Source organism: Pseudomonas sp. 05N36 (assembly GCF_056397385.1).
Genome location: NZ_JBFTNH010000028.1, coordinates 1 through 45,501 on the forward strand (window position 1 = coordinate 1; position 45,501 = coordinate 45,501).

Below are 45,501 nucleotides of genomic sequence, written 5' to 3' on the forward strand. Positions count from 1 at the left end.
GGCCATGCAGGTGGAAGCTATGTTTGCCAATGTCGATACCGAGAAGCGTCATCGTGTTCATGAGAGATCCTCCGCCGAAAACGAGAAAAGCCCTGCAAGCGTAAACCTGCAGGGCTTCTCGGTCAGGCTGACCATCTCATTAAACCCGCACAAGGCGGGTTTTGTTTTTAGCTCAAGCAGGCTTTAGTCAGCCAGGCGCCACGTCGTGCCGCCCTTGCCGTCTTCCAGCACCACGCCCATGGCGGTGAGCTGGTCGCGGATGCGGTCCGACTCGGCCCAGTCCTTGTTGGCACGGGCGGTCAGGCGCGCCTGAATCAGCGCCTCGACTTCTGTTGCATCGACCCGGCCTTCAGCGCCGGCTTGCAGGAAGTCATCGGCTTCGAGCTGCAACACGCCGAGCACGCTGGCCAGTTCTTTCAGGCGCGCCGCCAGACCTGCCGCTGCATTCAGATCGCTCTCACGCAGACGGTTGATCTCACGCACCATCTCGAACAGCACCGCGCAGGCTTCCGGCGTGCCGAAGTCGTCGTTCATCACCTGGGTGAAACGTTCGACAAAGGCTTCGCCACCGGCGGCCGGGACCGTCGGCAGACCTTTCAACGCGTGGTAGAAACGCTCCAGAGCGCCCTTGGCGTCCTTGAGGTTGTCTTCCGAGTAGTTGATCGCGCTGCGATAGTGGCTCGATACCAGCAGGTAACGCACGACTTCCGGGTGGTACTTGTCGAGCACGTCGCGAATGGTGAAGAAGTTGTTCAAGGACTTGGACATCTTCTCGCCATTGATGCGAATCATCCCGCAATGCATCCACGCGTTGGCGTAGGTCTTGCCGGTGGCCGCTTCGCTCTGGGCGATTTCGTTTTCGTGGTGCGGGAACTCAAGGTCGCTGCCGCCGCCATGAATATCGAAAGTCTCACCGAGGCAGCAGGTCGACATCACCGAGCACTCGATGTGCCAGCCCGGACGCCCGGCGCCCCATGGCGATTCCCAGCTCGGCTCACCCGGTTTGGCGGCTTTCCACAAGACGAAGTCCAGCGGGTCCTGTTTCGACTCGTCGACTTCGATGCGGGCGCCGATGCGCAGGTCTTCGATTTTCTTGCGCGACAGCTTACCGTAGCCCATGAACTTGGCGACGCGGTAGTACACGTCGCCGTTACCCGGCGCGTAGGCGTAGCCCTTGTCGATCAGGGTCTGGATCATCGCGTGCATGCCGGCAATGTGGCCGGTGGCGCGCGGTTCCATGTCCGGCTTGAGGATGTTCAAGCGCGACTCGTCTTCGTGCATTGCCGCGATCATGCGCTCGGTCAACGCTTCGAACGACTCGCCGTTTTCACGGGCGCGGTTGATGATCTTGTCATCGATGTCGGTGATGTTGCGCACGTAGGTCAGGTCGTAACCGCTGAACCGCAACCAGCGGGTCACCAGGTCGAACGCGACCATGCTGCGGCCGTGGCCCAGGTGGCAGTAGTCGTACACGGTCATCCCGCAGACGTACATGCGCACCTTGTTGCCATCCAGCGGCTTGAAGACTTCTTTGCTCTTGGTGAGCGTGTTGTAGATCGTAAGCACGACTATTCCTTAAGACTTGATCACTGGCCCCACGAATCACGCAGGGTCACGGTACGGTTGAATACCGGAGCGCCCGGTTTCGAGTCCTTGATATCCGCGACGAAGTAACCTTCGCGCTCGAACTGGAAACGGTCTTCCGGCTGTGCGTTGCCCAACGAGGGTTCAGCACGACAACCGGTGAGGACTTGCAGTGAGTCAGGGTTGATGTTGTCCAGGAAACTGGCGCTGTCTTCGGCCTTCTCCGGGTTCGGAGAACGGAACAGACGATCGTACAGACGCACTTCGCACTCGACGCTGGCCGCGGCCGGCACCCAGTGGATCACGCCTTTGACCTTGCGGCCTTCAGGGTTCTTGCCCAGGGTGTCCGGGTCATACGAGCAACGCAGTTCGACGATGTTGCCATCGGCGTCCTTGATCGCTTCGTCGGCACGGATCACGTAGCTGCCGCGCAGGCGCACTTCACCGGCTGGCTCCAGGCGCTTGTAGCCCTTCGGCGGCTCTTCCATGAAATCTTCACGGTCGATGTAGATCTCACGGGCGAATGGCAGAACACGCACGCCCATGTCTTCTTTCGGGTGGCACGCCAGTTCGAGGTTTTCGACCTGACCTTCCGGGTAGTTGGTGATCACGACTTTCAGCGGACGCAGTACGCACATGGCGCGCGGGGCGCTGTGGTCAAGGTCGTCACGGATGCTGAATTCGAGCATGCCGAAGTCCACCACGCCGTCGGAACGGTTGGTGCCGATCATTTCGCAGAAGTTGCGGATCGATTTCGGCGTGTAGCCACGACGACGGAAACCCGACAGCGTGGACATGCGCGGATCGTCCCAGCCATTGACGTGCTTTTCATCGACCAGTTGCTTGAGCTTGCGCTTGCTGGTGATGGTGTAGTTCAGGTTCAGACGGCTGAACTCGTACTGACGCGGGTGCGCCGGGACTGGCAGGTTGTCGAGGAACCAGTCGTACAGCGGACGATGGCTTTCGAACTCAAGGGTGCAGATCGAATGAGTGATGCCTTCGATGGCGTCCGACTGACCGTGAGTGAAGTCGTAGTTCGGGTAAATGCACCACTTGTCACCGGTCTGGTGGTGATGGGCATGACGGATGCGGTACATGATCGGGTCGCGCAGGTTCATGTTCGGCGAGGCCATGTCGATCTTGGCCCGCAGCACGCGTGCGCCGTCCTTGAACTCGCCGGCCTTCATGCGGGCGAACAGGTCGAGGTTTTCCTCAACCGAGCGGTCGCGGAACGGGCTGTTCTTGCCCGGCTCGGTCAGGCTGCCGCGGTATTCCTTGGCTTGTTCAGGGGTCAGGTCGTCGACGTAGGCCTTGCCCGCCTTGATCAGCTCGACCGCCCACTGGTGCAACTGGTCAAAATATTGCGAGGCATAGCGCACTTCACCGGACCACTCAAAGCCCAGCCACTTGACGTCGCTTTCGATGGCGTCGATGTATTCCTGGTCTTCCTTGGCCGGGTTGGTGTCGTCGAAACGCAGGTGCGTCACGCCACCGAACTCCTGGGCCAGGCCGAAGTTCACACAGATCGACTTGGCGTGACCGATGTGCAGGTAGCCGTTGGGCTCAGGCGGAAAACGGGTGACGATCTGCGTGTGCTTGCCCGAGTCCAGGTCTGCCTGGATGATCGGCCGCAGGAAGTTGACCGGCACGGCAGGGCCAGTCTTGGAATTCGAGGTAGGGTCGACAGTGGGCTTGCTCATAGGATCCTTGAACGTACAAGTGCGTGGCCTTCATGGAGGCCTGACAAAACAAAGCCGCTATCATAGCCGATGCGGTCAAGCGCCTGACAGAGCAGGCCCTAAAACAGGTGCGTTTAATGCACCTGATTTGAAAAACAGCCTCGAAATTCGCGGCCATCGCGCTAAACTGCGCACCTTGGTGATTTTTCGCCAGACAGGTATGGGCTCGCACGCATCACGCAGCGCCCCGAAAGCCACGAATTCCTTGAATAGAGTAGTAATCATGACTCAAGTCAAACTGACCACCAACCACGGCGACATCGTCCTGGAACTGAACGCCGAGAAAGCCCCGATCACCGTGGCCAACTTCATCGAGTATGTTAAGGTCGGCCACTACGAAAACACCATTTTCCACCGTGTTATCGGCAACTTCATGATCCAGGGTGGCGGTTTCGAGCCAGGCATGAAGGAAAAGAAAGACAAGCGCCCAAGCATCCAGAACGAAGCTGACAACGGTCTTTCCAACGACAAGTACACCGTTGCCATGGCTCGCACCATGGAGCCGCATTCGGCTTCCGCGCAGTTCTTCATCAACGTCGCCGACAACAGCTTCCTCAACCACAGCGGCAAGAACGTTCAGGGTTGGGGTTATGCCGTGTTCGGTAAAGTGACCGCCGGTACTGACGTTGTCGACAAGATCAAAGGTGTTTCGACCACCATGAAGTCCGGCCACCAGGACGTACCAGCAGACGACGTGATCATCGAGAAAGCCGAGATCATTGAGTGATATTGCTGATTTCAGATTTACATCTGGAAGAGGAACGCCCGGACATTACCCGGGCGTTTCTGGATTTGCTCGCCACCCGCGCCCGTTCGGCGCAAGCGTTGTACATTCTCGGCGACTTTTTCGAGGTGTGGATTGGCGACGACGCCATGAGCCCCTTCCAACGCTCCATCTGCCAGGCCATGCGCGAACTTAGCGACAGCGGCACGGCGATATTCCTGATGCACGGCAATCGCGACTTCCTGCTCGGCAAGGCCTTCTGCAAAGCAGCCAGCTGCACCTTGCTCAAGGATCCGAGTGTCGTGCAACTTGCAGGTGAGCCGGTGCTGTTGATGCACGGCGACAGCCTGTGTACCCGCGACGAAAGCTACATGAAACTGCGCCGTTATCTGCGCAACCCCATCAGCTTGTTCATCCTGCGCCATCTGCCGCTGCGCACCCGCCGCAAACTGGCGCGCAAGCTGCGCAGCGAAAGCCGCGCGCAAACCCGGATGAAAGCCAACGACATCGTCGATGTGACCCCCGAGGAAATCCCGCGGATCATGCAGCAGTACGGGGTGAAAACCCTGATTCACGGCCACACCCACCGCCCCGCCATCCACAAATTGCAGATTGGCGAGCAAGCGGCCAAGCGCATTGTGCTGGGGGACTGGGATCGCCAGGGGTGGGCGTTGCAGGTGGATGAGCAGGGGTTTCAGCTGGCGGCGTTTGACTTCGCACCGCCGCCACAACTGGCAGCTCCCGGCAACTAACGGTCAAACACAAACCCAATGTGGGAGCGAGCCTGCTCGCGATGGCGGGTTCAAACTCAACATCTTTGTTGACTGATCCACCGCTTTCGCGAGCAGGCTCGCTCCCACAGGGAATGTGTTTGACTCAATGTCCGCTCGCCTCCGGCCCCGCCTTCGCCGCAAACGGCGGCTTGGCCAGCCACACCAGCAGAATCAAGCCCATAAAGCCCCAGCCCAGCAGCGTGAAGTAATCCACGGTGGAGAGCATGTACGCCTGGCTGGTCAGCAGGTGATCGAGCTGCGCATACGCCGGATTGCCCGCCCCGCCCAGCGTATTCAGCGTGTCCCGGGTTGCCGAATCGAACGTGCTGAGGCTTTCACTCAGGTAAGCGTGATGCTGATCGGCGCGACGGATCCAGATCCAGGTGGTCAGCGATGCCGCAAAACTACCGCCCAGGGTCCGCAGGAATGTCGCCAGCCCCGCGCCGTCGGCGATCTGATGCGGTGGCAGGTCCGACATCAGAATGCTCAGGGTCGGCATGAAGAACAGCGCCACACCAATCCCCATGAACAGTTGCACCAGTGCCACGTGCTGGACGTCCACTTCATTGTTGAAGCCGGCGCGCATGAAGCAGCTCAGGCCAATCGCCAGGAACGCCAGCCCGGCCAGCAGCCGCAGGTCGAACCGGTGCGCGTACTTGCCGACAAAGGGCGACATCAGCACTGGCAGAATCCCGATCGGCGCCACCGCCAAGCCGGCCCAGGTCGCGGTGTAGCCCATCTGGGTTTGCAGCCACTGCGGCAGAATCAGGTTGATGCCAAAGAACCCGGCGTAACCCAGGACCAACACGATGGTGCCGATGCGGAAGTTGCGATAGGCAAACAGCCGCAGATTCACCACCGGGTGCTTGTCGGTCATCTCCCAGATCACGAACACGGCCAGCGCAATCGCCGAAATAGCCGCACCGATAATGATGAAGTTCGACTCGAACCAGTCCAGGTCATTACCTTTGTCGAGGATGATCTGCAGCGCGCCGACGCCAATGATCAAGGTCAACAGGCCGATGTAGTCCATCGGCTGGCGACTGATCACCACCGGACGTTCCTTGAGCTGCTGCTTGACCACCATCACCGCGAACACGCCAATCGGCACGTTGATGAAGAAAATCCACGGCCAGCTATAACTGTCGGTAATCCAGCCACCGAGTATGGGGCCGGCAATCGGCGCCACCACCGTGACCATCGCCAGCAATGCCAAAGCCATCCCCCGTCTCGCTGGCGGATAAACCGCAATCAGCAGCGTCTGGGTCATCGGGTACAACGGCCCTGCCACCAACCCTTGCACCACCCGGAAGCCGACCAGCTCGGGCATCGAGGTCGAGATACCGCAGAGGAACGATGCCAACACGAACAGGATGGTCGCCCACAGAAACAGTTTCACTTCGCCAAAACGCCGGCTCAGCCAACCGGTCAGCGGCAGCGCAATGGCGTTGCTCACGGCGAACGAGGTGATGACCCAGGTGCCCTGCTCCGAACTCACGCCCAGGTTGCCGGAAATAGTCGGCAAGGCCACGTTGGCAATGGTGGTGTCGAGCACCTGCATGAAGGTCGCCAACGACAGGCCAATGGTGCTGAGCACCAGGCTGGGCGGCTTGAAAGACGCGTTAGTACTCATCGCGAATCCTTTGAAACGAGGCAGTCACTGCGACCGTTACGGCCGCAGCTGAGGGATTGGCGAATCAGCGTTGAGCGGTTTTGGCCGCCAGTGAGCTGTTGTCGTGGATCAAGCGAGTGATCATCGCGTCGGCCTCGGCCAACTGACGGTCGTAGATGTTGGTGCTGAACGAAGCCTTTTGTGGCGATTGCTGCGCCAGCACTGGACCGCTCTGGTCATGCAGGTTGACGTTGACCATCGTCGACAGGCCAACACGCAACGGATGGGCGGCCAGTTGCTCGGCGTTGATGTGAATCCGCACCGGCACCCGCTGAACGATCTTGATCCAGTTACCGGTGGCGTTTTGCGCCGGCAGCAAGGCAAACGCGCTACCGGTCCCGGCGCCCAGGCTGTCGATGGTGCCGTTGTATTTCACTTCGCTGCCATAGAGGTCGGCTTCGATGTCCACCGGCTGACCGATGCGCATGTCACGCAACTGGGTTTCCTTGAAGTTGGCGTCGATCCACAGTTGATTCAGCGGGATCACCGCCATCAGCGCAGTCCCCGGCTGAACCCGTTGGCCCAGCTGTACGGTGCGCTTGGCCACATAACCGGTGACCGGCGCGATCAGTGTGCTGCGGGCGTTGGCCAGGTAAGCCTGACGCACTTGCGCAGCAGCGGCCTGGACGTCCGGGTGGGACGAAACCACCGTGTCATCGACCAGCGCGCTGGTAGTGGCGAGTTGCTGCTGCGCGTTGGCCAGGGCGTTTTGCGCCGAGGTCAGGTCATCCCGTGCGTGGGACAGTTCTTCCTGGGAAATCGCCCCGCCCGCCGCCAGATTCTTCCGGCGATTGAAGTTGTCCTGAGCCTTCTGCACTTCAGCTTTCTGGGCGTTGACCTGGGCTTTCATGCCATCAACATTGCTGTACAGGCCGCGCACCTGGCGCACGGTGCGGGCCAGATTGGCTTGTGCACTTTGCAGGCCGACTTGCGCGTCGTTCGGGTCGAAGTTGACCAGCACCTGGCCTTCGTGGACCAGATCGCCATCGTCTGCGCCGATGCTGACAACCGTGCCGGTGACCAGCGGCGTGATTTCCACCACGTTGCCGTTGACGTAGGCATCGTCGGTGCTTTCGCTCCAGCGTCCGTAGAGTTCGTGCCAGCCCCAGACACCGAGACAGCCAACAATCACCAGGACCGTCAGCACCAGCAGCATGAATTTGCGTTTGCCTGGATTGCCCGCGTCTTGGGCGCTTTCAGGCGTTGGGTTGTTTTCGATAGTGGCCATGACAAGTACCTTGAATTATTGATTCAGCGTGGCAGGCGCTGGGGATGGGCTGGCCGCGGCCAGGGTGTCGGCTTGAAATCCGCCGCCCAGTGCCTGCATCAGTTGAATCGACAGATCGATCTGCTCGGCATTCAGGTTCGCCAGCTGGCGCTGGGCCTGGAGCAATTGCTGCTCGATGCTGAGCACGTCCAGGTAGTTACCGATGCCGGAACCGTAACGCTGGACCACCGTGTTGTATGAATCCTGGGCGATATCGGTGGCGTGTTGCTGCGCACCGATCTGCCGGCCGATGTCACGCAACTGGGAAATCGTGTCGCTGACATCGCCCAAGGCTTTCACCAGCGTCTTGTTGTACTGCGCAACGGCGAGGTCGTAGTCGGCGTCGCGTGCATCGAGGTTGGCGCGCAAGCGACCGCCATCGAAGATCGGCAACGACACGGTCGGCATAATGTTGAAGAAGCGACTCGCCGAACCGAACAGAGCGTCACCCAACAACGATTCGGTGCCGGCGGCTGCGCTCAGGTTGAGGTTCGGGTAGAACTTTGTCTTGCCCGCGTCGATGCTTTTGCTCGCCGCCTCGACCCGCCAGCGTGCGGCGATCAGGTCCGGGCGACGACCGAGCAACTCGGCCGGCAGTGTCGACGGCAACGCCACGGCGCTGGCCTGAAGGATTTTCGGCCGGGCAATCTCGTTACCGCGATCCGGACCTTTGCCGAGCAACACAGCCAGGGCGATTTTCGCGCTCTGCAGGGTCTTTTCGGCGTCGATCAACGTCGCTTCGGAGCTGGCTTCCAGGCTTTCGGTTTGCTGGTACTGGTATTGGCTGTCGATGCCGGAGCTCAGCCGGCGCTTGCTCAGATCAAGCATTTGCCGGGTGCGCTTGAGGTCGTCGTTAGCCAGGTCATAAACGATATGGGCCTGCCCAAGGTTGCTGTAGGCGCGGGCGACGTCGGCCGACAAGGTCAGTTGCGCGGCTTGCTGATCGACTTCAGCCGCGCGAGCCTGGCCCAGCGCCGCTTCCCAGTTCGCACGCTGACCGCCCCAAAGGTCGAAGGTGTAATTGAAGCTGGCACCGATACTGCGCACCGTGGCGTAGTTGCCCCCCGCTCCGGTCGGGTCCTTGTCACGCGCCAGGCGTGAGCGGCTGACGCTGGCGCTGGCATCGAGGGTCGGCATCCGCGCGGCATCGGCGGCATAAGCGGCGGCGCTGGCCTGGTGGGCACGGGCGTCGGCGATCTGCATGTCCGGGCTGTCGTGCAGGGCTTCGCGGATCAGGCCGTCGAGCTGCGGGTCGCCAAGGCTTTTCCACCAGTCGCTTTTTGGCCAGGCCGCGGGCGACAGGGTGACGCCGTTGAGGGACTGCCCGGCCTTGAGGTTTTTCGCATCGAGGCTCACGCCTTGGGTGTTCAGGCCGCTGTAGCTGGCACACCCGGCCAGGCTCATGGCCAACAGCACCAGGCTGACGCGAGTACGCAAGGTTTTACTGCTCATTTGTCACCTACCCGCAGCAAGGTGATCGAGTCACCGGCCGCCAGCAAAATTTTCTTCAGGATCTGCTCCAGGGTTTTCAACTCTTCTGGCGTGATGGCGCCTGCCAGTTCGTTCATCGCCTCGGCACCGATATGCGGCAGGCGGTCAGCCAGCTTCTGGCCTTCCTCGGTCAGCACCAGTTGCACCTGACGGCGGTCGCCTTCGCTGCGTTGGCGGGAAAGAAAACCCTTCTGTTCCAGACGATCGAGCATGCGGGTCATCGATCCGCTGTCCAGCGACAGGTGCCGGCACAGCTCGGCCGGTGTATCGACACCGAACTGGGCCATGATGATCAGCACCTTGAACTGCGCGGCGGTGATGCCATGGGGTTCCATGTGCGTATCGATGATCCGGTCCTTGAGCAGCGCGGCGCGCCCGAGCAAGAGACCGAGATGGCAATTGTGAAAATCGTCTGGTTTGAAATGCTTCATCTGACCACCCGTTAGCTGCCTAGGCAGCGAATGTATGTCGAGATATTACTGCCTAGGCAGCGAATGTCAACGTAATAGTTAGGTAGCTTTGTAATTAGCTGATAAATGGCGAGGAGAGGCGCTTCGGATCGACGACCATGGCGCGGCCATCGCGAGCAGGCTCGCTCCCACAGGTTCAGCGTGATCCCTGTGGGAGCGAGCCTGCTCGCGATTGGAGCGACTCGGTGTATTTGGAAGAACGGGGTTTAGAAATCCCGCTTGTAGAAGATATCCAGCGAACTGGCGATGCCGCTGGCGGCTTCCAGGTAGACCATTTTGCTCAGCTTGTAGCGCAAGGCGATGGTGTTGGCCGGCTCGAATACGCCGACGCCGTAACGCAAACTGAGTTTCTCGGAGAGGTTGCCGCTGGCCACCACGCTGGTGGTGGTGCCGCTGCCCTGGGTGTCGAGCTGGAAGTCCTGGATGCCCAGATCCTTGGCCAGACTGCCGGTCAGATCGGAACTGCCCATCAAGCCCAGTCCCAGCGCGGCTTGAGCGAGCATGTTGTTGTCTTCGCCGTTGCTGGTCAGCGGACGCCCGAGCACCAGATAGGACAATGCCTGTTCCTGGCTCATCGCCGGTTCCGAGAAGATCTGCGTGGTCGGCTGCTCGGCGCTGCCGCTCAGGCGAATACCGGCGATCACGTCGTCGGTCTGGCGCACCGCTTCGATGTCCAGATACGGCTGATCGATGGGCCCGGCAAACAACAGCCGCGCACGCCGTACCGTCAGGCGCTGGCCGTACGCACGATAACGGCCATCGTTGAGCCAGAGCTCGCCGCGGGTGTCCATGTTGTCACCGATGTGCACATGACCTTGCAGGTTCGCTGTCAGGCCGAACCCGGCAAAGCTGAGCTTGTCCTCACCCACCACCACATCGATGTCCATTGCCATGGCCATCGGCGGTTTGCCCGCTTCGGTCTGGTGACCGACGATCACCGTGTCATCGGAGACCTTGACCGTCGACGGCGGCAACTCACGCACGGTGATTTCGCCCTTGGGCACCTGCACCTTGCCGACAACCGCCAGTTTGTCGTTGTTGATCGAGATTTTCAGGTCCGGCGCCACTTCCAGCGCGGCGTACGGCTCGACCGTGACCGGCAGTTGCGTGCCTTTGAGGTTTAGATCCACCACCAACGCCTGGCCCCAGGCAACATGCCCGCTCAAGCTGCCCTGCCCGGCCTTGCCGCTTTTCCAGCCGCCGTTGAGCTGCACGCTCTCGCCGGCAATCTGCGCCTGAAGCTGCAACGCCTCGAAACGCGTCGGCAGCTGTGGGCCAGAGATTTCACCGTCGCTGAGGGTCAGGTTGCCATTGACCTGAGGCGCCAGCAGCCCGCCCGACAAACTGCCACTGCCATTCAAGCGCCCGGTGAGTTTCTCGACCATCGGCACAAACGGTCGCGCCACCGACAGGTCCAGACCGCTCAGACGAAACGAGCCGCTCAAGGGCTTGTTCTTGGGCAGCGGATTGATCTGCGCCTGCACCATCAGTTCGCCCAGCTTGCCACCGACAAAGTCGAGCTGCGTGTCGATGCGTTTCGGGTTCAGGGTGCTGGTCAGTTTCAGCGTCTGGTAAGGGAAATCCAGCCACTGGTCCTTTTCCTTCATCCGCAGCGTGCCGCCGCTGGCATCAACCATGATCTGGCCTTTCGGGCCGCTGGCCGGCAGGTCGAGTTGCACATCGGCATTGAGCTTGCCGTGCCAGGCGAAGTCTTTCGGCAGCCATTGCGCGAGGCTGTCGATCGGGAACTGCTTGAGGTGGTAACGCAGCTTCGGCTCGGGCATCAGGCGCTGATCTTCGCCGCACAGGCTGGCCTGCCCGGACATCCAGCAATGGGCGCCGAAGGTCAGTTTGCCGTCGGCCAGACGTTCGATTTTTGCCGGGTTTTGCAGCTTCCAGTCCTGGCCGCCGGCCTGAATGTCGCCACTGGCCAAACGGCCGCGCCAATTGCCTTTATCCAGATTGCCGTCGAGGCCCAGTGCCAGTTTCAGTTGCGGACCCAGCAGGTCCAGTTGCAGCTTCTGGTTTTTGATATCGCCCTGGCCGTTGGCGGTCAGCGTGCCCAGTTGGGTGTCGCCGGCCTGAATGCCGCTACCCTTGAGGTCGATCTTCGCCCGTTGCGCGCTGTCGAGACTGGCGTCGAGGTTCAGGCTTTGCAGGCGATTGTCGTCGAACGCCAATTGCACGCCTTGCAGGCTGACTTTGCCTTGCGGTGCCTGGAGGTTGCCGGCGACGTCGACCCGACCGTTGAGCTGACCGCGCAACTGCGGCCAGAGCTGGCCGAGACGTGGTGCCTTGATGTCGATCTGGCCGGCGAGTTTCTGTTGCAGGCTGCCGCTGCCATCGATGCGGTTGTCACCCAGACGAATGTGCAGCGCGCTGAGGTTCCAGCGCTCACCCGCGCCATCGGCCTTGGCTTGCAAGACGGCCGGCTGACCGCGCAGCTTGCCCTTGAGGTCGAGGTCAGCGTTGAGGCTCAGGTGTTGATCTTTCATTTCACCCTTGCTGCGCAACGGACCGGCCAGGGTTCCCGGCAGCTCCGCCAGCCAGTACGCCGGGTTGATCGCCGACAGGTCCAGCGCCGTGTCCCAGGCAATGCCGTCGGCGAACTGCAGGTTCAAATGCCCTTCGGCCTTACCCTGCCCGGCCGCCAGTTTGAGTTCCGGCAGGAAGATTTTCGTCAGGTCGCCGCTGAACGGACTGCTCAGGCTGAACGCCCCGGCCGGACCATCCAGCGCTGCCTTGAAGTTGCCCAGGTAGTTGCCGTCGCGGTAGGACACTTCACCATTGAAGCTGCGCAGCGCCACCTGGGGTTCGGCGATCAGCGGGTACAGCCGATGCCACGGGAAGTCCAGCCAATCGATTTTCGCCTCGGCACTGAAGCCCTCGGACCAATCGAGCTGGCCGCTCAGCTTGAGGTTTTGCGTGTCGTTGGCGCTCAGGTCAAGCCCGGCGATCTGCGCGCCTTTGGCATCGACCTTGCCTTGCAGCAGCAACGCGACCGGGCCCTGCTCGGCCGGCAATGTCGCTTTGCCGAGCAACTGGTACCCGTTTTTCAGGTCACCGTTGCCGGTCAGTTCCAGCTGATTGAGCTGCAAGGTGTCCGGCAAATCCGCACTGGCCTTGAAGCCATCGGCGGTAATCCGCACCTTGGCCGGCAGGTTTTCCATCAGTGGTTGCAACTCGCCCGTCAGTTGACCTTGCAGGTAACCGCTGCTATCGGCGCGCAGGTTCAGGGTTTTCAGCAAATCGCCGTCGACTTTCAGCGCCAGTGCCCAGGGGGCTTTACCCGGTGCCGGCAAGGTCAGTTTGCCTTCGGCGCTGAGCGGCCAGTTGCCGGTCGGTTGCAGCAGCCCGGACAAATCCAGGCTGAGGTCGTCGTGTTGCAGGTGTACGGAGTCGATCTGCAAGCCCTTGGCCGTCCAGTGCGCGGCCAGTTGCAGGTCTTTGAGCTGCTCGCTGCCGTTGAGCAACAGGCTGCCGATCTGCACCTCGCCCAACTGGATCGCCACCGGCAATTTCAACTCGGGCAGGCTGATCGGTCCGCTGCTGGCTTCGCTGCTCGGGGCAAATTGCAGAATGACTTGGTCAGCTTTCAATTGCTCGATGCACAGGGTCATGCGCAACAGGCACAGTGGCGACCAGGCAAACACCGGCTTGTTCAGCTCGACCCGACTGCCCGTCTGCTGCCAGAGCAGATGATCGGCACTCCATTGGCCGCCCAGGCGACCCTGGAAATTCTCCACGCTCAAACCCGGCACCTGGCCCAGCGTCCAACGGCTGCCCGCTTGTGTACCGAGCAAGGCGCCGATGCTCAGCAACAGCAACGCCACCAGCGAGAGCATTGCCAGCAGCGCTATTTTCAAACCACGCTTCACAGCTCAGGCCCCATGGAAAAGTGCAAACGAATACCACCGGGATCATCCAGTGCATGGGCCAGATCGAGGCGGATCGGCCCGACCGGCGAAACCCAGCGCACGCCAACGCCGACCCCGGTCTTGAGGCTCGGCAGGTCCAGCGTGTTAAACGAGTTGCCCTGATCGACAAAGGTTGCGATCCGCCATTTTTCGGCGATGGAATATTGATACTCGACGCTGCCAGCCACCATGTAGCGCCCACCCACGCGCTCGCCGGCGGAGTTTTCCGGGGACAAACTCTGATAGTCGTAACCGCGCACGCTCTGATCGCCACCGGCAAAGAAGCGCAATGACGGCGGAATGGTTCGATAGCCATTGGTGGCACTGCCACCGAGCTGTGCGCGAGCGAGGAACCGATGGTTGTCCCACACCGTGGTGATGCCTTTGACCAATGCAGTGCCATACACCACGTTGTTGTCCGAACCCACCCCTTGCTTGGCCACCTTGCTCTCGAACTGCAAGCGGTAACCGTTGTGCGGGTCGATGCGGTTGTCACTGCGCAGATAGGAATAACTGATGCCGGGCATCAGCAAGGTACTCAGGCCCGAATCGTCGCCCAGGCGGTATTCCTCACGCTGCCATTTCAACGAAATCACCCGCTGCCAGCCGCTGGGCAATTTGCTGTGCCATTCAGGGCCCACGGTCAGCAATTTGCTCAGGCTGTCGGTGTTGGCCAGTTCTTCATTTTGATAACCACCGGCAAAGCGCAGTTTGTCGGTAAGTGGCGGGTCCAGTGGCACGTCGTACCAGAGGCCGACGTTCTGCCGCGGCGCCGAGACCTCCGCTTCCCAGCCATAACTGTGGCCTTCGGCATTGACCCAGTGCCGGGTCCAGTTGGCCTTGGCCCGCGGCCCGACGTCAGTCGAAAAGCCCAGCCCCAGGCCCATGGTCCGCGGTTTGCGCGTGTCGAGTTTGACCGCCACCGGAATCACGTCGTTGGCCGCAGCAGTCGGCGCCGCATCCACCCGCACCGCGTCGAAGTAGCCGCTCGTTTGCAACGCCTGATTGAGTTCAGCGATCAGTTCGGAGTCATACGGCGCCCCGCTCTTGAACGGCACCATGCGTTGCAGCAGGTCTTCGTCGAACGGCGTATCGCCAGTAAAACTGACCTTGCCCAAGGCATAACGCGGGCCACTGTCGTAAATCAGCTCGATGTCGGCGACACCGGCCCGAGGGTCAACCAACAGTTTCTGGCTGGTAAAGCGCCCACTGAAAAAGCCGAAACGCGAAGCCTGATTCTGGATCAGCCGCTTGGCGTCTTCGTAATGGCCGTGATTAAGCACAGCACCGGATTTGAGCAGGTCGCTCTTGGGTACACGAAAGGATTTGAGGCTGGCGGCCGGGCCGTCGACACGAATGGTCACGTTGCGCAAATGCACCGGTTCGCCGGGGTCGATGTTCAACACCAACGTTGGCGACTTACCGTTTTTGACTTCGCTTTCTATATGGGGCTGGTAATAACCCAAGGCCTGGGCAGCCTTGCGGGCTTGCTCTTCGGCGCCACGCCGAAAGCGCAACAAGGCTTCCTCGTCGCGATCGCCAAGGCCGCCGATATAGCCCTCTATATTGGCCTTCAGTTCATCGTTGGACGGTTTGATCCTGACGTCCAATTCACTTTGCGCCAGGGCCGCTACGCTGCTGAACAGCACGAGCAAACCGCTGGTAAATCTTCCTGGAAACTTCATAAGCGGGGATGCTATCACGAGCGTAGGGGCGTGATAGAGCGAACAATCTGAACAAAACTTCGACCTTAACCTGTTGCGCTATGTAACACCTGCGGATTGGCATGGAAAAAAACGTGCTCGAGAACAGGCCCTACAGCAACTTCGCCAATTTCTTCATAACCCTGACGCTTATAGAACTCCAGATAACGCGGATTCCCAGTGTCGAGTACTACACCTTGGGAATGCTCGTCGACGGCGCACCAGTTATGCACGGCTGCGAGCAACTGCTCGCCGAAGTGCCGGCCTTGAAACTCCGGATGAATCCCCAGCAACGGCAAGACATGTACTGAGTCCGATGGCAGGCAGGCCGCCACCGCCGCGTGATACTCCAGATAACGCCGGGTGCAACGCAACCCGGCGCTCAGCACCATCCGCAGGCGCCAGGCCCAGCTTTCGGTAATGCCCAGACGACGTTGCGGCGGCGCGATCAGTGCAATGCCGATCAGCCGGTCATTGAGCAGCAGACCGATCGCCGGCAATTCCTGCACAAAATGCTGTTCGACCAGTTCCCGTATCGTGGCCCGCACCCGGTGTTCATAGCCAGGGCGTTCGGCCTCGAACAGGTACTTGAAGACCGGCTCATGTCGATAGGCGTGGTACAGCAAGGAGCGAGCTTCGTGCGAATAGCCACTGTCGAGCGGATGAACGTCAGCGATGGCAGTTGAGGTTTCAGGCATGACGGTCTATCTCCCCTGAGCGGGGCTAAAATGGCCCCGTTCTTATAAGTACGAACCCGGTGCAACGGTGATCGTTCCCACACTAAAGGACATTAGCAGTGCATCTGCCCTACTGCCACGCTGGCTCCCTTCCTACATGTCAGCTAGCATCGCACTTTTGCCAGGACTGCCGACCATGAAGATCGTCTCGTTCAACATCAATGGCCTGCGCGCCCGCCCCCATCAACTGGCGGCACTGATCGAGAAGCACCAGCCGGACGTCATCGGCTTGCAGGAAACCAAGGTCGATGACGTCCAGTTCCCGCTCGCCGAGCTTGAGGCGCTGGGTTATCACGTGAGCTTCCACGGCCAGAAAGGTCATTACGGCGTCGCCCTTATGTCGCGCCAGGCACCGCTCGCGTTGCACAAAGGCTTTGCCAGCGATGAAGAAGACGCCCAGCGCCGCTTCATCTGGGGCACGTTCGCCGATGCCAACGGCGTACCGGTGACGATCATGAACGGCTATTTCCCACAGGGTGAAAGCCGCGACCACCCGACCAAGTTCCCGGCCAAGGAGCGCTTCTACAACGACTTGCAGACGCTGCTCGAAACCCAGTTCAGCAATGACCAGCCGCTGGTGGTGATGGGTGATGTGAACATTTCCCCGGAAGACTGCGACATCGGCATCGGCCCGGACAACATGAAGCGCTGGCTGAAAACCGGCAAATGCAGCTTCTTGCCGGAAGAGCGCGAGTGGATGGCCCGTTTGAAGAACTGGGGCCTGGTGGACAGCTTCCGCCACCTGAACCCGGACGTGACAGATCGCTTCAGCTGGTTCGACTACCGCAGCCGCGGCTTTGAAGACGAGCCCAAGCGCGGCCTGCGCATCGACTTGATCCTCGCCTCCCAAGGGCTGTTGCCACGGATCAAGGCCGCCGGTGTCGACTACGAACTGCGCGGCATGGAAAAACCTTCGGACCATGCGCCGATCTGGCTTGAGTTGAGCTGATTTCCAGAGATCAACACAGACAAATGTGGGAGCGAGCCTGCTCGCGATAGCAATCTGTCAGTCACCTTTAATGTGACAGACATAGCCTCATCGCGAGCAGGCTCACTCCTACATTGAATACCGTCATATTTCGGCAACCTCTCTGTCTTATTCTCCCGACACTTCCTGTGACCTTGAAAGGTGTCGGCTCGATGCTGCGCGTCCTGTTACCGCTGCTGCTCTGCGGTTTGCTTCCACTCTCTGCCACCGCCGCTGAGCTGCCGATACCCGAGCGCGGCCCTGCCCTGCGCATTCAAGGCTCCAACACCATCGGTGCGGCCCTGGGTCCGGCGCTGGTCAAAGGGTTGTTACTGGAGCAAGGGCTGCTGAAGGTTCATAGCGAAGTCTCGGACAGAGACAACGAACAGCAGATTGTCGGCCAGACGGCCCAAGGTCGACGGGTGGTCGTGGACATCGCCGCCCACGGCTCCAGCACCGGGTTCGCCGCACTGAAAAACGCCAGTGCCGACCTGGCGGCGTCTTCGCGTCCGATCAAGGACAGCGAACTGGTCGACCTCGAAACCCTCGGCGACCTGAAAAGCCCGAACGCCGAGCAAGTCATCGCCATCGATGGCCTGGCAATCATCCTGCATCCGCAAAACCCGCTGACCCAACTGAACACCGAACAACTGGCGCGGATTTTCAGCGGTGAAGTGAAAACCTGGGAAGAACTCGGCGGCACCGGTGGCCCGGTAAACCTTTACGCCCGGGATGACCATTCGGGCACCTATGACACCTTCAAGGAACTGGTGCTGAGCCATCGCGCAAAAGCGCTGGCCGGTTCGGCAAAACGCTTCGAATCCAGCGAGCAGCTGTCCGATGCGGTCAGCCAGGACCCGCAAGGCATTGGCTTCATCGGCTTGCCTTACGTGCGTCAGGCCAAGGCCGTGGCGATTGTCGATGGCGACTCGCAACCCATGTTGCCGCTCAACAGCCTGATCGCCACCGAGGACTATCCACTGTCGCGCCGGTTGTATTTCTATTTGCCGCCTGATGGCCAGAACCCCTGGGCCGACGCGTTGGTGAAATTCACACAGAGCAGCCAGGGTCAGGCGATTGTTGCCGCCAATGGTTTTATCGCGCAGACCGTGCAAGCCATGAACGTTGCACCGAGCCCGCAGATGCCTGACGGCTACCGGGCAATCATCGAACACGCAAAACGACTCAGCGTGAATTTTCGCTTCGAAGAAGGCAGCGCCAGCCTGGACAACAAGGCCCGGCAGGACCTGTCGCGGGTGCTCGACTATTTAAAGCAGCACGACAAGCTGAACAAACAGGTGACACTGGTTGGCTTCGGCGACGCCAAGACCGACTCGCAGCGGGCCGCCCTGCTATCGAGGCTGCGTTCCATGGCGGTGCGCCGCGAGCTGGTGAAAAGTGGTGTGGTGTTTCGCGAGATTCGTGGCTTCGGAGCCGAAATGCCGGTGGCGGCCAACAGCGCCGATGAAGGACGGATCAAGAATCGCCGGGTGGAAGTCTGGGTTTACTGAAATCCGCGCTCACTCTGGCGATTCAGGCTTGCGCAATAAATAGGTGTCCATGATCCAGCCGTTGGCCAACCGCGCGGCTTTCCTGACCCGCGTTATCTCTTGCGCAACGTCTTTGAGCTTGCCGGAAATGAGAATTTCATCTGGCGTACCAAGGTAGGCGCCCCAGTAAATCTGCTGCTCCTGATCGGCCACCTGCCGGTAGGAATCTTCTGCATCGAGCATCACCACCAGGCTGTCAGCCTCGCTGACCTGGCCCGCAGCCAGTCGGCGGCCGGTGGTGATTTCAACCGAGCGCCCAATGCGGTTCAACGGCACCTTGTGCCGCGCCGCCAGGGCCTGGACGCTGCTGATGCCGGGAATCACCTCGACGTCGAAGGTACAACGACCGGACTCGAGGATCGCCTGCAAGATCCGCAGGGTGCTGTCGTACAACGCCGGATCGCCCCACACCAGAAACGCCGCACACTCGTCGTCCGTCATCTCTTCATTGATCAAGCGCTCGAAGATCTGTTGCTTGTCGCGGTTCAGATCGACAACGCTGGCGTTGTAGTCCACATCGCCACGCACCCGCTCGGGGCTGTGGGCCTCGACGAAGCGATAAGCCGGATCGGTGATATAGCGCTCGCAGATTTCCCGCCGCAGGTCGATCAGCTTGTCCTTGCTCTGCCCCTTGTCCATCAGAAAGAACACATCGACCCGGTTCAACGCATTGACCGCCTGCATCGTGATGTATTCGGGATTGCCGGCACCGATGCCAATGACCAGTAGCTGCTTCATGGATGGCTTCACCTCACTGTGCGTCATCGTGTCTAACGGCTTATCCGTAGAAAAGCGCGCCAATTTCCTACACGAACTAATGCACTAGCGTACAACATCAGGCGAAACCTACGCAGGCCTTGTCGGACAAGACTTTCGCCCCACTTTAGTGCTTTTCAGGCACATGAAAAAATTCACTAGACATGTAGCATAAATTACATAAATACTGATTTAACGGATTATGAAATAAAAGCGACACCCCCCTCTAGCAGGAGCTCGGATGCCCCCACTCAGAGACCGGATCACCGATCCCGGCCTGGACCTCACACCGTCGGAACGCAAAGTCATACGTGCATTGCTGGACCAGTACCCGCGTAACGGGCTGGGCCCGATGTCGCGCCTGGCCGAGCATGCCGGCGTCAGCGATCCGACCATCGTGCGCCTGGTGAAAAAGCTCGGCTTCGGTGGTTATGCCGATTTCCAGGACGCGCTCCTCAGCGACATGGATCACCGGCTGCGCTCGCCCAGCGCGCTGTTGCAACCGCGTTCGCACCTCAAGCAAGACGATGCCTGGACCCATTATCTGGCGGACAGTCACCGCGCCCTGCTCGAAACCCAGGCCCTGACCCAACCCGAAGATGTGCGCATTCTGGTGGAGTGGCTGCTGGACACACGGCATCAGGTGCATTGCTTCGGCGGACGCTTCAGCAGCTTCCTCGCCCACTACCTGCTCAATCATCTACGCCTGTTGCGTGCAGGCTGCTTTGCCCTGGAAGACAACGCACAACTGCCGGATCGGCTGTTCGATGTGCAACGCCAGGACGTGGTGCTGCTGTTCGACTATCGACGCTATCAATCCCAGGCACTGCGCGTTGCCAGCGCGGCCAAGAACCGGCATGCGCGTGTCGTGTTGTTCACCGACATCTACGCCTCGCCGCTGCGCGAGATGGCGGATGTGGTGATTACCGCACCCGTGGACTCGGCGTCGGCCTTCGACACCCTGGTGCCGGCACTGGCCCAGGTCGAAGCCTTGATTGCCTGCCTGACGCCGCGTTGCCCCGATCTTGCCGAGCGACTGGAAGGCATCGACGCACTACGAAGCGAATTCACCACTCACCTGCTGGAGGAAAAATAAGGATGTTTATGCTCCCCCATCACTCGCCCCGCGACCTGCCGTTTGCCACCGACCACACCGCGCTGCTGTTGGTGGACATGCAACGCGCCTGGCTAGAGCCGCAGTTCGACCCGCACCTGCAAGGGCCTGACGCCAGGTATTTCCTCGAGCGCACCCGCCAGCAGGTGATTCCCAACCAGCTCAGGCTGTTGGCCGCCATGCGCACGGCTCGGCAGAACGTTCTGCACACGCTCATCGAAAGCCTCACCGCCGACGGTCGCGACCGCTCGCTGGACCACAAGCTGTCGGACATGCACCTGCCAAAAGGTAGCCCGCACGCCGCCATCATTGAAGAACTGACACCGGCCGAAAACGAAATCGTCTTGCCCAAGACCTCCTCCGGGGTCTTCAACTCGACCAACATCGACTACGTGCTGCGCAACCTGCAAACCCGCCATCTGATCATCGCCGGCATCGTCACCGACCAGTGCGTCGACATGGCCGTGCGCGATGCGGCTGACCGTGGCTATCTGGTGACGTTGGTCGAAGACGCCTGCGCGACCTACACCGAGCAACGCCATCTGGCGTGCCTGAACGCGATCAAGGGCTATTGCTGGATCAGCGACACCCAAACCGTGCTCGACCGTTTACAGGCGTTGCAGGCATGAGCCGCGCCAACAGCGGTGAGCCCCTGGCGCCCGTGGCCATGACCACCATCGTCACCACAGACCTGATCGGCGTGACCCGCGGCCGGTCGTTTCCGACCGATGAACTCGAACACTACAAGACCGCCGGTTGCGGTTGGGTCCCGGCCAACAGCGCGCTGACCCCGCAAGACATCATCGCCTCCAGCAATCCGTGGGGTGCCTACGGTGACTTGCGGCTGATCCCCGACCTGGCCAGCCGGGTGACGGTCGGCAACGGTCCCGATGCCAGTGCGCCGGCCCTGGATTTTATCCATGGCGACATTTGTGAAACCGATGGCCGTCCATGGGCGGCCTGCCCGCGGACGCTGCTGCGCAACGAAGTACAGCGTTACCACGATGAACTGGGGCTGCGGATCACTTCGGCCTTCGAGCACGAATTCAACCTCACCACCGACAGCGCCCAGGCCGAGCATCTGGCGTTTTCGCTGGAGGCCCAGCGTCAGGGCGCAGCGTTCGGCGGCTGGCTGCTCAGCGCCTTGCGCGCAGGCGGGGTCGAGCCGGAAATGTTCCTGCCCGAATATGGCAAACACCAATACGAAATCACCTGCCGGCCAACCCAGGGCGTCGCGGCAGCCGACCGCGCGGTCAATGTGCGCGAGATCACCCGTGAGATCGCCCGGCAAATGGGCCTGAACCTGAGCTTTGCGCCCAAGACGTCCGAGCACGCGGTATGCAACGGCGTGCACCTGCACCTGAGCCTGCACGACCTGTCCGGCGATCCGGTGTTGTATGACGCCGGGACCGCCAATGGCCTGTCGACCCTCGGCCAGCACTGGTCCGCAGGCGTGTTGCACTACTTGCCGGCCCTCTGCGCGTTGACCGCACCGACTCCGATTTCCTATGAGCGCCTGCAACCGCATCACTGGAGCGCGTCATATGCGTGCCTGGGCCAACGCAACCGCGAAGCCTCGCTGCGGATCTGCCCGACCGTGAGCCTGGGCGGCAAATCCGAAGCCGCGCAATACAACCTCGAATTCCGCGCCATGGACGCCACGGCCTCCCCGCATCTGGCGCTGGCCGCCGTGCTGATTGCCGGCCGACTGGGCATCGAGCAACGCCTGGCATTAAACGCGATCACCGATGAAGTCCCGGATTCGCTGAACGAAGAACAACGCCAGCGCCGCGGCATCGTCGCCCTGCCCGCGTCACTCGCGCAGGCCCTGAGCCACTTGCGGGGCAGCGAGGCCTTGCTTGAAGCCTTGCCAAGCGCTTTGCTCGACACCTACTTCGCCGTCAAAACCGAGGAACTCGCCTTGACCCAACACCTGTCGCCCGCCCAACTGTGTGAGCACTATGCACGCCTCTACTGAGTCCGCCGAGTTCGGGCTCTACACCGAGCCGGCTTACAGCCTGAGCCGGGAAGCGTCCGAGCACCCGCTGATTCTGGTGTGTGAACATGCCAGCCGCTACATCCCGACGGCCTTGAACGATCTGGGATTGAGCGACGATGCTGCGCACGAGCACATTGCCTGGGACATCGGCGCGCTGGCGCTCGCCGAGAGCCTGTCCAAAGCCCTCGGCGCAACCCTGCTGGCAGCCAACTACTCGCGTCTGCTGATCGACCTCAACCGTCCGTTGCAGGCCCCGGACAGCATCCCGGCCAAGAGCGAAATTTACCTGGTGCCGGGCAATCAGAACCTCGACGAAGCGACCCGCGACTACCGACGCCAATGCCTGTTCACGCCGTTTCATACACGCCTTGGCGAACTGATCGATGCCCGCGTGGCCGAGGGCCGCACGGTGCGGGTGGTGGGCATTCATAGCTTCACGCCGATCTACTTCGGCCAGCCTCGAGCGCTGGAAGCCGGAGTGCTGTACGGGCAGGCCGAGGAGTATGCGAACCGGCTGATCGACGGGTTGGCCAGGCATCCACTGCGGGTCGCTGGCAATCAGCCCTACAAAATCAATCCGGCGAGCGACATGACGGTGCCGGTTCACGGCGACGCCCGTGGCATCGACTCGGTGCTGATCGAGGTGCGCAACGACCTGTTGCGCAATCGGCTGGCGGTCCAGACCTGGAGCGATTATCTGGCACCGTTGCTGTAGAACCGAAACCTCAAACGAACCGTTTCAAGCTGAAAATACACAGATGGTTGTACCGGTAAAACAACGATAACAAACGCTGTAGCGTGTTTTTACCTGCCTGGTTCAAACACATTGCCGTAGTGACTTACAAGGAGAACCGCTTCATGGAAATAGAAGAATTCGGCTACAAGCAAGAGTTGAAACGCAGCCTGTCGCTGACCGATCTGGTGGTTTACGGGATGATTTTCATGATCCCCATCGCCCCGTTCGGCGTATACGGCTACGTCAACCAGGAGGCGCCCGGCATGGTGCCGCTGGCCTACATCATCGGCATGGTGGCGATGCTGTTCACCGCCCTGAGTTACGGCAGTATGGCGCGAGCCTTCCCGATTGCCGGCTCGGTCTACTCCTACGCTCAACGCGGGCTGCACCCGCATGTCGGCTTTATCGCCGGCTGGCTGATGCTGCTCGACTACCTGCTGATCCCGCCGCTGCTCTACGTGTATGCGGCGATGGCGTTGAATCACCTGTACCCGGACATTCCCAAGGTCGGTTTCATCCTCGCCTTCCTGGTCAGTGCAACCTTCGTCAACCTGCGGGGAATCACCTTTACCGCACGGATGAACATCATCTTTCTGCTGGCGCAACTGGTGGTGCTGGGGATCTTCCTGTTCTACGCCTGGACCGCCTTGCACGGTGGCACCGGCAACGGCCAGCTGACCCTGGCGCCGCTGTACAACCCTGAGCACTTCAACTTCGCGTTGTTGATGCAAGCGGTGTCGATTGCGGTGTTGTCGTTCTTGGGCTTCGATGCGATTTCGACCCTGGCCGAAGAGATCAAGGGCGACCCGGGCCGCAGCGTCGGCAAAGCCGCGTTGATCACGCTGGTGGTCATGGGGGTGATTTTTGTCGTGCAGACCTGGATCGCCACGGACCTGGCCGCCGGCATGGGCTTCAAGTCCGCTGATACCGCGTTCTATGAAATCGCCGAAATCGCCGCCGGCAGCTGGCTGGCGACTGTCACCGGTGTAGCCACGGCACTGGCCTGGGGCGTGGCGGTAGCGATCACCTCGCAAGCCGCGGTATCGCGCTTGCTATTTGGCATGGCACGCGACGGCAAACTGCCCAAAGTACTGGCCAAGGTCCACCCCAAACACAACACCCCGTACATCAGCATTTACCTGGTGGCGGTGCTGTCGCTGCTGATCTGCTACCTGTTCATCAACTCGGTGGACACCCTGACTTCATTGGTGAACTTCGGGGCTTTGAGCGGCTTCATGCTGCTGCACCTGACGGTGATCAACTACTACTGGCGTCGGCAGAAGTCCGGCCAGTTGATCCGTCACCTGGTTTGCCCGGTGATCGGCTTCATCATCGTCAGCGCCATCTTGTACAACATGGGTGTCGATGCGCAAAAGCTCGGCGGTATCTGGATTGCAGCAGGCCTGGTCTATCTGTTTTTCCTCAACAGAATCGGCGCCAGCGCTGTATTGCCGGACCCTTCCAACAGTTAGAAAAGGTCAGTACTTAAAACGTCGAGCGGTCGCTGACAAGGATTAGCCGACCGCCGTTGTAGTGCGTGGAAACCGACAGTGATAGTCAAGCCTGATGCCCGGTATCAGGCCCTTTGATACAGGAGTGCATCCATGCTGGCCTTACGCCCAGTTCAGTTATCCGACCTGACTCAGTTGCAACAACTTGCGCGCGACAGCCTGGTGGGTGTCACCTCGTTGCCAGACGACACCGAGCACCTGCGTCAGAAGATTCTCGCATCCTGCGCATCGTTTGCCAGTGACGTGAAGAGCCAGGGTCCGGAGAACTATTTCTTCGTGCTGGAAGATCTGGCCGGTCAACGGCTGCTGGGCTGTTCGGAAGTCCTCGCGACCGCCGGTTTCAACGAGCCCTTCTACAGCCTGCGCAATCGCCCGTTCACCAGTGAGTCGCGCGAGCTGAACATTCATCACGGGGTGCCGGCGCTGTCGTTATGCCAGGACCTCAGCGCCCATACCTTGCTGCGCGGTTTTCACATCAACACCGAGCTTGAACGCACGCCCTCCTCGGAAATGCTTTCACGGGCCCGACTGATGTTCATCGCCGCCCATCCGCAACGCTTTTCCGACGCCGTGATTACCGAAATCGTCGGCTACAGCAGCGACACGGGTGAATCGCCATTCTGGGATGCGCTGGGCAAGCACTTTTTCGACCTGCCCTACGTCGAGGCCGAACGTCTCTGTGGCTTGCAGAACCGAAGCTTTCTCGCCGAGTTGATGCCGCACTACCCGATCTACGTGCCGATGCTGCCGCAAAGCGCTCAGGCGTGTATTGGCCGGATTCATCCGGATGGCCAGGAAGCCTTCGACATCCTTGAACGTGAGGGCTTCGAGACCAACAGCTACATCGACCTCTTCGACGGTGGGCCGACACTGTTTGCGCGCACCCCGAGCATTCGTTCGATCGCCCAGACCCGCACGGCCGTTGCCCGCTTGAGTTCACACAGCGGCGGCAAGACGCCGTACCTGCTGAGCAATGACTCTTTGGAAAACTACCGGGCGATTGTCGCCGAACTGGACTGGAGCGCAGACGAACCCGTCATGCTCGACGCCACCCAGCTCGACGCCTTGCAACTGGACAACGGCGGCCCGGTTCGGCTGATTGCGCTATGAAGCAGGTCTTCCGCACTCAAGGAGCTCCATCATGATCGTGCGCCCGGTTCAAATGACCGACCTGCCTGCGTTACTGGCGCTGGCACGCAGCGCCGGCCCGGGGTTCACTTCGCTGCCGGCCAACGAAGAACGTCTGACCCTGCGTGTACGTTGGGCGCAGCGGACCTTTGCCGGTCAGGTTGAACGGGCCGACGCCGACTACCTGTTCGTGCTCGAAGACGACGATCAGCAAGTGATCGGCGTCAGCGCGCTGGCAGGTGCCGTCGGGCTGCGCGAGCCCTGGTACAACTACCGCGTCGGGTTGACGGTCAACACCTCGGCGGACCTGGGAATCCGTCGACAAATCCCGACCTTGTTCCTCAACAACGAAATGACCGGCCAATCGGAAATCCGCTCGTTGTTCCTGCGCCCGGATCAGCGTCAGGGCCATAACGGCCGGCTGCTGTCGGTGGCGCAATTGCTGTTTGTTGCCGAGTTCCCGCACCTGTTCGGCGAAAAACTGATCGCCGAGCTGCGCGGCAGCGCCGACGAACACGGGTGCTCGCCGTTCTGGGACAGCCTGGGTCGACATTTTTTCAAAATGGATTTCAGCCACGCCGATCACCTGTCCGGGCTTGGCAACAAGTCGTTCATCGCTGAGTTGATGCCACGTCAGCCGCTGTACACCTGCCTGCTCACCGAGCAAGCCCAGGCGGTGATCGGCAAGGCCCATCAAAACGCCGAACCGGCGCGCAGAATCCTCTGCAACGAAGGCTTTGCCCATAAGGGTTACATCGACATCTTCGACGGCGGCCCGGTCATCGAAGCCCAGGTTTCGAAAATCCGTGCCGTGCGCAACAGCCAGTCTCTGGACCTGATGGTCGGCACACCTGACGACAACGCGCCGCTCTGGCTGATCCATAACCAGCGCCTAGAAAACTGCCGGATCACCGCCGCCCGCGCCCGACTGGTCGGCAACAGCTTGCTGGTCGATCGCCTGACCGCCAAGCGCCTGCAATTACAAGCAGGCAGCTCCGTGCGTGCCGTGCCGTTGCTCAAGCAACAACAGCAAGCGGCTGCCGCATAACGTGCCAGACAAACAGCAAAAAACCCGCACATGGCGGGCTTTCTGCTTGATGGGGTCAAATCCTTTTGTCAGTTCAATCTGCGCTTCAGGATGTAAGTAATTCGTGAAAAGCCTGTCGCAGGATCGAGAAAAAGACAGACTGCACTGAACACTCTATTTAACTGACGCCGAAACGGGTTCTGGCAACCGCCGCCCGAGCACATCCAGCAGATCACAACCATCACGCAACGGAATGGCGCACAGCAAGGCGAAGTCGTTGAGGATTACTGAATCGCTGGCAATTTCGCCACGCATGGCTAGGTTCTCCAGTACCTGAGTCACCGCACGAATGCGATAACGGGCAGCGTCGAGCAGGATATCGAGTGGTGCGTGGGTGTCGACGAACAGGGTGGGCATGTCGGAGCAGTTGCTGGTGAGGGCCATGTAGCGGTTGGAAGGATGGGAGGTTGGCGGGACGTAGGGGGGATTGGGGGTGTAGGTGTTCATTGTTCTAACTCCTAACGTATGGGTTGAAGCCGCCAGACATCACTTCCACGCAATAGGTGGCGGCTGTACGCAGGTGTGGAAGACCGGGACGTTAGGCACCCGGCGCGCTCGAAAGCACCCCGCGCACAGCAACCATAAAACTCAGACGATAAAAAACGCCGAACTGGTGGCGCTTTGTGCGCCTAACGATAGAAGGGCTTCCACACCCTGTCACTGAATTTGCAGTGACAGCCCAAGACTATCGATGAAGCCCATCACGCACCAGTTCATGCACACCGCCACAGCATGCGGGAAATCTCCGACAAGTTCGCCCGGAAACTTCATCGATTGAGTGGCCGCCATCGCAGCATCGGACTCTACACAACGTTGAAATGCCACACAGGACTACGCCCGTAGCAGCTGTCGAGCTTGCGAGGCTGCGTTCGGCCGCGCAGCGGTCGTAAAATCAGGCACCACGTTCTTCCAGGAAAACCGTGTTCCCAGGATTTGCGAGGACTTCGTCCTCGAACGCAGCCTCGCAAGCTCGACAGCTGCTACGGACATCACCCACCCAAAATAAAGTAGCGCCCCCCAACCACTCAGGCCGGCTGTCAGGCCGCCTTCTCAGGCAGGCCAGCTTCCACAGGTTTGATCTGGGTACATCTGCGGGAGATAGGTCGGCTATCAGGTCGTCATCGCGAGCAGGCTCGCTCCCACAGTTGGACTGCGTACATCCGCGGGAGATGGGTCGGCTGTCAGGCCGCTAAGGCCAACAGATCGCAGCCTGCGGCAACTACAGGCGAACTTCGTCCTTGAGGATGTCAAACAACGCCTGCGCCGCCGCCGACAGCTCATGACCCGGCTTGGTCAACACCCCAATGGCCCGCTCAATCACCGGATCACTCAAGGTAATGCAACACGCCCCAAGCTCACGCATCTGCTCGACACACAACGCCGGCACCGCACTCACCCCCAGCCCACTGGCAACCATCCGCCCGACGGTCGCCAACTGATGACTCTCAAACTCCACCGGCAACTTCATCTGCCGCGCCTGCAAGTGTTCCTCAAGCATCACCCGCACCGTCGACGGCCGCTGCAACGTGATAAACGGCTGCTCCAGCAGCGTTTTCCAGTCGATCTCGGCACGCTCGGCCAGCGGCGAATCACTCGGCACCACCGCGACAAAGCGATCCATGTACAACGGAGTGAATTCCAGCGACGAACTCTGCGTCGGCTCAAACGCCACCCCAAGCTCCACATGACGGTCACGGACCATTTCCAGCACCTGCTCGTTGATCACGTCGTTCACCGTGACGTTGACCTTGGGGTAACGCGCGCGAAAGGTCTTGAGGATCGGCGGCAGCAGGTTGCCGGCAAACGAGGGCATCGCCGCCAGCGTCACCCGCCCTCGCTGCAGGGTGAAACGCTGGCGCATTTCATCCTCGGCGTTGTCCCAGTCAGCGATCAGCCGCCGGGCCAGCGGCAGCAGGGACTCGCCCTCCGGGGTCAGCGCAACGTTGCGGGTGGTGCGGCTGAACAGCCGCCCACCGAGCCCGTCTTCCAGCGCCTTGATGGTCAAACTCAACGCCGACTGCGACAGGTGCAGCCGCTCACAGGCCACCGCAAAGCTCAAACTCTGCGCCACTGCCAAAAACGCCCTGATCTGCTTGACTGTCATCACCGTTCCTCACCCTGCTGACTACAATCGATTGCTGAGTTTTATCTATCAATCAACCTTAAAAATCAACTTATCAAATCAATCTGATAGAGCAACACTCCACCCCATACGGCTAGCCAGCCGCCCACAAAGAATAAAAGAGGTGCATATGGCAGGTTTCGACAAGCGCGTGAGTTCCTATGAGGAGGCTCTGGCAGGCCTCGAAGACGGTATGACCGTGATCTCTGGCGGCTTCGGGTTGTGCGGTATTCCGGAAAACCTGATCGCCGAAATCAAGCGCAAAGGTACCCGCGACCTGACCGTGGTTTCCAACAACTGCGGCGTCGACGGTTTTGGCCTCGGCGTACTGCTGGAAGATCGCCAGATCCGCAAAGTGGTCGCCTCCTATGTCGGCGAAAACGCTCTGTTCGAAAAGCAACTGCTGAGCGGCGAGATTGAAGTCGTGCTGACCCCGCAAGGCACCCTGGCGGAAAAAATGCGCGCTGGCGGCGCTGGCATTCCGGCGTTCTTCACCGCCACCGGCGTCGGCACCCCAGTGGCCGAAGGCAAGGAAATCCGTGAATTCAAGGGCCGTCCGTACCTGATGGAAGAGTCCATCACCGGCGACTTCGCCATCGTCAAAGGCTGGAAAGCCGACCACTTCGGCAACGTGATCTACCGCCACACCGCGCAGAACTTCAACCCGTTGGCAGCCACTGCCGGCAAGATCACCGTGGTTGAAGTCGAAGAGATCGTCGAACCCGGCGAGCTGGACCCTTCGCAGATCCATACCCCTGGCATCTACGTCGACCGGGTCATCTGCGGCACGTTCGAAAAACGTATCGAACAACGCACCGTGCGCAAGTGATCCTCGCCCCCAGCCCGAACAGTGGAGAATAAAAAAATGGCTCTTACCCGCGAACAAATGGCTCAGCGCGTCGCCCGCGAAATGAAAGACGGCTACTACGTGAACCTCGGCATCGGCATTCCGACCCTGGTCGCCAACTACATCCCCGAAGGCATGGAAGTCATGCTGCAATCGGAAAACGGCCTGCTCGGCATGGGCGCCTTTCCGACCGACGATAAAGTCGACGCCGACATGATCAACGCCGGCAAGCAGACCGTCACCGCGCGCATTGGCGCCTCGATTTTCTCGTCTGCGGAATCCTTCGCGATGATCCGCGGCGGCCACATCGACCTCACCGTGCTCGGTGCATTTGAAGTCGATGTTCACGGCAACATCGCCTCGTGGATGATCCCCGGCAAACTGGTCAAGGGCATGGGCGGCGCGATGGACCTGGTGGCCGGTGCCGACAACATCATCGTGACCATGACCCACGCCTCCAAGGACGGTGAGTCGAAACTGCTGCCGTATTGCAGCCTGCCGCTGACCGGTGCCAATTGCATCAAGCGCGTGTTGACCGATCTGGCCTACCTGGAAATCGAAAACGGCGCGTTCATCCTCAAGGAGCGTGCACCCGGTGTGAGCGTCGAGGAAATCGTCAGCAAGACCGCTGGTAAACTGATCGTTCCCGACCATGTTCCGGAAATGCAGTTCGCCTGAACCGCACCCTGAGGAGAAATTAGATGCAAGACGTTGTGATTGTTGCCGCCACCCGTACCGCCATTGGCAGTTTCCAGGGTTCGCTGGCCAGCATCCCGGCTCCGGAACTCGGTGCCGCGGTGATTCGTCAATTGCTCGCGCAAACCGGTCTGGCAGCGGATCAGGTCGATGAAGTGATCCTCGGTCAGGTGCTGACCGCAGGCTCCGGCCAGAACCCGGCACGTCAGGCGTCGATCCTCGCCGGCCTGCCCCACGCTGTTCCGGCGATGACCCTGAACAAGGTCTGCGGCTCTGGCCTCAAGGCCTTGCACCTGGGTGCGCAAGCCATTCGTTGCGGCGATGCCGAGGTGATCATCGCAGGCGGCATGGAAAACATGAGCCTGGCGCCATACGTATTGCCGGCCGCTCGCACTGGCCTGCGCATGGGCCATGCGAAAATGGTCGACAGCATGATCAGCGACGGCCTGTGGGATGCATTCAACGACTACCACATGGGCATCACCGCCGAGAACCTGGTGGACAAGTACCACCTGACCCGTGAGGAGCAGGACGCCTTCGCCGCCGCTTCGCAGCAAAAAGCCACGGCGGCTATCGCAGCCGGGCGTTTTGCCGACGAGATCACGCCGATCCTGATCCCGCAGCGCAAAGGTGATCCGTTGTCCTTCGCGGTCGACGAACAACCTCGCGCCGAGACCACTGCCGAGTCTTTGGCCAAGCTCAAACCGGCCTTCAAGAAAGACGGCAGCGTCACCGCCGGCAATGCCTCTTCGCTCAATGACGGCGCCGCTGCGGTGTTGCTGATGAGCGCTGACAAGGCCAGGCAATTGGGCTTGCCGGTACTGGCAAAAATCGCTGCCTACGCCAATGCTGGCGTCGACCCGGCGATCATGGGCATTGCTCCGGTATCGGCGACCCGCCGCTGCCTCGACAAGGCCGGCTGGAGCCTCGATCAACTGGACCTGATCGAAGCCAACGAAGCCTTCGCCGCGCAATCACTGGCAGTCGGCAAAGAGCTGGAATGGGATGCAAGCAAGGTCAACGTCAACGGTGGCGCCATTGCGTTGGGTCATCCGATTGGTGCGTCGGGATGCCGAGTGCTGGTGTCGTTGCTGCACGAAATGATCAAGCGTGACGCCAAGAAAGGCCTCGCCACCTTGTGCATCGGTGGCGGTCAGGGCGTGGCCCTGGCGATCGAGCGGGCTTAAACCCGCAGGCGTTCAACAGTCAGCGTGCGGACCCACGATATCCGCTCGCTGACTGGCAACACACCCGGCGCGACTTCGGTGGCGCCGGGTCTTTTTTTGCCTGGCTAAAACTGTTTTTCCAGGATGACCTGTCACTGACGCAACATTGAACCTGGAGCATGTACGGCTGGTGGCGCCAGTCAATTCAAAAATCCCGGATTTCACGCAATCCCCGTAGCAGCTGCCGAAGGCTGCGTTCGGCCGCGAAGCGGTCGTGAAATCAGGCAACACGTTTGTTCCGGTAATCCGCGTATGCAGGATTTGCGAGGACTTCGTCCTCGAACGCAGCCTCGCGAGCTCGGCAGCTGCTACGGGGATTGCATGTGTTGAGCCGACATGTCATGCCAGACAAGCGTATCAATCATCCAAGGGTTGCGGTGGCGCAGCCGGTTTTGCAGCTTTGCCCTTCCCTCCTTTACCGCCCTTGACCGGCGCAGCCTCTACGGGTGGCGGCGCAGGTGGCGCTGCCTCTTTCTCGGCGGCTGGAAGCTGGTCAACGGTGGCAAACAGATCCTTGGCCTCGATCGGGCCGAGGTGGTCGAGTTTTTTCTCGCCGTCCTTGCCCACCAGAATGACCTTGGTCTCACCACTGACGCCCAGTTTCAACTCGCGAATCAGCGCCATGGTGGTTTGTGCATCGAGGTCCTTGCCGTCACGTTGGCCCATGAGGTTGACCACGGTGTACAGCACCATATTGCGTTCTTTGAAGGCCTGGCTGTTGGCCGGTTCCGCCAGGGATTTTTTCAGGCTGACCAGTGTCGGGTCGATGCTGCTGGGAGCGATGACAATCAGCGGCCGGGTCCTGCCGCGTTCCTGTGCCAGGGGCGTGTCGTTGTCGGCGGCGAATAGAGGGCCGGCGACAGCGAGCAGAGTTGCAAGGGTCAGTGACCGAATGAGCATGCGCATCTCCTTTTGATTTCCACACTTTATGATTGCGCATCAAAGCGAAAGATTCAGGGTCTGTTGACGTTTTTTTCCGAACGCGTTGCGATGCCAAACGTCAACAGACCCGACCCAGTCGCCTGAAATTTCTATCGCCATGCAGCGAAGATTAGGCGAGCGGGCTTAATCCGCAACCGAATTTCGCGACACGGGTTTAGGCCATTTGGTTTGCCCAGGCTCACACCGCGAGCCCCTTGAGGCGCAGCACGCTGCTCGATCGCGAGCTACACTTATTTTGTCCCCCGTAGGGGGGACGATGCCAAATCCGGGTCCGTAAGCAGCGAGTCTGTCGATGAAACCCGCTCACGACGCTGGAGCCAATGGCCTATCGCAATCGTCCTGTGGGGCACGGCCCCACAGTGACATCTTGCAGGACGACGTTATCGCGTCCCACTCGCCCGGACATGTCGTGTGTCCGGGCATTCGCGTTGCAGACGGTTTGGCTTCACAACGCGCCTGCAGTGTCGCCCTGATCATCCATCTGACTGCCGCCTGAAAGGTTGCTGCCTCTGCACACGCCCTCCTTCACCGGTGGTCTTTTTTCAGGAGGAGCAGATATGGACGAAGCCAAACTCAATGACTTCATGGGCAAGGTGGTTTCCGACATGGGCGGCGCAGCGATGCTCGCGAACATGATCCTGGGCGATGAACTCGGTTTGTACCGGGCGATGGCCGACAGCCAGCCTGTCACCCCTGAAGCACTGGCCAGCAAGACTGGCTGCAACGCACGACTGCTGCGCGAATGGCTCAGCGCTCACGCAGCCTCTGGCTACATGGAACACGTCGACGGGAAATTCCGCCTGCCGGAAGAGCAAGCCCTGGCGCTGGCGATTGAGGACTCACCGGTTTATGTCCCGGGCGGCGCCTCAGTCATTGCCTCGTTCTACCATGACAAAGACAAACTGATCGCCGCCATGCGCGGCAATGGCGCCCTCGCCTGGGGCGATCACCACAGTTGCATGTTCAAAGGCACCGAACGCTTCTTCAGACCCGGCTACCGCGCACACCTGGTCGGCGAGTGGTTACCTGCGCTTGAAGGCGTGGTGGGCAAACTGCAAGCCGGGGCCAAGGTTGCAGATGTCGGTTGCGGCCACGGCGCTTCAACGGTGGTCATGGCCAAAGCGTTCCCCGCCTCCAGTTTTGTCGGCTTCGACTATCACGCGCCATCCATCACCACTGCCACCCAACGTGCTGAAGAAGGTGGCGTGGCCGATCGCGCGCGCTTCGTTCAGAGTACCGCCAAGAACTTTCCGGGCAATGACTACGATTTGATCTGCTACTTCGATTGCCTCCACGACATGGGCGACCCGGTGGGCGCTGCCAAACATGCCTATGAGTCGCTCAAGCCCGACGGAACGGTGCTGCTGGTGGAGCCGTATGCCAATGACCGTCTCGACGAAAACGCGACTCCGGTAGGACGGCTGTTCTACGCCGCGTCGACGTTCATCTGCACGCCTAACTCCTTGTCTCAGGAAGTCGGCCTGGGGCTCGGGGCCCAAGCGGGTGAAGCACGGCTGCGGGATGTATTCACCCAGGCCGGATTCAAGCATTTCCGCCGGGCAGCAGAGACACCGTTCAACCTGATTCTGGAGGCGCGTAAATAATCGTGGGGGTATGCCTCGGGCATGGCGCTGAGAGGGGCAGCGCCATGCCGGGGATCAAAACACCAATTTGTAGCCGATGAACACCAGCATGACGGCCAGGCAAGGACGCAACACACCGTCGGAAATTTTTCTGGTCAGGTGACTGCCGATATAGATCCCCGGCAACGACCCCATCAGCAGAAAGCCCAGCAGGTGCCAATCCATATTGCCCATGCTCGCGTGCCCCAGTCCCGCAACCAGGGTCAGCGGTACGGCGTGGGCGATTTCTGTGCCGACCAGGCGTTTGGTTGCCAGGAACGGGTACAGAATGAACAGCGCCACAGTTCCCAGGGCGCCGGCACCGATGGAGGTCAAAGCGACCATCGCACCGAGTATCGCGCCCGTGACGATGGTCAGCAGGTTCAGGTTCCGGTTACTGAGGTGGTAATGATCGCCCGCATGTTTTTGGGCAAACGCCAAGAGTTGGCGCTTGAAGAAAATAGCCAGCGCCGTCAGCAGCAATACAAAGCCCAACGCCTGCTTGATAACGGCATTGGTCGCGTGCGGATCCGTGTTGAGGTATTTCAGGAACAACAAGGTCATGACAACGGCAGGCACACTGCCCAATGTCAGCCAGCCGGTAATTTTCCAGTCGATGTTCCGGTGCTTTTGATGAACCAGCACACCGCCGGACTTGGTGATCGCGGCATACAACAAATCAGTCCCGACGGCCGTGGCCGGGTTGATGCCGAACCATAGAAGGATCGGCGTCATCAACGAGCCTCCCCCTACACCGGTCATTCCGACAACGAACCCGACAACCAAGCCTGCGACTACAAAACCCAAATTACCGAAGTCCATTGCCATACCTTACAAAACCAGCGCGACGACTTAAAAATCTGGCAGTCAGCATAGCGATTTTTCTTATAACCACTTATACCAATATGATCTGACTTTATAACCTCCCGCCATCAACCGTAGCCGCCAAACCTCCTTGTGCCGTCAGGGCACTGTCTCCTTGTTGCGCCATGACCGTCTGGCTGAAACAGCAGCCTGTTTGATATTTTTATTTTCACACATTTGATTTATGAAATAAAACGTGTCATTTATACGCTCCATGGACACGCAACCCGCTGCACCCCCGCCAGACCGGAAGGCATTCACCCCCAACACCCTATCCACGGAGTCAACAATATGAACAAGACCGGACTTCTGGCTGCTCTGGCATTTTGCGCCGTCAGCACCCTGGCCCACGCCGACGAAGACAGCCTGCGCATCGGTATCGAAGCCGCCTACCCGCCGTTCTCCTTCAAGACCCCGGAAGGCAACATCAGCGGGTTCGACTACGACATCGGCAATGCCCTGTGCGAAGAAATGAAGATCAAATGCCAGTGGGTCATCCAGGAATTCGACGGGATGATCCCCTCGTTGAAAGTGCGCAAGATCGATGCGGTGCTGTCGTCGATGTCGATTACCGACGACCGCCTGAAGTCCGTCGACTTCAGCGAAAAGTACTACCACACCCCCGGCAAGTTCGCGGCGAAGGCCGGCCAGGCGATCAATGACCCGAAGGTCGATCTCAAGGGCAAGAAACTCGGTGTGCAACGCTCCTCCACCTACGACCGCTACGCCACCGAGCAACTGGCGCCCGCCGGCGTCGAGGTGGTGCGTTACTCCTCGCAAAATGAAGCCTTCCTCGACCTGGCGTCGGGCCGACTGGACGCCACCCTCGCCGACATCGTCAACACCAACGAGAGCTTCATCAAGACCCCGGCCGGTAACGGTTTCGCCCTGGTGGGACCGGACATCAATGACCCGAAATACTTCGGTCGGGGCGCCGGGATTGCGCTGCGCAAAGGCGATACCGCGAACGCGGCACGCCTGAACACGGCGATTGATGCGATCCGTGCCAATGGCAAGTACCAGCAGGTCATGGCCAAGTACTTCGCGTTCGATATCTACGGCGAATAAGCGTTGTGGGAGGGAGCCTGCTCGCGATGAGGCCAGCACATTCAACATCTATGTTGACTGTCAGACTGCTATCGCGAGCAGGCTCGCTCCTACAGGTTTGCACCTTGATTGATAGCAATTAATCCGTATGGTCCCGCGCGCCTGCCGGCGCTTCGGGTGAGGAACTTCATCATGCTTCACGGCTACGGATCGAGCATTCTCGATGGCGCCTGGCTGTCGATCAATCTGGCTCTGAGCTCCATGGCACTGGCCATTACCCTGGGCCTGATCGGCGCGGCGTTTCGCCTCTCGCCGCTCAAATGGTTGTCGACGCTGGGCGAAGGCTACACCACAGTGATTCGCGGTATCCCCGACCTGGTACTGATCCTGCTGATTTTCTACGGCGGCCAGGACCTGGTGAACCGCATCGCCCTCGGGCTCGGTTACACCCACTACATCGACATCAACCCGTTTGTGGCGGGTGTCTGCACCATGGGTTTCATTTTCGGTGCCTACCTCTCGGAAACCTTTCGCGGCGCCTTCATGGCGATCCCGCAAGGTCAGGCTGAAGCCGGCGCGGCCTACGGCATGAGCAGCGCCCAGGTGTTCTGGCGGATTCTGGTGCCACAAATGATTCGCTTCGCGATTCCCGGCTTCACCAACAACTGGCTGGTGCTGACCAAATCCACGGCGTTGATATCGGTGATCGGCCTGCAGGACATGATGTTCAAGGCCAAGAACGCTGCCGACGCGACCCACGAACCCTTTACGTTTTTCCTCGCGGTGGCGGCGCTGTACCTGGTGCTGACCAGCGTCTCGTTGCTGGTGCTGCGCGCCCTGGAAAAACACTACTCGGTCGGCATCAAAGCCGCCGTTCTGTGAGTGGGAGCGAACCGACCATGCTCGACTACAACCTGATCTGGGAAAACCTGCCGCTGTATTTCAGTGGCGCGTTATTGACCCTCAAAGTACTGCTGATTTCCCTGGCTTTTGGCCTGATGCTGGCCATTCCACTGGCATTGATGCGCGTCTCCCGCTCGCCGCTGATTAACTTCCCGGCCTGGCTCTACACCTACGCCATTCGTGGCACGCCGATGCTGGTACAGCTGTTTTTGATCTATTACGGCCTGGCGCAGTTCGAAGCGGTACGCCAAAGCGTGCTCTGGCCGTACCTGTCCAGCGCGACCTTTTGCGCCTGCCTGGCCTTTGCGATCAACACCAGTGCCTACAGCGCAGAGCTGCTGGCCGGTAGCCTGAAGTCCACCCCCAACGGCGAGATCGAAGCCGCCAAGGCGATGGGCATGTCACGCCTGACCCTGTACCGCCGCATTCTGCTGCCGTCGGCCCTGCGCCGAGCGTTGCCGCAATACAGCAATGAAGTGCTGATGATGCTGCAGACCACCAGCCTGGCGTCGATCGTCACCCTGGTCGACATCACCGGTGCGGCGCGCACGGTCAGCTCGCGGTTCTACCTGCCGTTCGAAGCGTTCATCACTGCCGGCCTGATCTACCTGGCCCTGACCTTCATTCTCGTGCGCCTGTTCAAGCTCGCCGAACGTCACTGGCTGGCGTACCTGGCCCCACGCAAGCACTAAGGAAGTCCCATGGAACACATCCACTACGTTTTGCCCTGGAGCGCCTGCGGCACTGAACGCACGCTGTCGCTGTTTCGATTTGGCAGCGGCTCACGCAAGGCCTACATCCAGGCATCGCTGCATGCCGACGAACTGCCCGGCATGCGCGTCGCCGTCGAGCTCAAGCGCCGTCTGCGCGAGCTGGAATTACAAGGCCGCCTGACCGGCGTGATCGAACTGGTGCCGATGGCCAATCCGATCGGTATCGGGCAAATGTTCCAGGCCACTCATCAGGGACGCTTCGAATTCAACAGCGGCAAGAACTTCAACCGTGACTTCCCGGAACTGGCCGAAGCCGTGGCCGTGCAGTTGAAGGGCCAACTGGGCGAGGATGCCGAGGCCAACGTGGCGCTGATCCGGCGTGCCATGATTGAAGTCATTGCCGACATGCCGCTGGCCGAATCGGAACTCGACGGCCTGCGCCGCCTGCTGTTGCAGCACGCCTGCGACGCCGATGTGGTGCTGGACCTGCACTGCGATTTCGAGTCGATCATGTTGCTGTACGCCCTGCCGCAAAACTGGCCGCGCCTGCGTTCACTGGCCGCACGCCTGAACGCTGAAGCCGTTCTGCTGGCCGAGGACGCTGGCGGCAATGCCTTCGATGAAGCCTGCGCGATCCCCTGGTTACGCCTGGCCGAGCTGTTCCCGCTGGCGAACATTCCGCTGGCCTGCGTGGCGACCACCATCGAACTGCGTGGCATGGCCGACACCGAACGTGAACCGTGTATGGCCAGTGCCGAGCAAATCCTCGGCTACCTGGCCGAACAGGGCCTGATCAGCGGCGACTGGCCAGACGCGCCGGCCACTTGCTGCGATGCGACTCCTTTTGCCGGTGCGCAATACGCCTATGCGCCACACCCCGGCGTGGTGAGTTTTCTGCAACCGCTGGGTGCCCGAGTCTCGGTCGGTGACCCGTTGTTCGAAGTGCTCGACCCGCTGACCGATCGCCACAGCGTGGTGAAGGCCAGCACCGACGGCATTCTTTATGCCCGCGAACGCCTGCGCTTTGCCCAACCGGGCTTGTGGCTGGCCAAGGTCGCAGGCTCTACCCCCATTCGCCAGGGTCGCTTGCTCAGCGACTGACTCAAGAGAATCGACACCATGAACACACTTGAAATTCAGGACCTGCACAAACGCTACGGCACCCACGAAGTGCTCAAGGGCGTGTCCCTGGAAGCCAAAGCCGGCGACGTGATCAGCATCATCGGCTCCAGTGGCTCGGGTAAAAGCACCTTCCTGCGTTGCATCAACCTGCTGGAGCAACCTAACTCGGGCAACATCCTGCTCAATGGCGAGCAACTGAAATTGGTCGCCAACAAGACCGGCGGGCTCAAAGCCGCCGAGCCAAAACAGCTGCAACGAATGCGCTCGCGGCTGGCAATGGTGTTTCAGCATTTCAACCTCTGGTCGCACATGAGCGCCCTTGAAAACGTCATGGAAGCGCCGGTGCATGTGCTGGGCCTGGACAAGAAACTCGCCCGGGAAAAGGCCGAGCACTACCTGAACAAGGTCGGCGTGGCCCATCGCATGGGTGCTTATCCGGCGCACATGTCGGGTGGCGAACAGCAGCGCGTGGCGATTGCTCGCGCGCTGGCGATGGAGCCGGAAGTGATGTTGTTCGATGAACCGACCTCGGCGCTCGACCCGGAGTTGGTCGGCGAAGTGCTTAAAGTCATGCAGGACCTGGCCCTGGAAGGTCGGACCATGGTGGTGGTGACCCACGAAATGGGTTTTGCCAGGGAGGTGTCGAACCAACTGGTGTTCCTGCACAAAGGTCAGGTCGAAGAACGTGGCAACCCGCGTGAAGTGCTGGTCAACCCACAGTCTGAACGCCTCCAGCAGTTCTTGGCCGGCAGCCTGAAGTAAGCCGCTCACCGACCGTTTTGGCTTCTGCACGCCAACGGTCGGCTTCGGATACACTGGCGCGCACTCATGTCAGGGACCAGACCTGGTCCCTTCCAACCTCCTGCGGATGTTGAGCCGGTTATGCCTACTCCTTCGAAAAACACCACGGTCTACGCCGCGCCGGTCATGCGCAAACTGGCAGAAATTCTTGCCGACTTGCAGCCATCGCTGCGCAAGGTGGCAGACTTCATCCTGCGCCATCCGCTGAAAGCCGCGACACTGACCATCGAAGAGATGGCCCATGAAACCTCCACCTCACCAGCGGCGGTCAACCGTCTGGCCAAGGCGTTGGACCTGGGCGGTTACAGCGGCATGAAAGCCGAGTTGGTCGCGACCTTGCAGCAGATGGTGTCCCCAGTGGACAAACTGCGTAACGAACTGGCGCACCGCCCCGGTGGTGCGTTCGGGCTGCATGAGCAGATCCAGAGCGCCACCAGCAACCTTGGCACCGCCGGCACCAACAATCACCCCGACACCTTCGAAGCCGTGGTCACCTGCCTGATCGAGGCGCGCAAGATCTACATCCTCGGGTTTGGCAACAGTGTCTACATGGCCGGTCTCGCGGCCTCGACACTGATGCCGTTCTGCGCCGACGCCACGGCGATCAGCATGGAAGGCGGCAACGAAAACGCCGCCTATCGACTGGCTGCAATTACCGATCAGGACGTGCTGCTGGCGATCTCGCTGCCGCGCTATTCCCTCGACACCCTGCAGCTGTCGCGCTTTGCCCATGAGCGTGGCGCGACGGTATTGGCGATCACCGACTCGCCCGCCTCACCCCTGACCCACATTGCTCAGCACGTGCTGTTTGCGCCGGCCGACCACCCGGTGCTGACCAGTTCCAATATCGCGGTACTGGCACTGATCGAAGGCCTGGTTGCCGGCGTGATGGCGCGTAACAAAGAGGCGGTGAAGCTGGCGACCGAACTCACCGAAAGCGTGATGAATTACCTGCACATTCCCGGCAGCAGCAAAACCCCGAAAAAGTAAGGCGGCGGGTCACAGCCACCAGCGCAGCAGGAAAAAGAAGCCCATGCTCAGCAGCATGCTGATCAGGGTACTGCGGGTGTAGAGCACCAGGCCGATGGCGACCAGTGAACTGATCAGGTACGGATTGTCGTACTGCAGATTCAGTTGATGGTCGGGCATGAACACAATCGGCCCGCAGATCGCCGTGAGCATGCCCGGCACCGCAAACCCGAGAAATTGCCGCGCATTGCTGCTCAGGCGCACGGGCAACCGTGGTTCAAGGAACACATAGCGGTTGAGAAAAACCAGCATGCCCATGCCAAAAATAACCGCCCAGACCATCATGTGCGCGCTCCATAAAACTTGTTGCAGACAAACCCGGCACTCATTCCCAGCAAGCCGGCCAGCACCAGCGCCGAGCCCCAGTGCCAATAATTGAAGAGCACCGAGCAGAACAGCGAAACCGCCACACAGACGACCGTCGGGACGTTGCGCACCACGGGGGTGATCAGCGCGATAAACGTGGCCGCGATGGAAAAATCCAGGCCCAGGCGTTCAAGGCCCGGAATGCTGCTGCCCAGCACAATCCCGGCGAGGGTGAAGAGGTTCCACGCGACATAAAAGGTCAGGCCCACCCCGAGGGCGTACCAGCGGTTGAACTGCCGCTGGTCAAATTGACTGGTCAGCGCGAACAGCTCGTCGGTGAGCAAAAAGCCCAGCCCCACCCGCCAGCGACCCGGCAACGGCGAAACCACCGGACGCATGCTCATGCCGTACAGCAGGTGTTGCGAGGTCAGCAGCAAGGTGGTCAGCAGAATCGAGAAAATCCCGGCGCCGCCCTTGAGCATCCCGATCGCGACCAACTGCGCAGCACCCGCAAAGACGATGCTCGACAAGCCCTGGCCTTGCAGTGGAGTGAGGTTGGCCTCAATGGCCATCGAACCCGCCAACAGCCCCCATGGCGCAGTCGCCAGGGACAAGGGCATGACGGCAGCGGCACCGCGCAGGAAAGCACTGCGCGGCAATAGATTGTCAGACATAGCGCTCTACAACGAAGGAAAGGTCGCCAACTGTGTCAGCCGATCAACCTCCTGTCTTGAACAATCTTGCGTAATTGCACATCCAGGCGCAGGCAGGTGATTGAGCACTGACCGGTAAAAAGTACTGCTCGATAAACATGGCAGCGACAGGAGATGGTCTATTTTTAATGGGTGTCGACTTCGGGTCGTTTGAGCGCAGGTGAACCTTATTGCCGGATACCCGGTCGATAGGTGCACCGGTGACCCCGTCGGTGGTAGCAACTGGCCCGTATCATTCGCTGGAGAACGCCCCCTTGATAACGACCCGACGCATGGCCACGCTTAAAGCCTGGGGCGCCCACGGTTTTACCGCAACCGGCGTGGTGACCGCCTTCCTGGCGACCCTCGCCTTGTTCGATAACCAGCCCAGGGCCTGCCTGCTGTGGCTGGGCGTGGCGCTGATCGTCGATGGTGTGGACGGCGCGCTGGCGCGCAAGGTCAATGTCCAAACGGTACTGCCGCATCTCGACGGGTCCATACTGGATCTGGTCATCGACTACCTGACCTACGTGTTCATCCCGGCCCTGTTCATCTACCGTTACATCGACTTGCCGGCCTACACCCCGCTGCTGACCACCTCAGTGATCCTGGTCTCGTCGCTCTATTGCTTCTGCAACGTCAACATGAAGAGCAAGGACAATTACTTCCAGGGTTTCCCCGCTGCGTGGAACGTCGTCACCCTGTGCCTCTACATCATTGCGCCGACACCCTGGCTGACGCTGCTGACCATTATCGGCCTGGCGCTGTTGACGGTGACCCGAATGAAGTTCCTGCACCCGTTTCGCGTGCGGCGGTTCATGCCGATCAACATTGCCGTGACGTCCATCTGGTTGCTGTGCAGCCTGTCACTGGTCCTCAACCACCCGACCGTCAACCCTTGGGTCATGGGGCTGTGGCTGGCGATGTCGGCTTACTTCCTGGGGATCTGCATCTGCCGCTCGGCCGCTGACTGGCTTGAGCGCAGTCATCATTAATGGAGGCGTGAATGCCTATCCATATCGTGCAATTGGGCACGCCCCGTACACCCCATGAAGGGCTGCGCCTGGGCACCGTCCGCCGCCCACCGCGCGGCGTTCCGAAAGCCGAATTCGCCAGCCGCGACTACTACGACACCTGGCTCCCCGTCCTGTCTCCCAGCGCAGAGCTTGTAGCAGAAGCGAAAGCTGCGGAAGACGAAAAAGACTGGGAAGCCTTTCGACGTAAATTCAAGACCGAAATGAACCACCCTGCCCCCAGCCAACTGCTCGATTTGCTGGCTGCCCTGTCCCATCAAACCTCGCTGGCCATCGGTTGCTACTGCAAGGAAGAACGCCACTGCCATCGCTCGGTGTTGCGGGAGTTGTTGATTGCTCGTGGGGCACAGGTTGCAGCGCCTGAAGAGGTGGGGAGGCCGGCCAGATGATTCTCAGATTTATTTCCTACAGCAAAAATACATCTGCGAAAGATTGGTCGGCTATTAGGCCGCCATCGCGAGGCGCTCCCATTGATCATCGCGCAGCCAATAGCGTCTTATCCTGCACCCAAATAGTTTAAGGGGCCCGAGCGGCTCGATTTATCTCAAATGAGAACGCCCTGTGCGAGGGCCCTCCCTCATGAACTCTGATGTTTTTGGCTACCGAGAGTCGACAGCCCGGCGATCACTGCGAGGCTTGCCCCCAGAGCAGCTAAACTCGTCCATCCTGCATCTAGTGCAATGATTCCACCCAACCTTGTACCTACGGCCCCCCCCAAGAAATACGTGCACATAAATGCGGTATTTAAACGGCTTCTCATCGCAGGAGCCAGGGTATAGATGCGCAGTTGGTTGCCCAGGAGGCCGGACCGGCTACCAATGTCCAGCAATAACATTCCCGGAATAAGCAACCAAAGGCCATGCCCGGCCAGAGCTATCAGACCAAAGCCAAGCGCAATAGCAAGCGCTCCGAACCCGACTACGCGGGTTGCACCGATCCGATCTGCCAGCATACCGATTTTGGGTGAAGCGAACATTCCCGCCAGCCCCGTAAAACCAAATAGGCCAACGATCTCGCTGCCGTAATTAAAGGGTTGTTGTGCCAACAGATTGGCCAGTGCTCCCCATAGGGCGCTGAAAGCCCCAAACATGAGAGCTCCAGCCACACAGGCCTTGCGCAGTACGGGTTGACTGACAAGTAGATCCCAAAGTGATGCGAGTAAGCGGCCGTAGGACAACTGTGCATTTGGGCGATTATTAGGAAAGTAAGTGAAGACAACAGCCAGCAGGCCGATATCGATCAACGCCGCCAAGCTATACATGGCTCGCCACCCCCAGTGATCGCCCACAAAGCCAGCCAGTGCTCGGCCGAAAAGCACTCCTGCGAATAGCCCGCTCAATAGAGTGCCCATTGTCCGGCCACGGTCGGCTTCTGAACTCCAGGTTGAAGCCGCAGGCAATATGATCTGGGCGCTGACCGCAGTCAGTCCAATTAAAACATTGGCCCCGATCAGTAGAGTGAGATTTCCGGCATAAGCCGCCCACGCGGAACCCAGCGCATTACACCCAAGGAGGACAATTAACAGTTTTCGGCGATTCATTAGATCGCCAATAGGTACAAAAAATACTAACCCAGCGGCATAGGCAAGCTGTACAACAGTCGCTATCAGACTAGCGTCGCCTGCACTACCAGGTAAAGAATTGTTGATTAGGAACAGTAGCGGCTGAGCATAATAAATGTTCGCAACCGCCAAGGCGCAAAGACTCGCCAGTATGAAGACGAATGGGCGGGACATAGCGGGCGTTTCGTGGACAAGGCTAACAGTCGCCATGGTAGGGCCTTTTACGATATTAAAATCGGAAGCGTCGAGCGCGCCGAGTAGCGACACGCACGACGACGATTTTGGCTGATTATGCTGCCAGTTGGGGATGCGATATAAAGTTGACGGTATATAGGTAGGCAAAATAGCTTTCGAGTAATGAGTATTTCAATGGGGGCAATTTAATGAGGCCTTTGTCGTCGAGTTCTTCCATTTTTTCGGTGCGGAAATTATGTATCTCTTTAGCAAATCGCAGTATTTTTTCATGAGCGTCAGGTTGTCCATATAATGGAAGAAAACGGTACAGTGGGTTATCCTCACCGTCGGCGATGAGCTTGCGTTGCCATTCGGGAAAACTGATCATTTTGATGGAGTGACCTTGAAGATTCAGCCATTCGACAAGCTCATTCCAGGAGATATATTCCGAACAGTTCACAAGGTTGATCACTTGCCCACCCTGTTCACGGAACTGTGGGAGATTCATTACTTGCGTGGTCAGGTCAATGGGCGTCAGATTGATCAATCGATTCAGCGTTGGGGCGAAGCCCATCTGGATGCAGCTTTTGATGAACAACATGAGCTGGTTATCGTGACAGAGCGCTGCACCAGTTTTGCTGTGGCCAGAAATGTAGCCAAGGCGAAAAATATTAGCGTGATGCCCGGCGCGATCAAAATCCCCCATCAATCGTTCACCTTCCCACTTAGGGAAGCTCCGATCAACTTGCAGCAACCGCGCGGCAAGTTGAAAATATCGTGGCGTTCGGCGCTATATTCTCGCGAAACGTCCCGTGCGCACCGCCTTACCGGGCTTGTCAGCCCATTTCTCCGTGTTACACGCGTAACTCGCCCAT

At 59.9% G+C, this 45,501-nt stretch carries 42 protein-coding genes; 24 read left to right on the forward strand and 18 right to left on the reverse strand.

The features are described 5' to 3' along the window. The coding region (locus tag AC1DIH_RS25950) for a hypothetical protein (RefSeq protein ID WP_477773801.1) at nt 1-187 on the forward strand (187 nt) is incomplete at its 5' end. Here AC1DIH_RS25950 and cysS read toward each other — a convergent pair. Further along, nucleotides 184-1,566, reverse strand: coding sequence for a cysteine--tRNA ligase (gene cysS, locus AC1DIH_RS25955; protein ID WP_477773802.1), 1,383 nt, complete (start codon nt 1,564-1,566; stop codon nt 184-186). The genes AC1DIH_RS25950 and cysS overlap by 4 nt on opposite strands. A 20-nt stretch (nt 1,567-1,586) precedes the next feature. Continuing rightward, nucleotides 1,587-3,284, reverse strand: a complete 1,698-nt coding sequence (locus tag AC1DIH_RS25960) for a glutamine--tRNA ligase/YqeY domain fusion protein (RefSeq protein ID WP_477773803.1) — start codon at nt 3,282-3,284, stop codon at nt 1,587-1,589. Nucleotides 3,285-3,546: 262 nt separating this feature from the next. On the opposite strand from AC1DIH_RS25960, the gene AC1DIH_RS25965 reads away from it, so the two are divergent. Further along, nucleotides 3,547-4,050 carry a peptidylprolyl isomerase gene (locus AC1DIH_RS25965; protein ID WP_477773804.1) on the forward strand — a complete coding sequence of 168 codons (504 nt, stop codon included), beginning with the start codon at nt 3,547-3,549 and terminating at the stop codon, nt 4,048-4,050. Beyond that, entirely contained in the window at nt 4,047-4,799 is a 753-nt protein-coding gene (locus AC1DIH_RS25970; protein WP_477773805.1) for a UDP-2,3-diacylglucosamine diphosphatase, read from the forward strand. The genes AC1DIH_RS25965 and AC1DIH_RS25970 overlap by 4 nt, the downstream gene beginning before the upstream one ends. 124 nt (nt 4,800-4,923) lie before the next feature. On the opposite strand, the gene AC1DIH_RS25975 is transcribed toward AC1DIH_RS25970, so the two are convergent. The 7 genes from AC1DIH_RS25975 to AC1DIH_RS26005 form a co-directional block, all read right to left on the reverse strand. Continuing rightward, complete coding sequence (locus AC1DIH_RS25975) at nt 4,924-6,453, reverse strand: DHA2 family efflux MFS transporter permease subunit (RefSeq protein WP_477766041.1); 1,530 nt, start codon at nt 6,451-6,453, stop codon at nt 4,924-4,926. Nucleotides 6,454-6,517: 64 nt separating this feature from the next. Further along, nucleotides 6,518-7,720 (reverse strand): EmrA/EmrK family multidrug efflux transporter periplasmic adaptor subunit, encoded by a 1,203-nt coding sequence (locus AC1DIH_RS25980; protein WP_477773806.1) that lies wholly within the window; start codon nt 7,718-7,720, stop codon nt 6,518-6,520. Between the two features lie 15 nt (nt 7,721-7,735). After that, nucleotides 7,736-9,211, reverse strand: a complete 1,476-nt coding sequence (locus AC1DIH_RS25985) for an efflux transporter outer membrane subunit (protein WP_477773807.1) — start codon at nt 9,209-9,211, stop codon at nt 7,736-7,738. Then, on the reverse strand, nt 9,208-9,681 hold the full coding sequence (locus AC1DIH_RS25990) for a MarR family winged helix-turn-helix transcriptional regulator (protein ID WP_427527361.1): 474 nt from the start codon (nt 9,679-9,681) through the stop codon (nt 9,208-9,210). The genes AC1DIH_RS25985 and AC1DIH_RS25990 overlap by 4 nt, the downstream gene beginning before the upstream one ends. 245 nt (nt 9,682-9,926) lie before the next feature. Continuing rightward, on the reverse strand, nt 9,927-13,598 hold the full coding sequence (locus tag AC1DIH_RS25995) for a translocation/assembly module TamB domain-containing protein (RefSeq protein ID WP_477773808.1): 3,672 nt from the start codon (nt 13,596-13,598) through the stop codon (nt 9,927-9,929). Next, nucleotides 13,595-15,322 carry an autotransporter assembly complex protein TamA gene (locus AC1DIH_RS26000; RefSeq protein WP_477773809.1) on the reverse strand — a complete coding sequence of 576 codons (1,728 nt, stop codon included), beginning with the start codon at nt 15,320-15,322 and terminating at the stop codon, nt 13,595-13,597. The genes AC1DIH_RS25995 and AC1DIH_RS26000 overlap by 4 nt, the downstream gene beginning before the upstream one ends. Nucleotides 15,323-15,387: 65 nt before the next feature. Then, nucleotides 15,388-16,038 carry a GNAT family N-acetyltransferase gene (locus AC1DIH_RS26005; RefSeq protein ID WP_477773810.1) on the reverse strand — a complete coding sequence of 217 codons (651 nt, stop codon included), beginning with the start codon at nt 16,036-16,038 and terminating at the stop codon, nt 15,388-15,390. Between the two features lie 175 nt (nt 16,039-16,213). Between AC1DIH_RS26005 and xthA the strand changes: the two genes are divergently transcribed. Both xthA and AC1DIH_RS26015 read left to right on the forward strand, forming a co-directional pair. Then, nucleotides 16,214-17,026, forward strand: coding sequence for an exodeoxyribonuclease III (xthA, locus tag AC1DIH_RS26010; protein WP_427527368.1), 813 nt, complete (start codon nt 16,214-16,216; stop codon nt 17,024-17,026). Nucleotides 17,027-17,217: 191 nt separating this feature from the next. Continuing rightward, complete coding sequence (locus AC1DIH_RS26015; protein ID WP_477773811.1) at nt 17,218-18,555, forward strand: substrate-binding domain-containing protein; 1,338 nt, start codon at nt 17,218-17,220, stop codon at nt 18,553-18,555. 9 nt (nt 18,556-18,564) lie between these two features. Here AC1DIH_RS26015 and cobF read toward each other — a convergent pair whose 3' ends face one another. After that, nucleotides 18,565-19,332, reverse strand: coding sequence for a precorrin-6A synthase (deacetylating) (gene cobF / locus AC1DIH_RS26020; protein WP_477773812.1), 768 nt, complete (start codon nt 19,330-19,332; stop codon nt 18,565-18,567). A gap of 259 nt (nt 19,333-19,591) precedes the next feature. Between cobF and AC1DIH_RS26025 the strand changes: the two genes are divergently transcribed. The 7 genes from AC1DIH_RS26025 (at nt 19,592) to astA (ending at nt 26,886) form a co-directional block, all read left to right on the forward strand. Continuing rightward, the gene (locus tag AC1DIH_RS26025) at nt 19,592-20,446 is read left to right on the forward strand and encodes a MurR/RpiR family transcriptional regulator (protein WP_477773813.1); all 855 of its coding nucleotides are present in this window, start codon (nt 19,592-19,594) and stop codon (nt 20,444-20,446) included. Between the two features lie 2 nt (nt 20,447-20,448). Further along, nucleotides 20,449-21,093 (forward strand): cysteine hydrolase family protein, encoded by a 645-nt coding sequence (locus AC1DIH_RS26030; RefSeq protein ID WP_477773814.1) that lies wholly within the window; start codon nt 20,449-20,451, stop codon nt 21,091-21,093. Continuing rightward, nucleotides 21,090-22,442, forward strand: coding sequence for a type I glutamate--ammonia ligase (locus AC1DIH_RS26035; protein WP_477773815.1), 1,353 nt, complete (start codon nt 21,090-21,092; stop codon nt 22,440-22,442). Before AC1DIH_RS26030 ends, AC1DIH_RS26035 begins: the two co-directional genes overlap by 4 nt. Further along, a complete protein-coding gene (locus tag AC1DIH_RS26040; RefSeq protein WP_477773816.1) occupies nt 22,426-23,178 on the forward strand; it encodes an N-formylglutamate amidohydrolase in 753 nt (250 codons plus the stop codon). The genes AC1DIH_RS26035 and AC1DIH_RS26040 overlap by 17 nt, the downstream gene beginning before the upstream one ends. Before the next feature lie 143 nt (nt 23,179-23,321). Next, nucleotides 23,322-24,671 carry an APC family permease gene (locus AC1DIH_RS26045; protein WP_477773817.1) on the forward strand — a complete coding sequence of 450 codons (1,350 nt, stop codon included), beginning with the start codon at nt 23,322-23,324 and terminating at the stop codon, nt 24,669-24,671. Nucleotides 24,672-24,803: 132 nt separating this feature from the next. Beyond that, nucleotides 24,804-25,820, forward strand: a complete 1,017-nt coding sequence (locus AC1DIH_RS26050; protein WP_477773818.1) for an arginine N-succinyltransferase — start codon at nt 24,804-24,806, stop codon at nt 25,818-25,820. 31 nt (nt 25,821-25,851) lie between these two features. Then, nucleotides 25,852-26,886, forward strand: a complete 1,035-nt coding sequence (gene astA, locus AC1DIH_RS26055) for an arginine N-succinyltransferase (RefSeq protein ID WP_477773819.1) — start codon at nt 25,852-25,854, stop codon at nt 26,884-26,886. Between the two features lie 153 nt (nt 26,887-27,039). Here astA and AC1DIH_RS26060 read toward each other — a convergent pair whose 3' ends face one another. Both AC1DIH_RS26060 and AC1DIH_RS26065 read right to left on the reverse strand, forming a co-directional pair. After that, nucleotides 27,040-27,372, reverse strand: a complete 333-nt coding sequence (locus tag AC1DIH_RS26060; protein WP_054597882.1) for a hypothetical protein — start codon at nt 27,370-27,372, stop codon at nt 27,040-27,042. Between the two features lie 772 nt (nt 27,373-28,144). Continuing rightward, complete coding sequence (locus AC1DIH_RS26065) at nt 28,145-29,029, reverse strand: LysR family transcriptional regulator (RefSeq protein ID WP_054597883.1); 885 nt, start codon at nt 29,027-29,029, stop codon at nt 28,145-28,147. A gap of 148 nt (nt 29,030-29,177) precedes the next feature. Between AC1DIH_RS26065 and AC1DIH_RS26070 the strand changes: the two genes are divergently transcribed. Genes AC1DIH_RS26070 through AC1DIH_RS26080 form a run of 3 tightly spaced genes read left to right on the forward strand, consistent with a single transcriptional unit; the run spans nt 29,178 to nt 31,777 of the window. Continuing rightward, nucleotides 29,178-29,876 carry a CoA transferase subunit A gene (locus AC1DIH_RS26070; protein WP_019689787.1) on the forward strand — a complete coding sequence of 233 codons (699 nt, stop codon included), beginning with the start codon at nt 29,178-29,180 and terminating at the stop codon, nt 29,874-29,876. 36 nt (nt 29,877-29,912) lie between these two features. After that, on the forward strand, nt 29,913-30,572 hold the full coding sequence (locus tag AC1DIH_RS26075; RefSeq protein ID WP_019689786.1) for a CoA transferase subunit B: 660 nt from the start codon (nt 29,913-29,915) through the stop codon (nt 30,570-30,572). Between the two features lie 23 nt (nt 30,573-30,595). Then, nucleotides 30,596-31,777, forward strand: coding sequence for an acetyl-CoA C-acetyltransferase (locus AC1DIH_RS26080; protein ID WP_477773820.1), 1,182 nt, complete (start codon nt 30,596-30,598; stop codon nt 31,775-31,777). A gap of 396 nt (nt 31,778-32,173) precedes the next feature. Here the strand turns inward: AC1DIH_RS26080 and AC1DIH_RS26085 are convergent, their stop codons facing one another. Further along, entirely contained in the window at nt 32,174-32,716 is a 543-nt protein-coding gene (locus tag AC1DIH_RS26085) for a DUF4174 domain-containing protein (RefSeq protein WP_477773821.1), read from the reverse strand. 599 nt (nt 32,717-33,315) lie between these two features. Between AC1DIH_RS26085 and AC1DIH_RS26090 the strand changes: the two genes are divergently transcribed. Further along, nucleotides 33,316-34,362, forward strand: a complete 1,047-nt coding sequence (locus AC1DIH_RS26090; RefSeq protein WP_477773822.1) for a class I SAM-dependent methyltransferase — start codon at nt 33,316-33,318, stop codon at nt 34,360-34,362. Between the two features lie 54 nt (nt 34,363-34,416). Here AC1DIH_RS26090 and AC1DIH_RS26095 read toward each other — a convergent pair whose 3' ends face one another. Next, entirely contained in the window at nt 34,417-35,202 is a 786-nt protein-coding gene (locus AC1DIH_RS26095; RefSeq protein ID WP_477773823.1) for a sulfite exporter TauE/SafE family protein, read from the reverse strand. Between the two features lie 333 nt (nt 35,203-35,535). Between AC1DIH_RS26095 and AC1DIH_RS26100 the strand changes: the two genes are divergently transcribed. From AC1DIH_RS26100 to AC1DIH_RS26125, 6 genes are all read left to right on the forward strand, one after another. Beyond that, on the forward strand, nt 35,536-36,312 hold the full coding sequence (locus tag AC1DIH_RS26100) for an ABC transporter substrate-binding protein (RefSeq protein WP_019689781.1): 777 nt from the start codon (nt 35,536-35,538) through the stop codon (nt 36,310-36,312). Between the two features lie 171 nt (nt 36,313-36,483). Continuing rightward, entirely contained in the window at nt 36,484-37,173 is a 690-nt protein-coding gene (locus AC1DIH_RS26105; RefSeq protein WP_103317257.1) for an ABC transporter permease, read from the forward strand. 17 nt (nt 37,174-37,190) lie between these two features. Next, nucleotides 37,191-37,886, forward strand: a complete 696-nt coding sequence (locus AC1DIH_RS26110) for an ABC transporter permease (RefSeq protein WP_054597892.1) — start codon at nt 37,191-37,193, stop codon at nt 37,884-37,886. A gap of 9 nt (nt 37,887-37,895) precedes the next feature. Next, nucleotides 37,896-39,008: a succinylglutamate desuccinylase/aspartoacylase family protein gene (locus AC1DIH_RS26115; RefSeq protein ID WP_347927101.1), complete on the forward strand. Its 1,113-nt coding sequence runs from the start codon at nt 37,896-37,898 to the stop codon at nt 39,006-39,008. Nucleotides 39,009-39,026: 18 nt separating this feature from the next. Beyond that, the gene (locus AC1DIH_RS26120) at nt 39,027-39,791 is read left to right on the forward strand and encodes an ABC transporter ATP-binding protein (protein ID WP_019689777.1); all 765 of its coding nucleotides are present in this window, start codon (nt 39,027-39,029) and stop codon (nt 39,789-39,791) included. Nucleotides 39,792-39,911: 120 nt separating this feature from the next. After that, the gene (locus tag AC1DIH_RS26125) at nt 39,912-40,820 is read left to right on the forward strand and encodes a MurR/RpiR family transcriptional regulator (protein WP_103317263.1); all 909 of its coding nucleotides are present in this window, start codon (nt 39,912-39,914) and stop codon (nt 40,818-40,820) included. 9 nt (nt 40,821-40,829) lie between these two features. Here AC1DIH_RS26125 and AC1DIH_RS26130 read toward each other — a convergent pair whose 3' ends face one another. Both AC1DIH_RS26130 and AC1DIH_RS26135 read right to left on the reverse strand, forming a co-directional pair. Further along, nucleotides 40,830-41,141 (reverse strand): AzlD domain-containing protein, encoded by a 312-nt coding sequence (locus AC1DIH_RS26130; protein WP_162491294.1) that lies wholly within the window; start codon nt 41,139-41,141, stop codon nt 40,830-40,832. Then, nucleotides 41,141-41,839, reverse strand: coding sequence for an AzlC family ABC transporter permease (locus AC1DIH_RS26135; protein WP_477773824.1), 699 nt, complete (start codon nt 41,837-41,839; stop codon nt 41,141-41,143). The genes AC1DIH_RS26130 and AC1DIH_RS26135 overlap by 1 nt, the downstream gene beginning before the upstream one ends. Before the next feature lie 311 nt (nt 41,840-42,150). On the opposite strand from AC1DIH_RS26135, the gene pcsA reads away from it, so the two are divergent. Next, the gene (gene pcsA, locus AC1DIH_RS26140) at nt 42,151-42,852 is read left to right on the forward strand and encodes a phosphatidylcholine synthase (RefSeq protein WP_477773825.1); all 702 of its coding nucleotides are present in this window, start codon (nt 42,151-42,153) and stop codon (nt 42,850-42,852) included. Between the two features lie 11 nt (nt 42,853-42,863). After that, nucleotides 42,864-43,280, forward strand: a complete 417-nt coding sequence (locus AC1DIH_RS26145) for a DUF488 domain-containing protein (RefSeq protein ID WP_477773826.1) — start codon at nt 42,864-42,866, stop codon at nt 43,278-43,280. 188 nt (nt 43,281-43,468) lie between these two features. On the opposite strand, the gene AC1DIH_RS26150 is transcribed toward AC1DIH_RS26145, so the two are convergent. Together AC1DIH_RS26150 and AC1DIH_RS26155 are read right to left on the reverse strand one after the other, a co-directional pair. Continuing rightward, the gene (locus AC1DIH_RS26150; RefSeq protein ID WP_477773827.1) at nt 43,469-44,626 is read right to left on the reverse strand and encodes an MFS transporter; all 1,158 of its coding nucleotides are present in this window, start codon (nt 44,624-44,626) and stop codon (nt 43,469-43,471) included. Nucleotides 44,627-44,741: 115 nt separating this feature from the next. After that, nucleotides 44,742-45,380 carry an SDR family oxidoreductase gene (locus tag AC1DIH_RS26155; protein WP_477773828.1) on the reverse strand — a complete coding sequence of 213 codons (639 nt, stop codon included), beginning with the start codon at nt 45,378-45,380 and terminating at the stop codon, nt 44,742-44,744. Nucleotides 45,381-45,501: the final 121 nt, after the last annotated feature.

What these genes read in the sequence shown, in the direction of transcription:
- AC1DIH_RS26000 (WP_477773809.1), bottom strand. Translation starts at nt 15,322, where the DNA reads ATGAAGTTTCCAGGAAGATTTACCAGCGGTTTGCTCGTGCTGTTCAGC.
- AC1DIH_RS26150 (WP_477773827.1), bottom strand. Translation starts at nt 44,626, where the DNA reads ATGTCCCGCCCATTCGTCTTCATACTGGCGAGTCTTTGCGCCTTGGCG.
- AC1DIH_RS26060 (WP_054597882.1), bottom strand. Translation starts at nt 27,372, where the DNA reads ATGAACACCTACACCCCCAATCCCCCCTACGTCCCGCCAACCTCCCAT.
- AC1DIH_RS26135 (WP_477773824.1), bottom strand. Translation starts at nt 41,839, where the DNA reads ATGTCTGACAATCTATTGCCGCGCAGTGCTTTCCTGCGCGGTGCCGCT.
- AC1DIH_RS26105 (WP_103317257.1), top strand. Translation starts at nt 36,484, where the DNA reads ATGCTTCACGGCTACGGATCGAGCATTCTCGATGGCGCCTGGCTGTCG.
- astA (WP_477773819.1), top strand. Translation starts at nt 25,852, where the DNA reads ATGATCGTGCGCCCGGTTCAAATGACCGACCTGCCTGCGTTACTGGCG.
- AC1DIH_RS25980 (WP_477773806.1), bottom strand. Translation starts at nt 7,720, where the DNA reads ATGGCCACTATCGAAAACAACCCAACGCCTGAAAGCGCCCAAGACGCG.
- AC1DIH_RS26040 (WP_477773816.1), top strand. Translation starts at nt 22,426, where the DNA reads ATGCACGCCTCTACTGAGTCCGCCGAGTTCGGGCTCTACACCGAGCCG.
- AC1DIH_RS26045 (WP_477773817.1), top strand. Translation starts at nt 23,322, where the DNA reads ATGGAAATAGAAGAATTCGGCTACAAGCAAGAGTTGAAACGCAGCCTG.
- AC1DIH_RS26120 (WP_019689777.1), top strand. Translation starts at nt 39,027, where the DNA reads ATGAACACACTTGAAATTCAGGACCTGCACAAACGCTACGGCACCCAC.
- AC1DIH_RS26070 (WP_019689787.1), top strand. Translation starts at nt 29,178, where the DNA reads ATGGCAGGTTTCGACAAGCGCGTGAGTTCCTATGAGGAGGCTCTGGCA.
- AC1DIH_RS26050 (WP_477773818.1), top strand. Translation starts at nt 24,804, where the DNA reads ATGCTGGCCTTACGCCCAGTTCAGTTATCCGACCTGACTCAGTTGCAA.
- AC1DIH_RS26065 (WP_054597883.1), bottom strand. Translation starts at nt 29,029, where the DNA reads ATGACAGTCAAGCAGATCAGGGCGTTTTTGGCAGTGGCGCAGAGTTTG.
- AC1DIH_RS26125 (WP_103317263.1), top strand. Translation starts at nt 39,912, where the DNA reads ATGCCTACTCCTTCGAAAAACACCACGGTCTACGCCGCGCCGGTCATG.
- pcsA (WP_477773825.1), top strand. Translation starts at nt 42,151, where the DNA reads ATGGCCACGCTTAAAGCCTGGGGCGCCCACGGTTTTACCGCAACCGGC.
- AC1DIH_RS26130 (WP_162491294.1), bottom strand. Translation starts at nt 41,141, where the DNA reads ATGGTCTGGGCGGTTATTTTTGGCATGGGCATGCTGGTTTTTCTCAAC.
- cobF (WP_477773812.1), bottom strand. Translation starts at nt 19,332, where the DNA reads ATGAAGCAGCTACTGGTCATTGGCATCGGTGCCGGCAATCCCGAATAC.
- AC1DIH_RS25960 (WP_477773803.1), bottom strand. Translation starts at nt 3,284, where the DNA reads ATGAGCAAGCCCACTGTCGACCCTACCTCGAATTCCAAGACTGGCCCT.
- AC1DIH_RS26080 (WP_477773820.1), top strand. Translation starts at nt 30,596, where the DNA reads ATGCAAGACGTTGTGATTGTTGCCGCCACCCGTACCGCCATTGGCAGT.
- AC1DIH_RS25965 (WP_477773804.1), top strand. Translation starts at nt 3,547, where the DNA reads ATGACTCAAGTCAAACTGACCACCAACCACGGCGACATCGTCCTGGAA.
- AC1DIH_RS25975 (WP_477766041.1), bottom strand. Translation starts at nt 6,453, where the DNA reads ATGAGTACTAACGCGTCTTTCAAGCCGCCCAGCCTGGTGCTCAGCACC.
- AC1DIH_RS25985 (WP_477773807.1), bottom strand. Translation starts at nt 9,211, where the DNA reads ATGAGCAGTAAAACCTTGCGTACTCGCGTCAGCCTGGTGCTGTTGGCC.
- AC1DIH_RS25990 (WP_427527361.1), bottom strand. Translation starts at nt 9,681, where the DNA reads ATGAAGCATTTCAAACCAGACGATTTTCACAATTGCCATCTCGGTCTC.
- AC1DIH_RS26005 (WP_477773810.1), bottom strand. Translation starts at nt 16,038, where the DNA reads ATGCCTGAAACCTCAACTGCCATCGCTGACGTTCATCCGCTCGACAGT.
- AC1DIH_RS26035 (WP_477773815.1), top strand. Translation starts at nt 21,090, where the DNA reads ATGAGCCGCGCCAACAGCGGTGAGCCCCTGGCGCCCGTGGCCATGACC.
- AC1DIH_RS26115 (WP_347927101.1), top strand. Translation starts at nt 37,896, where the DNA reads ATGGAACACATCCACTACGTTTTGCCCTGGAGCGCCTGCGGCACTGAA.
- AC1DIH_RS26095 (WP_477773823.1), bottom strand. Translation starts at nt 35,202, where the DNA reads ATGGACTTCGGTAATTTGGGTTTTGTAGTCGCAGGCTTGGTTGTCGGG.
- AC1DIH_RS26075 (WP_019689786.1), top strand. Translation starts at nt 29,913, where the DNA reads ATGGCTCTTACCCGCGAACAAATGGCTCAGCGCGTCGCCCGCGAAATG.
- AC1DIH_RS26110 (WP_054597892.1), top strand. Translation starts at nt 37,191, where the DNA reads ATGCTCGACTACAACCTGATCTGGGAAAACCTGCCGCTGTATTTCAGT.
- xthA (WP_427527368.1), top strand. Translation starts at nt 16,214, where the DNA reads ATGAAGATCGTCTCGTTCAACATCAATGGCCTGCGCGCCCGCCCCCAT.
- AC1DIH_RS26085 (WP_477773821.1), bottom strand. Translation starts at nt 32,716, where the DNA reads ATGCTCATTCGGTCACTGACCCTTGCAACTCTGCTCGCTGTCGCCGGC.
- AC1DIH_RS26090 (WP_477773822.1), top strand. Translation starts at nt 33,316, where the DNA reads ATGGACGAAGCCAAACTCAATGACTTCATGGGCAAGGTGGTTTCCGAC.
- AC1DIH_RS26015 (WP_477773811.1), top strand. Translation starts at nt 17,218, where the DNA reads ATGCTGCGCGTCCTGTTACCGCTGCTGCTCTGCGGTTTGCTTCCACTC.
- AC1DIH_RS26145 (WP_477773826.1), top strand. Translation starts at nt 42,864, where the DNA reads ATGCCTATCCATATCGTGCAATTGGGCACGCCCCGTACACCCCATGAA.
- AC1DIH_RS26030 (WP_477773814.1), top strand. Translation starts at nt 20,449, where the DNA reads ATGTTTATGCTCCCCCATCACTCGCCCCGCGACCTGCCGTTTGCCACC.
- AC1DIH_RS26025 (WP_477773813.1), top strand. Translation starts at nt 19,592, where the DNA reads ATGCCCCCACTCAGAGACCGGATCACCGATCCCGGCCTGGACCTCACA.
- AC1DIH_RS26100 (WP_019689781.1), top strand. Translation starts at nt 35,536, where the DNA reads ATGAACAAGACCGGACTTCTGGCTGCTCTGGCATTTTGCGCCGTCAGC.